Annotated in this window: 64 protein-coding genes and 1 pseudogene (1 of these 65 running past the window's edge); 39 read left to right on the forward strand and 26 right to left on the reverse strand. The window is 69.0% G+C overall.

The features are described from left to right. The 13 genes and pseudogenes from ASG30_RS22065 to ASG30_RS05470 form a co-directional block, all read left to right on the forward strand. Positions 1–96: pseudogene (locus ASG30_RS22065) on the forward strand (elongation factor Tu); the annotation flags it as partial. Positions 97–108: 12 nt separating this feature from the next. Next, on the forward strand, positions 109–423 hold the full coding sequence (rpsJ, locus tag ASG30_RS05415) for a 30S ribosomal protein S10 (RefSeq protein ID WP_027102403.1): 315 nt from the start codon (positions 109–111) through the stop codon (positions 421–423). 204 nt (positions 424–627) lie between these two features. Next, complete coding sequence (rplC, locus tag ASG30_RS05420) at positions 628–1,308, forward strand: 50S ribosomal protein L3 (RefSeq protein WP_055893785.1); 681 nt, start codon at positions 628–630, stop codon at positions 1,306–1,308. Beyond that, entirely contained in the window at positions 1,309–1,929 is a 621-nt protein-coding gene (gene rplD / locus ASG30_RS05425) for a 50S ribosomal protein L4 (protein WP_055893787.1), read from the forward strand. After that, the gene (gene rplW / locus ASG30_RS05430) at positions 1,926–2,261 is read left to right on the forward strand and encodes a 50S ribosomal protein L23 (protein ID WP_055893790.1); all 336 of its coding nucleotides are present in this window, start codon (positions 1,926–1,928) and stop codon (positions 2,259–2,261) included. The genes rplD and rplW overlap by 4 nt, the downstream gene beginning before the upstream one ends. A gap of 3 nt (positions 2,262–2,264) precedes the next feature. Continuing rightward, a complete protein-coding gene (gene rplB, locus ASG30_RS05435; RefSeq protein WP_055893793.1) occupies positions 2,265–3,089 on the forward strand; it encodes a 50S ribosomal protein L2 in 825 nt (274 codons plus the stop codon). A 12-nt stretch (positions 3,090–3,101) separates the two neighbouring features. Beyond that, entirely contained in the window at positions 3,102–3,380 is a 279-nt protein-coding gene (rpsS, locus tag ASG30_RS05440; RefSeq protein ID WP_055893797.1) for a 30S ribosomal protein S19, read from the forward strand. Between the two features lie 9 nt (positions 3,381–3,389). Beyond that, positions 3,390–3,722 carry a 50S ribosomal protein L22 gene (rplV, locus tag ASG30_RS05445; RefSeq protein WP_200947254.1) on the forward strand — a complete coding sequence of 111 codons (333 nt, stop codon included), beginning with the start codon at positions 3,390–3,392 and terminating at the stop codon, positions 3,720–3,722. 15 nt (positions 3,723–3,737) lie between these two features. Then, positions 3,738–4,676, forward strand: a complete 939-nt coding sequence (gene rpsC / locus ASG30_RS05450; RefSeq protein ID WP_055893802.1) for a 30S ribosomal protein S3 — start codon at positions 3,738–3,740, stop codon at positions 4,674–4,676. A gap of 2 nt (positions 4,677–4,678) precedes the next feature. Then, complete coding sequence (gene rplP, locus ASG30_RS05455; RefSeq protein WP_055893805.1) at positions 4,679–5,095, forward strand: 50S ribosomal protein L16; 417 nt, start codon at positions 4,679–4,681, stop codon at positions 5,093–5,095. Positions 5,096–5,105: 10 nt separating this feature from the next. Continuing rightward, complete coding sequence (rpmC, locus tag ASG30_RS05460; protein WP_055893806.1) at positions 5,106–5,333, forward strand: 50S ribosomal protein L29; 228 nt, start codon at positions 5,106–5,108, stop codon at positions 5,331–5,333. Positions 5,334–5,344: 11 nt separating this feature from the next. After that, on the forward strand, positions 5,345–5,614 hold the full coding sequence (gene rpsQ / locus ASG30_RS05465) for a 30S ribosomal protein S17 (protein ID WP_055894001.1): 270 nt from the start codon (positions 5,345–5,347) through the stop codon (positions 5,612–5,614). 84 nt (positions 5,615–5,698) lie between these two features. Then, positions 5,699–6,205 (forward strand): peroxiredoxin, encoded by a 507-nt coding sequence (locus ASG30_RS05470; RefSeq protein ID WP_055893807.1) that lies wholly within the window; start codon positions 5,699–5,701, stop codon positions 6,203–6,205. 73 nt (positions 6,206–6,278) lie between these two features. On the opposite strand, the gene ASG30_RS05475 is transcribed toward ASG30_RS05470, so the two are convergent. Then, the gene (locus tag ASG30_RS05475; RefSeq protein WP_055893808.1) at positions 6,279–6,743 is read right to left on the reverse strand and encodes a GNAT family N-acetyltransferase; all 465 of its coding nucleotides are present in this window, start codon (positions 6,741–6,743) and stop codon (positions 6,279–6,281) included. Positions 6,744–6,845: 102 nt separating this feature from the next. After that, complete coding sequence (locus ASG30_RS05480) at positions 6,846–7,499, reverse strand: cytochrome b/b6 domain-containing protein (RefSeq protein WP_055893809.1); 654 nt, start codon at positions 7,497–7,499, stop codon at positions 6,846–6,848. A 145-nt stretch (positions 7,500–7,644) separates the two neighbouring features. Between ASG30_RS05480 and ASG30_RS05485 the strand changes: the two genes are divergently transcribed. Continuing rightward, positions 7,645–8,100, forward strand: coding sequence for a c-type cytochrome (locus tag ASG30_RS05485; RefSeq protein ID WP_055893811.1), 456 nt, complete (start codon positions 7,645–7,647; stop codon positions 8,098–8,100). A gap of 66 nt (positions 8,101–8,166) precedes the next feature. Here the strand turns inward: ASG30_RS05485 and ASG30_RS05490 are convergent, their stop codons facing one another. The 3 genes from ASG30_RS05490 to ASG30_RS05500 form a co-directional block, all read right to left on the reverse strand. After that, positions 8,167–8,664: a TlpA family protein disulfide reductase gene (locus tag ASG30_RS05490; RefSeq protein ID WP_055893817.1), complete on the reverse strand. Its 498-nt coding sequence runs from the start codon at positions 8,662–8,664 to the stop codon at positions 8,167–8,169. 65 nt (positions 8,665–8,729) lie between these two features. Then, the gene (locus ASG30_RS05495; protein WP_055893819.1) at positions 8,730–9,464 is read right to left on the reverse strand and encodes an alpha/beta fold hydrolase; all 735 of its coding nucleotides are present in this window, start codon (positions 9,462–9,464) and stop codon (positions 8,730–8,732) included. Between the two features lie 2 nt (positions 9,465–9,466). Next, complete coding sequence (locus tag ASG30_RS05500) at positions 9,467–10,702, reverse strand: CaiB/BaiF CoA transferase family protein (RefSeq protein ID WP_055893821.1); 1,236 nt, start codon at positions 10,700–10,702, stop codon at positions 9,467–9,469. A gap of 40 nt (positions 10,703–10,742) precedes the next feature. Between ASG30_RS05500 and ASG30_RS05505 the strand changes: the two genes are divergently transcribed. Genes ASG30_RS05505 through ptsP form a run of 5 tightly spaced genes read left to right on the forward strand, consistent with a single transcriptional unit; the run spans position 10,743 to position 14,979 of the window. Continuing rightward, the gene (locus tag ASG30_RS05505) at positions 10,743–11,261 is read left to right on the forward strand and encodes a hypothetical protein (RefSeq protein WP_055893823.1); all 519 of its coding nucleotides are present in this window, start codon (positions 10,743–10,745) and stop codon (positions 11,259–11,261) included. Then, positions 11,258–12,538: an MFS transporter gene (locus ASG30_RS05510; protein ID WP_055893825.1), complete on the forward strand. Its 1,281-nt coding sequence runs from the start codon at positions 11,258–11,260 to the stop codon at positions 12,536–12,538. The genes ASG30_RS05505 and ASG30_RS05510 overlap by 4 nt, the downstream gene beginning before the upstream one ends. Further along, entirely contained in the window at positions 12,535–12,990 is a 456-nt protein-coding gene (locus ASG30_RS05515; protein WP_055893827.1) for a PTS sugar transporter subunit IIA, read from the forward strand. Before ASG30_RS05510 ends, ASG30_RS05515 begins: the two co-directional genes overlap by 4 nt. Then, positions 12,959–13,228 (forward strand): HPr family phosphocarrier protein, encoded by a 270-nt coding sequence (locus tag ASG30_RS05520; RefSeq protein ID WP_055893828.1) that lies wholly within the window; start codon positions 12,959–12,961, stop codon positions 13,226–13,228. The genes ASG30_RS05515 and ASG30_RS05520 overlap by 32 nt, the downstream gene beginning before the upstream one ends. Next, positions 13,225–14,979: a phosphoenolpyruvate--protein phosphotransferase gene (ptsP, locus tag ASG30_RS05525; RefSeq protein WP_055893830.1), complete on the forward strand. Its 1,755-nt coding sequence runs from the start codon at positions 13,225–13,227 to the stop codon at positions 14,977–14,979. Before ASG30_RS05520 ends, ptsP begins: the two co-directional genes overlap by 4 nt. Here ptsP and ASG30_RS05530 read toward each other — a convergent pair. The 6 genes from ASG30_RS05530 to ASG30_RS05555 all read right to left on the reverse strand — a co-directional run bounded on the left by ASG30_RS05530 (position 14,973) and on the right by ASG30_RS05555 (position 21,348). Continuing rightward, positions 14,973–17,390, reverse strand: a complete 2,418-nt coding sequence (locus ASG30_RS05530; protein ID WP_082521922.1) for a transglycosylase domain-containing protein — start codon at positions 17,388–17,390, stop codon at positions 14,973–14,975. The two genes, ptsP and ASG30_RS05530, sit on opposite strands and share 7 nt — an antisense overlap. 175 nt (positions 17,391–17,565) lie before the next feature. Next, positions 17,566–18,420: a DMT family transporter gene (locus ASG30_RS05535; protein ID WP_055893834.1), complete on the reverse strand. Its 855-nt coding sequence runs from the start codon at positions 18,418–18,420 to the stop codon at positions 17,566–17,568. Positions 18,421–18,476: 56 nt separating this feature from the next. Beyond that, the gene (gene lipA / locus ASG30_RS05540) at positions 18,477–19,466 is read right to left on the reverse strand and encodes a lipoyl synthase (protein WP_055893836.1); all 990 of its coding nucleotides are present in this window, start codon (positions 19,464–19,466) and stop codon (positions 18,477–18,479) included. 8 nt (positions 19,467–19,474) lie between these two features. Further along, positions 19,475–20,143: a lipoyl(octanoyl) transferase LipB gene (lipB, locus tag ASG30_RS05545; RefSeq protein WP_055893838.1), complete on the reverse strand. Its 669-nt coding sequence runs from the start codon at positions 20,141–20,143 to the stop codon at positions 19,475–19,477. An 8-nt stretch (positions 20,144–20,151) separates the two neighbouring features. Then, positions 20,152–20,448 carry a YbeD family protein gene (locus ASG30_RS05550; RefSeq protein WP_055893840.1) on the reverse strand — a complete coding sequence of 99 codons (297 nt, stop codon included), beginning with the start codon at positions 20,446–20,448 and terminating at the stop codon, positions 20,152–20,154. A 9-nt stretch (positions 20,449–20,457) separates the two neighbouring features. Further along, positions 20,458–21,348 carry a D-amino acid aminotransferase gene (locus ASG30_RS05555; protein WP_055893842.1) on the reverse strand — a complete coding sequence of 297 codons (891 nt, stop codon included), beginning with the start codon at positions 21,346–21,348 and terminating at the stop codon, positions 20,458–20,460. Between the two features lie 92 nt (positions 21,349–21,440). Here ASG30_RS05555 and ASG30_RS05560 point away from each other — a divergent pair, with 92 nt between their 5' ends. The 9 genes from ASG30_RS05560 (at position 21,441) to ASG30_RS05600 (ending at position 28,588) form a co-directional block, all read left to right on the forward strand. Then, positions 21,441–21,920 (forward strand): ATP synthase subunit I, encoded by a 480-nt coding sequence (locus tag ASG30_RS05560; protein WP_055893844.1) that lies wholly within the window; start codon positions 21,441–21,443, stop codon positions 21,918–21,920. A gap of 27 nt (positions 21,921–21,947) precedes the next feature. Next, positions 21,948–22,805 carry a F0F1 ATP synthase subunit A gene (gene atpB / locus ASG30_RS05565; RefSeq protein ID WP_055893846.1) on the forward strand — a complete coding sequence of 286 codons (858 nt, stop codon included), beginning with the start codon at positions 21,948–21,950 and terminating at the stop codon, positions 22,803–22,805. A 53-nt stretch (positions 22,806–22,858) separates the two neighbouring features. Continuing rightward, complete coding sequence (gene atpE / locus ASG30_RS05570; protein ID WP_055893848.1) at positions 22,859–23,122, forward strand: F0F1 ATP synthase subunit C; 264 nt, start codon at positions 22,859–22,861, stop codon at positions 23,120–23,122. A gap of 69 nt (positions 23,123–23,191) precedes the next feature. Beyond that, entirely contained in the window at positions 23,192–23,662 is a 471-nt protein-coding gene (locus tag ASG30_RS05575; RefSeq protein WP_055893849.1) for a F0F1 ATP synthase subunit B, read from the forward strand. 10 nt (positions 23,663–23,672) lie between these two features. Then, complete coding sequence (locus ASG30_RS05580) at positions 23,673–24,203, forward strand: F0F1 ATP synthase subunit delta (RefSeq protein WP_055893851.1); 531 nt, start codon at positions 23,673–23,675, stop codon at positions 24,201–24,203. Positions 24,204–24,239: 36 nt separating this feature from the next. Next, positions 24,240–25,793 carry a F0F1 ATP synthase subunit alpha gene (gene atpA, locus ASG30_RS05585; RefSeq protein WP_055893853.1) on the forward strand — a complete coding sequence of 518 codons (1,554 nt, stop codon included), beginning with the start codon at positions 24,240–24,242 and terminating at the stop codon, positions 25,791–25,793. 30 nt (positions 25,794–25,823) lie between these two features. After that, complete coding sequence (gene atpG / locus ASG30_RS05590) at positions 25,824–26,702, forward strand: F0F1 ATP synthase subunit gamma (RefSeq protein ID WP_055893855.1); 879 nt, start codon at positions 25,824–25,826, stop codon at positions 26,700–26,702. A 20-nt stretch (positions 26,703–26,722) separates the two neighbouring features. After that, positions 26,723–28,156, forward strand: coding sequence for a F0F1 ATP synthase subunit beta (gene atpD, locus ASG30_RS05595; protein WP_055893857.1), 1,434 nt, complete (start codon positions 26,723–26,725; stop codon positions 28,154–28,156). A gap of 3 nt (positions 28,157–28,159) precedes the next feature. Continuing rightward, positions 28,160–28,588, forward strand: a complete 429-nt coding sequence (locus ASG30_RS05600) for a F0F1 ATP synthase subunit epsilon (RefSeq protein ID WP_055893859.1) — start codon at positions 28,160–28,162, stop codon at positions 28,586–28,588. A 169-nt stretch (positions 28,589–28,757) separates the two neighbouring features. Here ASG30_RS05600 and ASG30_RS05605 read toward each other — a convergent pair whose 3' ends face one another. The 3 genes from ASG30_RS05605 to ASG30_RS05615 are packed head-to-tail and all read right to left on the reverse strand — an operon-like array spanning position 28,758 to position 30,868. Further along, on the reverse strand, positions 28,758–29,267 hold the full coding sequence (locus tag ASG30_RS05605) for a TPM domain-containing protein (protein WP_055893861.1): 510 nt from the start codon (positions 29,265–29,267) through the stop codon (positions 28,758–28,760). Continuing rightward, entirely contained in the window at positions 29,267–30,184 is a 918-nt protein-coding gene (locus tag ASG30_RS05610; protein ID WP_055893863.1) for a TPM domain-containing protein, read from the reverse strand. The genes ASG30_RS05605 and ASG30_RS05610 overlap by 1 nt, the downstream gene beginning before the upstream one ends. Positions 30,185–30,211: 27 nt before the next feature. Beyond that, the gene (locus ASG30_RS05615) at positions 30,212–30,868 is read right to left on the reverse strand and encodes a LemA family protein (protein WP_055893865.1); all 657 of its coding nucleotides are present in this window, start codon (positions 30,866–30,868) and stop codon (positions 30,212–30,214) included. A gap of 45 nt (positions 30,869–30,913) precedes the next feature. On the opposite strand from ASG30_RS05615, the gene ASG30_RS05620 reads away from it, so the two are divergent. From ASG30_RS05620 to ASG30_RS05630, 3 genes are read left to right on the forward strand one after another with little or no spacing between them, the layout of a single operon-like run. Next, positions 30,914–31,663 carry a hypothetical protein gene (locus ASG30_RS05620; protein ID WP_055893866.1) on the forward strand — a complete coding sequence of 250 codons (750 nt, stop codon included), beginning with the start codon at positions 30,914–30,916 and terminating at the stop codon, positions 31,661–31,663. 18 nt (positions 31,664–31,681) lie between these two features. After that, complete coding sequence (locus ASG30_RS05625; RefSeq protein WP_055893868.1) at positions 31,682–32,131, forward strand: YybH family protein; 450 nt, start codon at positions 31,682–31,684, stop codon at positions 32,129–32,131. Beyond that, entirely contained in the window at positions 32,131–33,210 is a 1,080-nt protein-coding gene (locus tag ASG30_RS05630) for a YheT family hydrolase (protein WP_055893871.1), read from the forward strand. Before ASG30_RS05625 ends, ASG30_RS05630 begins: the two co-directional genes overlap by 1 nt. Here the strand turns inward: ASG30_RS05630 and mrdA are convergent. The 4 genes from mrdA to ASG30_RS05650 all read right to left on the reverse strand — a co-directional run bounded on the left by mrdA (position 33,207) and on the right by ASG30_RS05650 (position 38,024). Next, positions 33,207–35,336, reverse strand: coding sequence for a penicillin-binding protein 2 (mrdA, locus tag ASG30_RS05635; RefSeq protein WP_055893873.1), 2,130 nt, complete (start codon positions 35,334–35,336; stop codon positions 33,207–33,209). The genes ASG30_RS05630 and mrdA overlap by 4 nt on opposite strands. Positions 35,337–35,442: 106 nt before the next feature. Then, complete coding sequence (gene mreD, locus ASG30_RS05640; protein WP_055893875.1) at positions 35,443–35,961, reverse strand: rod shape-determining protein MreD; 519 nt, start codon at positions 35,959–35,961, stop codon at positions 35,443–35,445. Between the two features lie 82 nt (positions 35,962–36,043). Then, on the reverse strand, positions 36,044–36,961 hold the full coding sequence (gene mreC, locus ASG30_RS05645; RefSeq protein WP_055893877.1) for a rod shape-determining protein MreC: 918 nt from the start codon (positions 36,959–36,961) through the stop codon (positions 36,044–36,046). 19 nt (positions 36,962–36,980) lie between these two features. Continuing rightward, a complete protein-coding gene (locus tag ASG30_RS05650) occupies positions 36,981–38,024 on the reverse strand; it encodes a rod shape-determining protein (protein WP_055893880.1) in 1,044 nt (347 codons plus the stop codon). Between the two features lie 150 nt (positions 38,025–38,174). Between ASG30_RS05650 and gatC the strand changes: the two genes are divergently transcribed. From gatC to ASG30_RS05670, 4 genes are read left to right on the forward strand one after another with little or no spacing between them, the layout of a single operon-like run. Beyond that, positions 38,175–38,474, forward strand: coding sequence for an Asp-tRNA(Asn)/Glu-tRNA(Gln) amidotransferase subunit GatC (gene gatC, locus ASG30_RS05655; RefSeq protein ID WP_055893881.1), 300 nt, complete (start codon positions 38,175–38,177; stop codon positions 38,472–38,474). After that, positions 38,474–39,937, forward strand: a complete 1,464-nt coding sequence (gene gatA / locus ASG30_RS05660; protein ID WP_055893884.1) for an Asp-tRNA(Asn)/Glu-tRNA(Gln) amidotransferase subunit GatA — start codon at positions 38,474–38,476, stop codon at positions 39,935–39,937. Before gatC ends, gatA begins: the two co-directional genes overlap by 1 nt. Before the next feature lies 1 nt (position 39,938). Beyond that, a complete protein-coding gene (gene gatB, locus ASG30_RS05665; protein WP_055893886.1) occupies positions 39,939–41,387 on the forward strand; it encodes an Asp-tRNA(Asn)/Glu-tRNA(Gln) amidotransferase subunit GatB in 1,449 nt (482 codons plus the stop codon). 1 nt (position 41,388) lies between these two features. Then, entirely contained in the window at positions 41,389–41,988 is a 600-nt protein-coding gene (locus ASG30_RS05670; RefSeq protein ID WP_055893889.1) for a DUF6151 family protein, read from the forward strand. A gap of 17 nt (positions 41,989–42,005) precedes the next feature. On the opposite strand, the gene ASG30_RS05675 is transcribed toward ASG30_RS05670, so the two are convergent. From ASG30_RS05675 to ASG30_RS22845, 3 genes are all read right to left on the reverse strand, one after another. After that, on the reverse strand, positions 42,006–42,368 hold the full coding sequence (locus tag ASG30_RS05675) for a hypothetical protein (protein WP_055893891.1): 363 nt from the start codon (positions 42,366–42,368) through the stop codon (positions 42,006–42,008). 39 nt (positions 42,369–42,407) lie between these two features. Next, complete coding sequence (locus ASG30_RS05680) at positions 42,408–43,373, reverse strand: NHL repeat-containing protein (RefSeq protein ID WP_235579740.1); 966 nt, start codon at positions 43,371–43,373, stop codon at positions 42,408–42,410. Positions 43,374–43,527: 154 nt separating this feature from the next. Next, a complete protein-coding gene (locus ASG30_RS22845; protein ID WP_200947251.1) occupies positions 43,528–43,881 on the reverse strand; it encodes a hypothetical protein in 354 nt (117 codons plus the stop codon). A gap of 59 nt (positions 43,882–43,940) precedes the next feature. Here ASG30_RS22845 and ASG30_RS05690 point away from each other — a divergent pair, with 59 nt between their 5' ends. Both ASG30_RS05690 and ASG30_RS05695 read left to right on the forward strand, forming a co-directional pair. Continuing rightward, on the forward strand, positions 43,941–45,062 hold the full coding sequence (locus ASG30_RS05690; RefSeq protein WP_200947253.1) for a hypothetical protein: 1,122 nt from the start codon (positions 43,941–43,943) through the stop codon (positions 45,060–45,062). 181 nt (positions 45,063–45,243) lie between these two features. Continuing rightward, a complete protein-coding gene (locus tag ASG30_RS05695; RefSeq protein WP_156385435.1) occupies positions 45,244–46,527 on the forward strand; it encodes an NHL repeat-containing protein in 1,284 nt (427 codons plus the stop codon). Positions 46,528–46,601: 74 nt separating this feature from the next. Here the strand turns inward: ASG30_RS05695 and pyrE are convergent, their stop codons facing one another. Then, entirely contained in the window at positions 46,602–47,282 is a 681-nt protein-coding gene (gene pyrE / locus ASG30_RS05700; protein WP_055893902.1) for an orotate phosphoribosyltransferase, read from the reverse strand. Positions 47,283–47,292: 10 nt separating this feature from the next. Here pyrE and ASG30_RS05705 point away from each other — a divergent pair, with 10 nt between their 5' ends. Next, positions 47,293–48,084: an exodeoxyribonuclease III gene (locus ASG30_RS05705; RefSeq protein WP_055894003.1), complete on the forward strand. Its 792-nt coding sequence runs from the start codon at positions 47,293–47,295 to the stop codon at positions 48,082–48,084. 22 nt (positions 48,085–48,106) lie between these two features. On the opposite strand, the gene ASG30_RS05710 is transcribed toward ASG30_RS05705, so the two are convergent. The 4 genes from ASG30_RS05710 to ASG30_RS05725 form a co-directional block, all read right to left on the reverse strand. Then, the gene (locus tag ASG30_RS05710; RefSeq protein ID WP_055893904.1) at positions 48,107–48,901 is read right to left on the reverse strand and encodes a class I SAM-dependent methyltransferase; all 795 of its coding nucleotides are present in this window, start codon (positions 48,899–48,901) and stop codon (positions 48,107–48,109) included. Between the two features lie 43 nt (positions 48,902–48,944). After that, positions 48,945–50,114 carry a phospholipase A gene (locus tag ASG30_RS05715; protein WP_082521925.1) on the reverse strand — a complete coding sequence of 390 codons (1,170 nt, stop codon included), beginning with the start codon at positions 50,112–50,114 and terminating at the stop codon, positions 48,945–48,947. 90 nt (positions 50,115–50,204) lie between these two features. Continuing rightward, positions 50,205–50,627 carry a hypothetical protein gene (locus tag ASG30_RS05720; protein ID WP_055893909.1) on the reverse strand — a complete coding sequence of 141 codons (423 nt, stop codon included), beginning with the start codon at positions 50,625–50,627 and terminating at the stop codon, positions 50,205–50,207. A 125-nt stretch (positions 50,628–50,752) separates the two neighbouring features. Then, positions 50,753–52,837 carry an ATP-dependent helicase gene (locus tag ASG30_RS05725; protein ID WP_055893911.1) on the reverse strand — a complete coding sequence of 695 codons (2,085 nt, stop codon included), beginning with the start codon at positions 52,835–52,837 and terminating at the stop codon, positions 50,753–50,755. Positions 52,838–52,973: 136 nt separating this feature from the next. Here ASG30_RS05725 and ASG30_RS05730 point away from each other — a divergent pair, with 136 nt between their 5' ends. Further along, positions 52,974–53,294 carry the beginning of an AEC family transporter gene (locus ASG30_RS05730; protein WP_055893913.1) on the forward strand. 645 nt of this gene lie beyond the right edge of the window, so 321 of the gene's 966 nt are visible here — the first part of the coding sequence; its start codon is at positions 52,974–52,976; its stop codon lies beyond the right edge, outside the window.

Genomic DNA, 53,294 nt, shown 5'->3' on the forward strand with positions numbered 1-53,294 from the left:
ATCGCCCCGATCGCCATGGAAGAAGGCCTGCGCTTCGCCATCCGCGAAGGCGGCAAGACCGTGGGTTCCGGCGTCGTCGCCAAGATCATGGAATAAGGCGGAACGAACATGGCCACCCAACAGAAGATCCGCATCCGCCTCAAGGCTTTCGATTACAAGCTGATCGACCAGTCCGCCGCCGAGATCGTCGACACCGCCAAGCGCACCGGCGCCATCGTCAAGGGCCCGGTGCCCCTGCCGACGCGCATGAAGCGCTTCGACATCCTGCGCTCGCCGCACGTGAACAAGAGCTCGCGCGACCAGTTCGAGATCCGCACGCACCAGCGCCTGATGGACATCGTCGACCCGACCGACAAGACCGTGGACGCGCTGATGAAGCTCGACCTTCCGGCCGGCGTGGACGTCGAGATCAAGCTGCAATAAGCCTGAGCTGGAGTCTGTTCAAGCCCGCCCTTGGCACGAATGCCGGGGGCGGGCTATAATTTGCGGCTTCGCCTTTTTAGGCGTGGACGTTTTGAGGCCCGCGAGCGGGCCGTTTATCAACCTTCTTTCGCCGTCTCCCGCCAGGGGGGCGTCAAACGCAGAAGCCAATTGCAGCGGCTGCGGCGAAAGCAACGGAGCAACAACATGAGTCAGAGCAACTCCCTCGGGTTGCTGGGCCGCAAGGTGGGCATGATGCGCCTGTTCACCGATGACGGGGACGCTGTTCCTGTCACGGTGGTGGACGTGTCGGGCAACCGAGTCACCCAGGTCAAGACCCAAGAGAACGACGGCTACGTGGCCCTGCAGGTCACGTTCGGCAAGCGCAAGGCATCGCGCGTGTCCAAGCCGCTGGCCGGCCACCTCGGCAAGGCGAGCGTCGAGCCGGGCGAGATCATCCAGGAATTCCGCATCACGGCCGAAGCCGCCGGCAAGTACGCCGCCGGCGCCACGCTGCCCGTGACCGAGCTGTTCCAGGTAGGCCAGAAGGTCGACGTGCAGGGCACCTCGATCGGCAAGGGCTTCGCCGGCACCATCAAGCGCCACAACTTCAGCTCGCAGCGCGCGTCGCACGGCAACAGCCGTTCGCACAACGTGCCCGGCTCGATCTCCATGGCCCAGGACCCGGGCCGCGTGTTCCCGGGCAAGAAGATGACCGGCCACATGGGCGACGAGACCGTCACCACCCAGAACCTGGACGTCATCCGCATCGATGAAGCCCGCCAGCTGCTCCTGATCAAGGGTGCGGTTCCGGGCTCCAAGGGCGGTTTCGTCACCGTGCGCCCGGCCGTCAAGGCCAAGCCCGCGGCTGAGAAGGGAGCCAAGTAAATGCAGCTCGAACTCCTGAACGAGCAGGGCCAGGCCGCGTCCAAGGTGGACGCACCCGAGACCGTGTTCGGCCGTGAATACAACGAGGACCTGGTCCACCAGATCGTCGTCGCCTACCAGGCCAATGCCCGCCAGGGCACGCGCGCCCAGAAGGACCGGCAGATGGTCAAGCACTCGACCAAGAAGCCGTTCAAGCAGAAGGGTACGGGCCGCGCCCGCGCCGGCATGACCTCCTCGCCGCTGTGGCGTGGCGGCGGCCGCATCTTCCCGAACAGCCCGGAAGAGAACTTCACCCAGAAGATCAACAAGAAGATGTACCGCGCCGGCATGGCGTCCATCTTCTCGCAGCTGGCTCGCGAAGGCCGCATCGCCGTGGTGGACTCCATCAAGGTCGATTCGCCCAAGACCAAGCAGCTGGCCGCCAAGTTCAAGGCCATGAGCCTTGAATCGGTGCTGGTGATCGCCGACGAAGTCGACGAGAACCTGTACCTCGCCTCCCGCAACCTGGCCAACGTGCTCGTCGTCGAGCCGCGTTACGCCGATCCGCTGTCCCTGGTGCACTACAAGAAGGTGCTGGTAACCAAGGGTGCCATGGACAAGCTCAAGGAGATGTTCGCATGAGCCGTGTGAACCCCACTCCCGCCGAACGCAAGTTCGACGAGGGCCGCCTGATGTCGGTCCTGGTCGCTCCCGTCGTCTCCGAAAAGGCGACGCACGTGGCCGACAAGACCAACGCGGTGACCTTCAAGGTGCTGCAGAACGCCACCAAGCCCGAGATCAAGGCGGCCGTCGAACTGATGTTCAAGGTCGAGGTCCAGGGCGTTTCCGTCGTCAACACCAAGGGCAAGACCAAGCGCTTCGGCCGCTCGGTGGGCCGCCGCGACAACGTTCGCAAGGCCTACGTGACGCTCAAGCCGGGCCAGGAGCTCAACCTCTCCGGGGAGGCCGCGTAAGCCATGGCAGTCGTCAAGATGAAACCGACCTCGCCCGGCCAGCGTGCCGTGGTCAAGGTCACGCGCGATCACCTGTACAAGGGTGAGGCCTACGCGCCCCTGCTCGAAAAGCAGTTCCAGAAGGCCGGCCGCAACAACAACGGCCACATCACCACCCGCCACAAGGGCGGTGGCCACAAGCACCACTACCGCGTCGTCGACTTCCGTCGCAACAAGGACGGCATCCCGGCCAAGGTGGAGCGCATCGAGTACGACCCGAACCGCACGGCCCACATCGCCCTGGTGGTGTATGCCGACGGCGAGCGCCGCTACATCATCGCCCCGCGTGGTCTGGAGGTCGGCGCGCAGCTGGTCTCCGGTTCCGAGGCGCCGATCCGCGCCGGCAACACGCTGCCGATCCGCAACATCCCGGTGGGCTCGACCATCCACTGCATCGAGCTGCAGCCCGGCAAGGGCGCGCAGATCGCGCGTTCGGCCGGCACGTCGGCCACGCTGCTGGCCCGCGAAGGCACCTACGCCCAGGTCCGCATGCGCTCAGGTGAGGTCCGCCGGATCCACGTCGAGTGCCGCGCCACCATCGGCGAAGTGGCCAACGAAGAGCACAGCCTGCGCCAGCTCGGCAAGGCCGGCGTCAAGCGCCACATGGGCATCCGCCCGACGGTGCGAGGCGTCGCGATGAACCCGGTCGACCACCCGCACGGCGGCGGCGAAGGCCGCACCGGCACGGGCAAGCCGCCGGTGGATCCGTGGGGCAACCTGACCAAGGGCTACCGCACGCGTAACAACAAGCGGACGCAGACGTTCATCGTCTCGCGCCGCAAGAAGTAAGGGGTCGCACAAATGACGCGTTCTCTCAAGAAGGGTCCGTTTGTGGACCACCACCTGGTGGCCAAGGTCGACAAGGCCGTCACCAACAAGGACAAGAAGCCGATCAAGACCTGGTCGCGCCGCTCCATGATCCTGCCCGAGTTCATCGGGCTGACGATCGCCGTTCACAACGGCAAGCAGCACGTGCCGGTCTACATCACCGACCAGATGGTGGGCCACAAGCTGGGCGAATTCGCCCTGACGCGCACCTTCAAGGGTCACCCCGCGGACAAAAAAGTCCAGAAGAAGTAAGGAGCAGACATCATGGAAACCCGTGCAGTCCTCCGTGGCGTGCGCCTGTCGGTCGACAAAGGCCGTCTGGTGGCCGACCTGATCCGCGGCAAGAAGGTGGACCAGGCCCTCAACATCCTGGATTTCACCCAGAAGAAGGCCGCCGGCATCGTCAAGAAAGTGCTGGAGTCCGCGATCGCGAACGCCGAGCACAACGACGGCGCCGACATCGACGAGCTGAAGGTCAAGACGATCTACGTGGAGCAGGGCGCCACGCTCAAGCGCTTCACCGCTCGAGCCAAGGGTCGCGGCAACCGCATCAGCAAGCCCACGTGCCACGTGTACGTGACGGTCGGCAACTAAGGCTCAGGTAAAGATATGGGACAGAAAATCCATCCGACCGGCTTCCGTCTTTCGGTCAGCCGCAACTGGGCCAGCCGCTGGTATGCCAACAACCGCGACTTCGCGGGCATGCTGGCCGAGGACATCAAGGTCCGCGAGTACCTGAAGTCCAAGCTGAAGAACGCCGCCGTCTCCCGCGTGCTGATCGAGCGTCCGGCCAAGAACGCCCGCATCACGATCTACTCCGCCCGCCCGGGCGTGGTGATCGGCAAGAAGGGCGAGGACATCGAGAACCTCAAGAAGGAACTCGCCACCCGCCTGGGCGTGCCGGTCGCGGTCAACATCGAGGAAGTGCGCAAGCCTGAAGTCGATGCCCAGCTGATCGCCGACTCGATCACCCAGCAGCTCGAGAAGCGCATCATGTTCCGCCGCGCCATGAAGCGCGCGATGCAGAACGCCATGCGCCTGGGCGCGCAGGGCATCAAGATCATGTCGTCGGGCCGCCTGAACGGCATCGAGATCGCGCGCACCGAGTGGTACCGCGAAGGCCGCGTGCCGCTCCACACGCTGCGCGCCGACATCGACTACGGCTTCTCCGAAGCCAAGACCACCTACGGCGTCATCGGCGTCAAGGTGTGGGTCTACAAGGGCGACACCCTGGGCCGCAGCGATGCCCCGTCGCTGGACAGCACGCCGCGCCCCGAAGGCGAAGAGCGTCGCGGTCCGCGCGGTCCGCGTCGTGACGGCGACCGCCGTGGCGGTCCTGGCGGCGATCGCCGGCCGCCGTCGCGCGGTCCCCGCGCCGGCGGCGCCGGTGGTGGCGCCCCCGCCACCACCAATGCCGCTCCCTCGGACGGCAGCGACAAGCCGCAAGAGGCTACTGGAGGCGCGGAAGCGCCGAAGACCACCGTTAAGCGCGTGCCCCGCAAGGTCAGCGCCGCGCCGGCCACCCCGGCCGACGGTAAAGGAGAGTAAACATGCTGCAACCTGCTCGTCGCAAATACCGCAAAGAGCAAAAAGGCCGCAACACCGGCATCGCCACGCGGGGCAACTCCGTGGCGTTCGGTGACTTCGGCCTGAAGTCCACCGACCGCGGCCGCCTCACGGCGCGCCAGATCGAGGCCGCGCGTCGCGCGATCTCCCGCCACGTCAAGCGCGGCGGCCGCATCTGGATCCGCGTGTTCCCCGACAAGCCGATCAGCCAGAAGCCGGCCGAGGTCCGCATGGGCAACGGCAAGGGCAACCCCGAGTACTACGTCGCCGAGATCCAGCCGGGCAAGGTGCTGTACGAGATCGTGGGCGTGCCCGAGGAACTGGCGCGCGAGGCGTTCAGGCTGGCCGCGGCCAAGCTGCCCCTGCGCACCACGTTCGTGTCCCGCATGATCGGCGCCTAAGGAGAGACCTATGACCAAAGCTGCCGACCTTCGCCAGAAAGACGTTGCCGGCCTCGAGGAAGAGGTCAAGTCCCTGCAGCGCGCCCACTTCGGGCTGCGCATGCAGAAGGCCACGCAACAGCTGAGCAACACCGGTTCGATCCGTGTGACGCGCCGCGACATCGCTCGCGCCAAGACCATCCTGGCGCAGAAGCAAGCCGCCGCCACCGATGGTGGCTCCAAGAAACCCGCCAAGTGACCGGAGTGAACATGACGGAAGCAAAGACCTCCCTCAAGCGCACCCTCGTCGGCAAGGTGGTGAGCGACAAGCGTGCCAAGACCGTGACCGTTCTGGTCGAGCGCCGTGTGAAGCACGAGCTCTACGGCAAGATCGTCGCCAAGTCGAGCAAGTACCACGCCCATGACGAAAAGGGCGAGTTCCACGTGGGCGACCTGATCGAGATCACCGAGAGCCGGCCGATCTCCAAGACCAAGAACTGGGTTGCGACCCGCCTGGTCGAGAAGGCCGCCGCGGTTTAAACCCACCGCAGCGCGCGATCCCGGAAACGGCCCACAATGTGGGCCGTTTTCATTTTCCACCCACCCCACTAGAGGAGATCGCACATGATCAAGGTCGGAGACACGCTCCCGGACGTCACCCTGCAGGAGTACTCGGAAGTCGAAGGCGAAGGCTGCAGCATCGGCCCCAACCCGGTGAAGGTGAAGGAAGCCGCCGCGGGCAAGACCATCGCACTGTTCGCCCTGCCGGGGGCCTTCACGCCCACCTGCTCGGCCAAGCACGTGCCCGGCTACCTCCAGAAGTTCGACGACCTGAAGAAGGCCGGCGTGGACGAGATCTGGTGCGTGAGCGTGAACGACGCCTTCGTCATGGGCGCCTGGGCGCGCGACCAGAAGAGCGCCGGCAAGGTCCGCATGCTGGCCGACGGCAGCGCCGATTTCGCCAAGGCGGCGGGCCTGACGCTGGACCTCAACGCGCGCGGCATGGGCACGCGCAGCACGCGTTATTCGATGCTGGTCAAGGACGGCAAGGTCGCCAGCCTGAACGTCGAGGCGCCCGGCAAGTTCGAGGTGAGCGACGCGGAGACGCTTCTGGCGCAGGCCAAGGGCTGAGCGGTAGCGGGGCAGGGCGCACGACTGCGCGTGCCCTCGCCCCAACCCTCTCCCAGGGGAGAGGGAGCAAGACTCACAGCTCCACTTTGAGGTAGTGCGCCCCGGGAATGGGGTTGTGGTAATAGGGCTCGATGGGCTCGAACCGCAGGTCCTCGTACAGGGCGCGGGCGGCTTCCATGTCGTCCAGCGTGTCCAACAGCACGCAGTCGTAGCCCGACTGCCGGGCGGCGTCCAGCATCGCTTCGGCAAGCTGGCGGCCCAGGCCGAAGCCCCGGAACGCCTTGCGCACGTACAGCCGCTTCATCTCGGCGGCGCCGGCGTAGTCGCTCGAGTCCAGGGGGCGCAGGGCGCAGCAGCCGGCGACGGCGCCGTCCACCCGGGCCAGCAGCAGGGCGCCGCGCGGCTCGGCATAGTCGCCGGGCAGCCCGGCCAGCTCCTCTTCGAAACCCTGGAAGCAGAGGTCCACGCCAAGACCCTGCGCGTACTCCCGGAAGATTTCCCGGGTGGCGTCCAGCTCCTCGTCGGTGCTGGGGGTCATCAGCTCGATGACCGGTAACTCGGCCGGTTGCAAGTCAGTGATCGGAAGTCTCGGGCCGGCCAGTTTAGCGGCTGGCCCGTGGGGGGCAACCTCAGCAGGCGCTCACTTGACCAGCCACCAGACGAAGCCGGCGCAGACCGCGAAGACCATCAGCGCGACCGTGCGCGAGGCCGCGTCGTCCCGTGAGTGCGGGGCCTGGCTGGCCACCAGCTTGTCCCCGGCGACCATGGGGCGCACCAGGTTCTCGCGCTTGCGGACGAGGTAGTACATCACCGCGGCAATGTGCAGCACCACGAGCGCCAGCAGGATCCACTGGCCCACACGCTTGTGGTACCAGGTCGCGGCCAGCGCCTTGCTGCTGCTCACGTAGGGGTTGAGCGGGCCGTGGAACATGCTTTCGTCATCGCTGACGAGGCCGGTGCCCACCTGGGCCAGCAGGAAAACCAGCATCGCGAAGACGGATCCCGCGCCCAGCGGGTTGTGGCCCACGAGGTGGTCGGGGTGCGAGCGGCCGCGCAGGTACGCCACCACGGCGGTGGGTGCGTAGAGGAAGGAGGCGAAGCGCGACCAGCGCCCGCCGATGAAGCCCCACACGATGCGAAAGAGCAGGAGCGCGAACACCGCGTAGCCGATGCGGGCGTGCCATTCCAGCCAGTCGTCCGAGTAGGCGGTGATGGCCATGCCGATCACGCAAACGGCCAGGGCCCAATGGAATAGCCGGGTGGGGAGGTCCCAGACGCGTACCGTCGCTGCCATGTGCTTCTCCTTTGCGGCGCCGATTGTGCTTGGATTTGCTGAACCGGCCACTGGTCCGTAGATACCCTAGGCCCAGTGTCGAGCAGAAGCTTGGTACAAACGCGGTCCGGCACCCGCCGAGTCTCACCTTGATCGGAGAAGACCAATGAAACTGATCGCTTCCCTGGCCCTCGTGGCCCTCACCGCGGCGGTTGCCGCTCCCGCAGCCGCCCAGAGCTTCCAGAAGCCCGAGGACGCCATCAAGTACCGCCAGGGCGCGCTCCGGGTGCTCGGCGCGCACTTCGGCGCGCTCGGCGCGATGGCCAACGGCCGCGCTCCGTACGACGCGACGGCCGCGGCTCGCCATGCCGACGTGATCCAGCTCGTCTCCACGCTGCCCTGGACGGGTTTCACACCCGGCACCGACAAGGGCGAGACCCGCGCCAAGCCGGAGATCTGGGCCGAGCAGGCCAAGTTCAAGGAGCACCAGGACCGCATGATCTCCGAGGTGGGCAAGATCGCCGCCGCGGCCAAGACCGGCAGCGTGGACAACCTCAAGGCCGCCTGGGGCCCGAACTCGGGCGGCTGCAAGGCCTGCCACGACAACTTCCGCAAGGACTGAAGCGGCTCACCGCCGCCAAACGAAAGCCCCGCGATGCGGGGCTTTTTTTTCGTGGGCGCCGGCCGCTCAGGCTTCGGCCAGCAGCTTCTCGATCAGCTGGTGCAGCTCGGCGAAATCCGGCTCGCCCACGTAGCGCTTCACGATCTCGCCGCGCTTGTTGACGATGTAGGTGGTGGGGGTCAGCTGCACGTCGCCCCAGGCCTTGGCCACCGCGCCGGTGTTGTCGATGGCCACCTGGAAGGGCAGCTTGCGCGTCTGGGCGAAGTTCACCACGTAGCTGGGCGGGTCGTAGCTCATCGCCACGGCCAGCGTGTCATAGCCACGCGACTTGTACTTGTCGTGCGTGGCGATGATCTTGGGCATCTCGCCCACGCAGGTGACGCAGCTGGTGGCCCAGAAGTTCACCAGGGTCACGCGGCCCTTCAGGTCATCCGTGCTGCGCTTGGAGCCGTCCAGCAGGACGAAGGTGGAGGCGGGGGCGGCCTGGCTTCCGGTGTTCAGGTAGACGGCGGCGCCCACCGCGAGCACGGCGGCGGCGATGGCGCCGATCAGGGCTTTCTTCATGGCATGTCGAGTTTAAGTGCCGGTGGGACTCCCATGCCCGGCAAAGGTTTCCCGCCCGGCGGCGTTCAGGCGCAGCGCAGCAGGATCTGCGTCAGCTCCGCGGGCATCGTCACCATCGGGTCGTGCCCGGTGGGCAGCTCCAGCACCTGCGCGCCGCCGCCGCGCCGCCACTCGCCGTTCCAGAAATGGGGGTCGGCCATGCGCGGGCGGATCGAGTCGATCGTGGGCAACGCCGGCCGCACGCAGCTGACGAAGGTGCGCGGCACCGCGGCCGCGCGGACGGGGTCGAATTCCAGCGGCGCGTCGTAGCAATGGCCGGGATGCGCGGTCAGGCGGCGCTTGACCCATTCGTAGTCGGCGCCCTGCAGGCCGTAGTTGTCCGGGTCGGGCGCGGGCAGGGCGTAGTCGTCCGAGGCCTGCGCACCGGCCAGCCGGGCCTCGCGCACCGCGCGGGAGTGGGTGCTGCTCCAGCTCTCGCCGGGCCGCGGCACCACGGCGTCCACATAGACCAGGTGCCGCAGGCGCGCACCCAGCCGGTCGGCCAGGGCCGTGCCGATCATCCCCGCATAGGAATGCACCGCCAGCACGACGTCGTCCATCTCTTCCGCCTCGATCGCGCAGCGCACGTCCTCGATGTGCGTCTCCAGCGTGATGGCCGGCGAGAGCAGGTGGGCGCGCTCGCCCACCCCGGTCAGCGTCACGGCATGCGCGCGGTGGCCCGCCTGCACGAGCGCCTGCACGACATGGCGCCAGCACCACCCGCCATGCCAGGCCCCATGGACCAGCACGAAGTTCGCCATTTTCAGATCACTCCTTCCTGCCGCAGCGCCGCGATGCGCGCGGCGTCCCAGCCGAGCACGCCGCCCAGCACCTCTTCCGTGTGCTGCCCCAGCAGCGGCGGTGGCAGCTCGTGGCGCACGGGCGTTCCGCTCAGCTTCATGGGGCTGGCCACCAGCCGCAGGCCGGGCGCGAGCGGATGCTCCCATTCGTCGACCATGCCGCGCTCGCGAACGTGCGGATCGGCGAACACCTCGGCCAGGTTGTTGATCGCCCCGCAGGGCACCTTGGCGGCCTCCAGCGCGGGCAGCCACTGCGCCTTGGTGCGCGCCTGCATCAGGGCCTCGAGCATCGGGACCAGCACGGCACGGTTGCGCACCCGGTCCTGGTTGCGCGCGAAGCGCTCGTCCCGCGCCAACTCGGGCCGGCCCGCCACCTCGCAGAATTTCGCGAACTGGCCGTCGTTGCCCACGGCCAGGATCAGGTAGTCCTTGTGGCCGTCTTCGGCCGGCGCCACCTCGAACACCTGGTAGGGCACGATGTTCTGGTGCGCATTGCCGGCTCGCCCCGGCACCTTGCCGCTCACCAGGTAGTTGGCGCCCAGGTTGGCCAGCATCGCCACCTGCGTGTCCAGCAGCGCCATGTCGACGTGCTGGCCCTCGCCGGTGCGCTCGGCGTGCCGAAGGGCCGCCAGGATGGCGACCCCGGCGTACATGCCGGTGAAGAGGTCGGCCACCGCCACGCCCACCTTCTGCGGCCCGCCGCCCAGGTCGTCGCGCTCGCCGGTGATGCTCATCAGCCCGCCCATGCCCTGCACGGCGTAGTCGTAGCCGGCGCGCTCGCGGTAGGGCCCGGTCTGGCCGAAGCCGGTGACGCTGCAATAGACGAGCTTCGGATTCACGCTCCGCAGCGAGGCGTAGTCCAGCCCGTAGCGGGCCATGTCGCCCACCTTGAAGTTCTCCACGAAGACGTGGCAGTGCTTGGCCAGCTCCTTCACCAGCGCCTGCCCGGCCGGCTGCGCGATGTCGCAGGTGACCGACCGCTTGTTGCGGTTGGTGCCCAGGTAGTAGGCCGCCTCGCGCGTGTCCTGGCCCTGCGCGTCCTGCAGGAAGGGCGGGCCCCAGCTGCGCGTGTCGTCGCCGCTGCCGGGCCGCTCGATCTTGATGACGTCGGCGCCCAGGTCGGCCAGTGTCTGGGTGCACCACGGGCCCGCCAGCACGCGGGAGAGGTCCAGGATCCGGATGCCGTCGAGCGATGTCATGGAGCGCCATTCTCCTCCGATGGAACCGTATGATCGGACGATGCACCGTTCCCGTGCAGCACTCCTGCTGCTGGCGGCGGCGGCCACCGGCTGCAGCCCCACCTTCAACTGGCGCGAGGTCCGCGCCGACCCTTCAGGCCTGAAAGCGATGCTGCCGTGCAAGCCGGACAAGGCGTCGCGGCGCGTGCCCATGGGTGCGGGCGAAGTCGAGCTGTCGGTGCTCGGCTGCGACACCGGCGGCGCCACCTTCGCCATCCTGCAGGCCGAGCTGGGCGAGCCGCCCCGGCCCGACGAGGTCCTGGCCCAGTGGAACCGTGCCACGCTGGCCAACATGAAGGCCGAAGGCTCCCAGGCCCGTGCCTTCGTGCCGCCCGGCGCCGATCCGCTGTCCTCGTCCCAGCGCGTGAGCGCGCAGGGCCGCCGCGCCGACGGCACGCCGGTGCGCGGCGAGGCCGCCTACTTCGCGCGCGGCCGCCACGTCTACCAGGCGGTGGTCTATGCCAGCGATCCCAGGCCCGACACGCTGCAGCCTTTCTTCGAAGGCCTGAAGTTCCCATGAGCCGTCCGGACGCCCCGCGCGTGCAGGCTTCCGCCTCCGCCCCGGACCTGCTGTCCCGCCGCGACGCCGTCCTGGTCTTCCTGGCGTTCGCGTTCGCGTACTTCTTCTCGGCGCTGGTGCGTGCCGTCACGGCCACGCTGGCCCCGACGCTCACGCCGGAATTCGCGCTAAGCGCGCGCGACCTGGGCCTCCTGGCCGGCGGCTACTTCTTCGGCTTCGCGGCCACCCAGCTGCCGCTGGGCAACTGGCTCGACCGGCACGGGCCCAAAAAGGTCATCCTGGCCTTCCTGCTGGTCGCCGTGGCGGGCTGCGTGGCCTTCTCGCTGGCCACCAGTTTCCCGGCCCTGCTGGCGGCGCGCGTGCTGTGCGGCGTGGGCGTCAGCGCCTGCCTGATGGCGCCGCTCACCGGCTTTCGCCGCTGGCTGGAGCCGGGCACGCAGCTGCGCGCCAACTCCTGGATGCTGATGACCGGCTCGTTCGGCATGCTGGCCTCCACGCTGCCGGTGCAGTGGCTGGTGCCGCTGTTCGGCTGGCGGCCGCTGTTCTGGGGGCTGGCCGCGCTGATCGCGCTGTCCATGGTCCTGATCGCCTGGCGCGTGCCGCACTGGGAGACGGCGCCCGAGGCCGCGGCCGCGCCGGGCGGGTCGTACGAGCAGGTCTGGCGCGATCCCTACTTCCGCCGCATGACGCCGATCGGCTTCTTCACCTACGGCGGAATGATCGCCGTGCAGACCCTCTGGGCCGGGCCGTGGATGGTGCGCGTGGCCGGCTACCAGCCCATGGAATCGGCCGCGGGCCTGTTCACGATCAACCTGTGCATGCTGGTGACGTTCTGGACCTGGGGCATGGTCAACCCGATGCTGGCGCGGCGGGGCATCACGACCGACCGGCTGATCGCCTGGGGCACGCCCCTGAGCGTGGTGGCGCTGGCCGGCATCGTCGTGGCCGGCCCGGCGGCCGGTCCCCTGGCGCTGGCGCTCTTCTGCGTGTCGTCCACCTTCGTCTCGCTGGCCCAGCCGGCGGTCGGCATGGCCTTCCCCACGGCGCTGGCCGGGCGCGCCCTGTCGGCCTACAACCTGGTCATCTTCCTGGGCGTGTTCGTGATGCAGTGGGGCATCGGGCTGCTGGTGGACGGCTTCCGGGCGCTGGGCTGGGCGGAAGTGGCCGCCTTCCGTGGCGCATTCACCGTCTTCCTGGCCCTGAGTGCGGCGTCGTATGCCTGGTTCCTGCTGGGGAGCCGCGATAATCGAACTCAGCCCCGCCCCGCCTCGCCATGAACGCGATCCTGATCATCGGCCATGCCCCGCTCGCGCACGCGCTGCGCCAGTGCGCGCTGCATGTGTTCCCGGATTGCGCGTCCGCTGTCGCGGCCATCGACGTGCAGCCCAACCTCTCGCCGGAAGAGACCCTGGCCACGGCCCGCATCGCGATGGCGCAGCTCACGCAGCCGCCCGGCGTCAAGGGCGTGCTGGTCCTCACCGACATCTTCGGGGCCACGCCGAGCAACGTGGCGCAGAAGCTGGTGGACGGCGTCACCTCGCGCCTGATCACCGGCGTCAACCTGCCGATGCTGCTGCGCACGGTGAGCTACCGCCATGAGCCGCTGGACGCGCTGGTGTCGCGCGCCGTCGTCGGCGGCACCCAGGGCGTGATGCAGGTGGCCGTCACCGCGCCGCAGAACCAGCCCCGCCGCAGCCATGATCAAGACGAGCACGACCATCAGCAATAAGCTGGGCCTGCATGCCCGCGCCTCGGCCAAGCTGACCAAGCTGGCCGGCAGCTATCCCTGCGAGGTCTGGATGTCCAAGGGCGAGCGCCGCGTCAACGCCAAGAGCATCATGGGCGTGATGATGCTGGCCGCCGGCGTCGGCAGCGAAGTGGTGATCGAGACGGAAGGCGACCGGGAGCAGGAAGCCATGAACGCTCTTCTGGCGTTGATCCACGACAAGTTCGGGGAAGGCGAGTGACCTTCTCCATCCACGGCCTCCCCGTCGCCCGCGGCATCGCCATCGGCCGCGCGGTGCTGATGGGCGGGCGCGTGGACGTGGCGCACTACTTCATCGACCCGGCGCAGGTCGACGCCGAGATCGCCCGGGTGCGCGAGGGCCGCAACGCGGTGATCGAGGAGATCCACCGGCTGCAGCACACCATCTCGGCCATGGGCAAGGAGGCGCCGCACGAGCTGTCCGCGCTGCTGGACGTGCACCTGATGCTGCTGCAGGACGAGGACCTGATCACCGGCGTCAAGCACTGGATCCGCGAGCGCCTCTACAACGCGGAATGGGCGCTGACCACGCAGCTGGAGCAGCTCTCGCGCCAGTTCGACGAGATGGAGGACGAGTACCTTCGCGAGCGCAAGGCCGACCTCGAGCAGGTGGCCGAACGCATCCTGCGCTACATGAAGGGCGTGGCCTCGCCGGTGGCGCCCACGCCGCGCCGCAAGACCCAGCAGGACCTGCTGCTGGACGACAGCGTCGACGTGCCGCTGGTGCTGGTGGCCCACGACCTGTCGCCGGCCGACATGCTGCAGTTCAAGCAGAGCGTCTTCGCCGGTTTCGTCACCGACGTGGGCGGGCGCAACTCGCACACCGCGATCGTGGCCCGCAGCATGGACATCCCGGCGGTGGTGGGCGCGCGCAGCGCCAGCCAGCTGGTGCGCCAGGACGACTGGGTGATCATCGACGGCGACGACGGCGTGCTGATCGTCGACCCCTCGCCCATCATCCTGGCCGAGTACGGCTTCAAGCAGCGCCAGGCCGAGCTCGAACGCGGCCGCCTCGCGCGGCTGCGCCACACGCCCGCCGTCACGATCGACGGCCTCAAGGTCGAGCTGCTGGCCAACATCGAGATGCCCGAGGACGCGCCGGCGGCGCTGGAAGCCGGCGCCGTGGGCGTGGGCCTGTTCCGCAGCGAGTTCCTGTTCATGAACCGCAAGGGCCGGTTGCCCGACGAGGACGAGCAGTACGAGGCGTACCGGCGCGCGGTCGAGGGCATGCAAGGCCTGCCGGTGACCATCCGCACCATCGACGTCGGCGCTGACAAGCCGCTGGACGACGGGCACCGCGAGGAGGCCCACCTCAACCCGGCGCTGGGGCTGCGCGCCATCCGCTGGAGCCTGGCCGACCCGGCGATGTTCCTCACCCAGCTGCGCGCCGTGCTGCGCGCGGCCGCCCACGGCAAGGTCAACCTGCTGATCCCGATGCTGGCCCATGCCTCCGAGATCCGGCAGACGCTCTCGCTGCTGGACTTCGCGCGCGCCGAGCTGGACAACCGCGGCGTGGCCTACGGCTCGATGCAGGTGGGCGCCATGATCGAGATCCCGGCGGCGGCGCTGACGCTGCGCACCTTCCTGCGCTACTTCGACTTCCTGTCCATCGGCACCAACGACCTGATTCAGTACACGCTGGCGATCGACCGCGCCGACGAATCGGTGGCCCACCTGTACGACCCGCTGCATCCCGCCGTGCTGCAACTGGTGGCGCAGACCATCGCCGAGTGCAACGCGCAGGGCAAGGGCGTCAGCGTGTGCGGCGAGATGGCGGGCGACATCGGCTTCACCCGGCTGCTGCTCGGCCTGGGCCTGCGCAGCTTCTCCATGCATCCGGCCCAGATCCTGGCGGTCAAGCAGGAAGTGCTTCGCGCCGACACGCGGCGGCTGGAAGGCTGGGCGCAGGAAGTGCTGGCGGCCGAAGACCCGGGCAAGCTGCTCGGTCAGTAGCCGGGCCCGGCGCTGCCCGGGGTCGGCAGGAGCTGTGCGGGCCCGGCGCCGCTCAACTCGCCGCGCGGCGGCGCCACCACGATGGCTCGTTGCGGCGGCAGCGCCAGCACCTCGGGCGGTGGCCCGCCCGCACGCGGAGGCGCCACCACGATGGCCGGTTGCGAAGGAAATCCCAGCGTCCCCCCGCCCACGTTGACGCCGTACTCGGCCGGCAACGGCATCGACGGCACGGTCGCGGCCGGCGCCGGCGGCTCCAGCAGTTCGGGCGGCGGCGGGAACAGCGTGCCCCAGCCGGCGCCGGCGTCCTGCTGCAGCGGTGGCTCGGGTGCCTTGGGGAACTTCGCCTTCGGGTCGACCAGCTTCGCCTTGACCAGGCCCTGCATGAATTCACCGACCATCGGCAGCGCGCTGCGGGCGCCCTGGCCCCAGGGGTCCTGCATGGTGATGCGGCTGTCGTTGAAGCCGACCCAGGCGCCCGTCACCAGCCGCGGATGGGCCAGGATGAACCAGCCGTCGGTGTTCTCCTGCGTGGTGCCGGTCTTGCCGGCCAGCTCGCCCTGCAGGCGGTAGCGGCTGCGGATCGGCGCCCCGGTGCCGCGGTCGATGGCGGCGCGCAGGGCGTCCAGCAGCACGGCATTGGCGGCCGGGTCCAGCGCCGGCTCCGGCGCGGCGGGGCGGAAGGCTTCCAGCACCTTGCCGCTGCGGTCTTCCACCTGCAGCACCAGGGCCGGCGCCACGTACTGGCCGGCGTTGGCGATGGTCGCGTAGGCGGCCGCCATCTCGCGCAGCGTCACCAGGCTGGTGCCCAGGCCGATCGAGGGCACTTCTTCCAGCCGGCTGTCGCGCACGCCCATGGCCTGCGCGAGCTGCGCCACCTTGGGCGCGCCCACGTACTGCATCAGCTGCGCGGTGATGGTGTTCCTGGACAGCGCGAGCGCGTCGCGCAGCGCCATCGGCTCGCCCGTGGGCTGGCCGGCGTCGGTCGGCCGCCAGATGCGGCCCTGGCCGTCCGGGATGTCGATGGGCTGGTCGATCAGCTGGTCGCTGGGGCGCGCCCCCAGCGCGAAGGCCGCGCCATAGACAAAGGGCTTGAAGGTCGAACCGGGCTGGCGCCGGGCCTGCTGCACGTGGTCGAACTGGTCTTGCGAGAAGTCGCGGCTGCCGACCCACGCCCGGACGTAGCCGGTGCCGGGTTCCATTGCCACCAGGCCAGCCTGCAGGCGGGTCTTGTCCGCGCGCAGCGCCTGCATGAAGGTGGCGTCGGAACGCAACTTGGCCAGAGCTTCGACATCGGACATCCCGGCGGTGCGCGCGGCCTGGAACTGCTGTGTCTCGCGAAGGAATGCATCGACCAGATCGCGGCGCGCGTTCCAGCCCTGGCGACCGTTCCACGTGGTGTCGGCGAGCTTTTGCAGGCGCTCGGTCTGCGCGCTGAGCGCCGCCTGCGCCATCGCCTGCGCGCGCGAATCGATGGTGGTGCGCACCACCAGTCCGTCGGCGTAGACGTTGCGGCCGTTGCGGTCGGCCCAGTCGATCAGCCAGCGGCGCATCAGCACCGCCAGGTGCGGCGCCGGGCCGGGCTGCTCGTCCTGGCGCTCGAAGTTCAGCTGCAGCGGCTGGCCGCGCAACTGGTCGAGCTGCGCCTGCTCCAGCTTGCCGTGGCGCGCCAGCTGGGCCAGCACGATGTTGCGGCGCTGCTGGGCCCGCTGCGGGTTGAGCACCGGGTTGTAGTAGGTCGTGCCCTTGAGCATGCCCACCAGCGTCGCGCTCTCCAGCACGTCGAGGTCGCGCGCGTTCTTGTCGAAGTAGGTGCGCGCGGCCATCTCGATGCCGTACGTGTTGTAGAGAAAGGGCACGGTGTTGAGGTAGATCTCCAGGATCTCGTCCTTGCCGTAGGCCCGCTCGATCTTCAGCGCGGTGATCGCTTCCTTGACCTTGCGCTCGAGTGTCGGGGCGCGGCCGATCTCTTCGGGATAGAGGTTGCGCGCGAGCTGCTGCGTGATGGTGGAGCCGCCCTGAAGCCGCCCCTGGAAAGTGTTCCACGCGGCCGCGACCGTGCGGCGCAGGTCCAGGCCCCGATGCTCGTAGAAGCGCTGGTCCTCGACCGCGAGCAGCGCGGCCAGCACGTGGGGCGAGATGCCTTCCAGCGGCACCCACTGCCGGTTGGTCTTGCGGTACACCGCGAGCTCCTGCCCGTCGGAGGTCAGCAGCACGCTGGGATGCTCGGCCTGCTGGCGCTTGAGGTTGCCGATGACGGGTGTGGCCGGCACCTGCGTCATCAAGTACCAGGCGGCGAGGAAGACAGGGAGCAGGGCCAGCAGCAAGAGGACCATCGCCGAGGTCCACCAGGGATGCCGCCGCACCCAGCCGCGTCGGGCATGGGGTGTCGGAGTCTCGGCGCTGTCGGCCATGGTTGGTCGTTCTGGGGATTCGTGGGGCTGCCGAGCGCCGACTCTGGCGGAAGGTTCGCGCCGCCCCTGTAGGACTGTCCCCCAAGCGGCCGCGCGCAGGCGCGCAACCGGCGTGCGCGCACGTCCGGCACGCGCAGCGCCGCGGCATTGCCGCGACAGCGCTCAATGACTGAGATCAGGCGGCGGTGCGCGCCTGTGCGGGCGCTTCGCGCGTGCGGGTGCCCAGCACCGCGCCGCCCACGATCAGCGCGGCCGCGAGCGCGATGTTCCAGCTGAGGCCGCGGCCGGTCACCAGCAGCAGCAGGGCGGTCGAGACCAGCGGCGTGATGTAGCTCAGCACGCCGATCTGCCGCGCATCGCCGAGCTTGAGCGCGCGGTCCCACAGGAAGAAGGCCGCGCCCAGGGGACCCAGGCCCATCACCACGAGCAGTACCCAGTCGGTGGCGCTGATCGTGGCGGGCGCTTCCAGCAACACGTGGCACGCGAGCGACAGCAGGCCGGAGACGAGGCCGAACAGGCCGATGGCCGCGGTGGGGAACGCCGCCACCCGGCGCGTGAGCAGCGAGTAGCTGGCCCAGATGAAGGCGGCGCCGAGTGCCGGCAGGTACCCCCACGACCAGGCACCGGAAGCGCTCCCCGCCCCCAGGATGGCGATGGCGGCGCCTGCGAATCCCAGCAGCGCCCCGAGCACGTGTCCCGTCCGCAGCGACATCCCCGGCAGGAACACCGGGGCCAGCACCACGATGAACAGCGGCCACAGGTAGTTGACCAGGTTGGCCTCGACCGGCGGCGCGACGCGCAGCGCGATGAACAGCAGGAAGTGGTAGCCGAACAGGCCGCAGATGCCCAGGGCCAGCGTGGCGGGCGGCACCTTCCACTGCCGCAGCAGCGGCCAGGCCGGCACGCTGCCGATCACGAGGGCGATGCCGGTGAGCAGGAAGGGCGGCAGGTGCGCGAGCGCGGTTCCCAGCGAGGCGAGGCCGGCCCACAGGGCGATCGCGCCCAGGGCGTAGAGGTTGGCGGCAGGCATGGGTGGAGCTTGAGCGGACGCCTCGGCGGCTGCCCTTCGGCGGCCCCGACCGTGGATCAGGCCGAGGCGACGCCGGCCGCGTGCGCCTGCTGGTCGGCGTGGTAGCTGGAGCGCACCATCGCGCCCACCGCGGCGTGGCTGAATCCCATTTCGCCGGCCTTGGCCTCGAACATCTTGAAGGTGTCCGGATGGACGTAGCGGCGCACCGGCAGGTGCGACATCGTGGGCGCGAGGTACTGGCCGATGGTGAGCATGTCGATGCCGTGCTCGCGCATGTCGCGCATCACGTCGAGGATCTCCTCGTCGGTCTCACCCAGGCCGACCATCAGGCCGCTCTTGGTGGGCACGTGCGGGAACAGGGCCTTGAACTTCTTCAGCAGGTTGAGGCTGAACCGGTAGTCGGAGCCCGGCCGCGCTTCCTTGTACAGGCGCGGGATGGTCTCCAGGTTGTGGTTCATCACGTCCGGCGGCGCCGCCTTGAGAATCTCCAGCGCGCGGTCGTCGCGGCCACGGAAGTCGGGCACCAGCACCTCGATGGTGGTGCCGGGCGAGAGTTCGCGCGTCTTGCGGATGCACTCGACGAAGTGGCCGGCGCCGCCGTCGCGCAGGTCGTCGCGGTCCACGCTGGTGATCACCACGTACTTGAGCTTGAGGCGGGCGATGGTGCGCGCCAGGTTCTCCGGCTCGTTCACGTCCAGCGGGTCGGGGCGGCCGTGGCCGACGTCGCAGAACGGGCAGCGGCGCGTGCACTTGTCGCCCATGATCATGAAGGTGGCCGTGCCCTTGCCGAAGCATTCGCCGATGTTGGGGCAGGAGGCTTCCTCGCAGACCGTGTGCAGGTTGCTCTCGCGCAGGATCTGCTTGATCTCGTAGAAGCGCGTGGTGGGCGAGCCGGCCCGCACGCGGATCCAGTCGGGCTTCTTGAGCACCTCGCCCGCCTCCACCTTGACGGGGATGCGCGAGAGCTTGGCCGCGGCCTTCTGCTTGGCGCCGGCCTGGTAGTTCTCGACGGATTGCGCTTCGCGCACGACGGGGGTGGAGCTCATGGATGTCCTCAGGCGGCCAGGAGGGCGCCGAGCTTCTGGCCCAGCACCCGCGCCGCTTCGTTCCAGGGAGTGGAGACGCCGATTGTAGAAAGGTCGGTCGTTTCCAGCCCGGCGTAGCCGCAAGGGTGGATGCGCGAGAAGGGCTCCAGGTCCATCGCCACGTTCAGCGCCAGGCCGTGGTAGGTGCAGTGCCGGCTCACCTTCACGCCCAGCGCCGCGATCTTGCCCAGGCCGTCGAACTCGTGGCCCGGCTCGCGCGGCCCCTGCAGGGCCTGGTGCGAGAAAGGATCAGCCAGCCGCACGTAGATGCCCGGCGCGCCGGCCACGCGGTGCCCGGTCACGCCGAACTCGGCCAGCGTGCGGACGACCGCTTCCTCCAGCCGGTAGACGTATTCCTTGACGAAGTACCCGCGCCGCCGCAGGTCGATGAGCGGGTAGGCGACCACCTGGCCGGGCCCGTGGTAGGTGACCTGTCCGCCGCGGTTGGTGGCCACGACCGGGATGTCGCCCGGCGACAGCACATGCTCGGCCTTGCCCGCCAGGCCCTGGGTGAAGACCGGCGGGTGCTCGCAGAGCCAGAGCTCATCGGGGGTGTCCTCGCCGCGCGTGGCGGTGAACTCCTGCATGGCGCGGTAGGTGGGCTCGTAGTCGAGCCGGCCGAGCAGGCGCAGCTGCATGCCGCGGCCTACAAGACGACCTTCACCATCGGATGGGTCGACAGCGTGCGGTACAGCTCGTCGAGCTGCTCGCGGCTGGTGGCGGTGATGGTGATGGTGATGCCCAGGTAGTTGCCCGCCTTGCTGTCGCGAAGCTCGACGGTGGAGGCGTCGAAGTTCGGGTCGAACTGCTTGGCGATCGACGTCACGGCGTGGACGAAGCCCTCGGCCTTGGTCCCCATCACCTTGATCGGGAACTGCGACGGGTACTCGATGAGCGAATCCTTGCGCGGGTCGGTGGCGGGATCGGGCGTGGGAGCGGTCATGGTTCTGGTTCAGGAAGCCTGTTTGGCCTGCTGGTAGGCGGCGTAGAGCTTCTGGTAGATGGGGCCCGGCCGGCCATTTCCAACCGGCTTGCCGTCCAGCGTGGTGCAGGGCAGCACTTCCTTGGTGGCCGAGGAGACCAGGATCTCGTCGGCAGCCAGCACCTCATCGCGCGACACGCGGCGCAGGGCGAACGGGATGCCCTGCTGCTGGCACAGCTCTTCGAGCAGGCCATAGCGGATGCCTTCCAGCACCAGGTTGTCGCGGGGCGCGCCCAGCACCTGGCCGTCCTTGACCACCCAGATGTTGGAGCCCGAGCCTTCGGTGAGGAAGCCGTCGCGGAACATCACGGTCTCGGCCGCATCCTCGTCGGCGCTCAGCTGGCGGGCCAGCACCGCGCCGGCCAGGCTGATGCTCTTGACGTGGCCCTTCTTCCAGCGGAAGTCGTCGGCCGTCACGCACGCCACGCCACGGGCGCGCACCTCGTCCGGGTAGAGGTAGAGCTGGTTGGTCATGGCGAACACCGTGGGCGTGATGCCCTCGGGCATGACGTGGTCGCGGATGGCGACGCCACGGGTGACCTGCAGGTAGACGATCTGGTCCGTCTGCGCCGCGGGCTTGCCCTTGGCCCGCGCGTAGCGGTCCACCAGCTCCTGCACCAGCTCGCGCCACTTCCCGTGTGGCATCGGGTTGGCGATGCGCAGCTCGCCCAGGCTGCGGTCCAGCCGCGCCATGTGCTCGGCGAAGCGGAACGGCCGGCCACGGTAGACCGGGACCACCTCGTACACGCCGTCGCCGAAGATGAAGCCGCGGTCCAGCACGCTCACGCGCGCGTCGCGCAGCGGGGTGAATTCGCCGTTCAGGTAGCAGGGCAGGTCGGGCAGGTGGGCGGTGTCGTTCATGGCGTCGATTGTCGCCCTCGTTTCAGGCTCGTGGTTTCTACTTATAATCAGTGGCTTTGTGAAATTTCAGGGCCGAAAGCGGGGCCGTCCGGATGAGAAAAACAGTCGCCCCGCTTCCTGAAGCGTCGGAGGACGAGCAACCCCCCGTCAAGCCGCTGAGCGCCGAAGAGGCGCGAAAGCTGCGCGAACAGCACCCGCCGGTTTCCCCCTGGCGGGTGGTCGGGGGGCAGGTGGTGGTGGGACTGGCCGCGGCACTCGTGGCCTGGGCCATCACCGGCAAGGCAAGCGTTGGGTGGTCCGCCGGTTATGGCGCGCTGGCCGTGGTGATCCCCGCGGCCGTCATGGCGCGAGGCATGACCAGCCGGTTCTCCTCGCTCAACGCCGGCACGGCGGCCTTCGGGTTCCTGCTGTGGGAGATGGTCAAGATCGCCTTGACGGTGGCCATGATGATGGCCGCGCCGAGGCTGGTGAGTGGTCTCAGCTGGCCGGCATTGCTGGTGGGGCTGGTGCTCGCGATGAAGGTGTATTGGATTGCGCTGGCGTTCGCGCCGCGAAAGCGCGCGTCGAAGTGAACTAGGAAGAAACGGGCTCAAGACAACATGGCTGCCGAACACGGACCGACCGCTGGCGAGTACATCGTCCACCACCTGACCTTCCTGCAGAACCATCCGCCCAAGAACGTCGTCGACTTCACGGTCTTCAACTGGGACTCGCTGTTCTGGGCGATCTCTCTGGGCGTGATCGTGTGCCTGCTGCTGTGGAAGGCCGCGCGCAAGGCGACGTCGGGCGTCCCCGGCCGCTTCCAGGCGGCGGTGGAGATCCTGGTGGAGATGGTCGACTCGCAAGCCAAGGGCATCGTGCACAACGCCACCAGCCGCAAGTTCGTGGCCCCGCTGGCGCTGACGGTGTTCGTCTGGATCTTCGTGATGAACGCGATGGACCTGCTGCCCGTGGACCTGATCCCCGAGGTGTGGGCCCGCCTCTATGGCGCCGCCGGCCACGACCCGCACCACGCCTACATGCGCGTCGTGCCCACCGCCGACCTCTCCGTCACGATGGGCCTGTCGCTCGCCGTGCTGCTGGTCTGCCTGTACTACAACGTGAAGATCAAGGGCCTGGGCGGCTGGATCCACGAGCTGTTCACCGCGCCGTTCGGCAGCCATCCGCTGCTGTGGCCCTTCAACTTCCTGATGCAGATCATCGAGTTCGTCGCCAAGACCGTCTCGCACGGCATGCGACTGTTCGGCAACATGTACGCCGGCGAACTGATCTTCCTGCTGATCGCCCTGATGGGCGGCGCCTGGTCGCTGACTGCCACCGGCATCGGCCTGGCGATCGGCCACATCATCGCGGGTTCCGCGTGGGCCATCTTCCACATCCTGATCATCACGCTGCAGGCCTTCGTCTTCATGATGCTGACGCTGGTCTACGTGGGCCAGGCCCACGACGCGCACTGATCCGGTTTTCCCCTTTTCCCTTTCCGCTAACCCCCAAGTCCTTAGGAGCAATCATGGAAGTTATCAGCTTTGTCGCCCTGGCCGCCGGCCTGATCATCGGCCTCGGTGCCATCGGCGCCTGCATCGGCATCGGCATCATGGGCAGCAAGTACCTCGAAGCCGCTGCCCGCCAGCCCGAGCTGATGAACGAGCTGCAGACCAAGATGTTCCTGCTGGCCGGCCTGATCGACGCGGCCTTCATCATCGGCACGGGTATCGCGCTGTGGTTCGCCACCGCCAACCCGTTCCTGGGCCAGCTGGCCAACCTGCCGAAGTAATCGGCACGCATCCTTCTTTCTCCCAGATTTCCCCGGTGCCCTCAGCGCGCCGGGGTCAAGGATGAAACAGTGAGCATCACCGGTACCCTCATCATTCAAGTCATCGTGTTCCTGATCCTGGTCGGGTTCACGATGAAGTACGTGTGGCCGCCGATCGCCGCCGCGCTCGACGAGCGTGCCGCCAAGATCTCCGAGGGTCTGGCTGCCGCGGATCGCGCCAAGTCGGAACTGGCCGCCGCCAACGCCAAGGTCGACGAGGAACTGGCACGGTCGCGCAACCAGATCGCCGCCCTGCTGTCCGATGCCGAGCGCCGCGCCCAGGGCATCATCGAAGAGGCCAAGGCCCGCGCCAGCGAGGAAGGCAACAAGATCGTCGTGGCCGCCCGCGCCGAAGCCGAGCAGCAGACCGTGCAGGCCCGCGAGGCGCTGCGCGAGCAGGTCGCCGCGCTGGCCGTCAAGGGCGCCGAGCAGATCCTGCGCAAGGAAGTGAACGCCGGCGTCCACGCCGAGCTGCTCAACCGCCTGAAGACCGAGCTGTAAGGACCGACGCATGGCCGAACTCGCCACCATCGCCCGTCCGTACGCCGAGGCCCTGTTCAAGTCGGCGCACGCCGACCTGAACGGCACGTCGCAGTGGCTGGACGCGCTGGCCGCCGTGGCTGGCAACGCGCAGCTGCTGCAGTTCGCGGGCAACCCCAAGGTCACCGACCGCGAGGTGTTCGACCTGATCTCCGGCGTCGTGCGAGAGCCGCTGCCGCAGTCCGGGCAGAACTTCCTGCGCACCGTGATCCAGAACGGCCGCCTCTCCGCGCTGCCCGAGGTCGCCGCGCAGTTCCGCGCGATGAAGAACGCCCAGGGCGGCGCTTCCGATGCGGTGGTCTACAGCGCCTTCCCGATCCCGGCCGACCGCCTGGGCGAGGTGGCGCAGACGCTGGAGCGGCGCTTCGGCCGCAAGCTCAATCTCACGGTGCAGGAGGACTCCTCCCTCATCGGCGGCATCCGCGTGGTGGTCGGCGACGAGGTGCTGGACACCTCGGTCAAGGCCCGCCTCGAGCAAATGAAAGTCGCGCTGACGGCCTGAGGGCCGTCCCCGCTCCAAAGGACAAAGGAACGAGTCATGCAGCTCAATCCCGCAGAAATCTCTGAACTGATCAAGAGCCGGATCGAAGGCCTGGCCGCCAGCGCCGACATCCGCAACCAGGGCACGGTCATCTCCGTGACCGACGGCATCGTCCGCATCCACGGCCTGTCCGATGCGATGGCCGGCGAGATGCTGGAGTTCCCGCCCACCGCCGACGGCACCCCCACGTTCGGCCTCGCGCTGAACCTGGAGCGCGACTCGGTCGGCTCGGTGATCCTGGGCGAGTACGAGCACATCTCCGAAGGCGACACCGTCAAGTGCACGGGCCGCATCCTGGAAGTGCCCGTCGGCCCCGAACTGGTCGGCCGCGTGGTCAACGCCCTCGGCCAACCGATCGACGGCAAGGGCCCGATCAACGCCAAGCTGTCGGACGTGATCGAGAAGGTCGCCCCGGGCGTGATCGCGCGCAAGTCGGTCGACCAGCCGGTGCAGACCGGCCTGAAGGCCATCGACTCCATGGTGCCCATCGGCCGTGGCCAGCGCGAGCTGATCATCGGCGACCGCCAGACCGGCAAGTCGGCGGTGGCGGTCGACACGATCATCAACCAGAAGGGTCAGAACATGATCTGCGTGTACGTCGCCATCGGGCAGAAGGCGTCCACGATCAAGAACATCGTCCGCGCGCTGGAAGCCAACGGCGCGATGGAATACACCATCGTCGTCGCCGCGTCGGCCTCCGAGTCGGCCGCCATGCAGTACGTGTCCGCGTACTCCGGCTGCACGATGGGCGAGTACTTCCGCGACCGCGGCCAGGACGCGCTGATCATCTATGACGACCTGTCCAAGCAGGCCGTCGCCTACCGCCAGGTCTCGCTGCTGCTGCGCCGCCCGCCGGGCCGCGAAGCCTACCCCGGCGACGTGTTCTATCTCCACAGCCGCCTGCTGGAGCGCGCCGCGCGCGTGAACGCCGACTACGTGGAAGCCTTCACCAAGGGCGAAGTCAAGGGCAAGACCGGTTCGCTGACCGCGCTGCCGATCATCGAGACGCAGGCCGGCGACGTGTCCGCGTTCGTGCCGACCAACGTGATCTCGATCACCGACGGCCAGATCTTCCTGGAGACCTCGCTGTTCAACGCCGGTATCCGTCCCGCCATCAACGCGGGCATCTCGGTGTCGCGAGTGGGCGGCGCCGCGCAGACCAAGCTGATCAAGGGCCTGTCCGGCGGTATCCGTACCGACCTGGCGCAGTACCGTGAGCTGGCCGCCTTCGCGCAGTTCGCCTCCGACCTGGACGCCGCCACCCGCAAGCAGCTGGACCGCGGTGCCCGCGTGACCGAGCTGCTCAAGCAGCCGCAGTACAGCCCGCTGCCCATCTCGCTGATGGCCGCTTCGCTGTTCGCGGTGAACAAGGGCTACTTCGACGACATCGACGTCAAGAAGGTGCTCTCGTTCGAATCCGGCCTGCACGCCTGGCTGAAGGACAAGAACTCCGCCCTCATCCAGAAGCTGGAAGCCAACAAGGCGCTGGACAAGGATTCCGAAGGCGAACTCGCGTCCGCCATCGAAGCCTTCAAGAAGACCTTCGCCTAAAGGCCCGGGCCCACCACACAAGGAACGGCAATGGCTGCAGGCAAGGAAATTCGCGGCAAGATCAAATCGGTGGAGAACACCAAGAAGATCACCAAGGCCATGGAGATGGTCGCCGCCTCCAAGATGCGCAAGGCGCAGGAACGCATGCGCTCGGCCCGGCCTTACAGCGAGAAGGTGCGCAACATCGCCGCCAACCTCGGCAAGGCCAATCCCGAGTACACGCACGCGTTCATGAAGACGAACGACGTGAAGGCCACCGGCCTGATCGTCGTCTCCACCGACAAGGGCCTGTGCGGCGGTCTCAACACCAACGTGCTGCGCGCGGTCACCCAGAAGATCCGCGACCTGCAGGGCGAAGGCCGTGCGGTGCAGACGGTGGCGATCGGCAACAAGGGCTTCGGCTTCCTGAACCGCATCGGCGCGCAGGTGGTGTCGCATGTCACCCAGCTGGGCGACACGCCGCACCTCGAGCGCCTGATCGGCCCCGTCAAGGTGCTGCTGGACCAGTACGCGCAGGGCAAGCTAAACGCCGTGTACATCGCGTACACCAAGTTCGTGAACACCATGCGGCAGGAGCCGGTGGTCGAACAGCTGCTGCCCCTGTCGGCCGCCAAGATGCAGGCCGAGTCAAAGGCCGCCGGCAACGAGCCGGGCTGGGACTACATCTACGAGCCGGACGCGCAGACCGTCATCGACGACCTGCTGCTGCGCTACGTCGAGGCGCTGGTGTACCAGGCGGTCGCCGAGAACATGGCGTCCGAGCAGTCCGCCCGCATGGTGGCCATGAAGGCCGCCACGGACAACGCCGGCAACCTCATCTCCGAGCTCAAGCTGGTCTACAACAAGACGCGCCAGGCCGCGATCACGAAGGAGCTTTCGGAGATCGTGTCCGGGGCCGCCGCTGTTTAACAAATTTTCGGAGCAAACGAATGGCTCAAGAGAACACTCAAATGAACGCACGCGTTCAGGGAAAAATCGTTCAGTGCATCGGCGCCGTGGTCGACGTCGAGTTCCCGCGCGAAGCGATGCCGCGCGTGTACGACGCGCTGAAGATGGAAGGCACGGCGCTGACGCTGGAAGTGCAGCAGCAGCTGGGTGACGGCGTGGTGCGCACCATCGCGCTGGGCTCGTCCGACGGCCTGCGCCGCGGCTCCCTGGTCTACAACACCGGCGCGCCCATCACGGTGCCGGTGGGCAAGGCCACCCTCGGCCGCATCATGGACGTGCTGGGCAACCCGATCGACGAGCGCGGTCCCGTGGACCAGGCCCTGACGGCCGCCATCCACCGCAAGGCCCCCGCGTACGACGAGCTGTCGCCCTCGCAGGAGCTGCTGGAGACCGGCATCAAGGTGATCGACCTGATCTGCCCTTTCGCCAAGGGCGGCAAGGTGGGCCTGTTCGGCGGCGCCGGCGTCGGCAAGACCGTGAACATGATGGAGCTGATCAACAACATCGCCAAGGCGCACTCGGGCCTGTCGGTGTTCGCCGGCGTGGGTGAGCGCACCCGCGAGGGCAACGACTTCTATCACGAGATGGCCGATTCGGGCGTCGTGAAACTGGACAACCTGGCCGAGTCGAAAGTGGCCATGGTGTACGGCCAGATGAACGAGCCCCCGGGCAACCGCCTGCGCGTGGCGCTGACCGGCCTGACCATCGCCGAGTCTTTCCGCGACGAAGGCCGCGACGTGCTGTTCTTCGTGGACAACATCTACCGCTACACGCTGGCCGGCACGGAAGTGTCCGCGCTGCTGGGCCGGATGCCTTCCGCTGTGGGCTACCAGCCGACGCTGGCCGAGGAAATGGGCCGCCTGCAGGAGCGCATCACCTCCACCAAGGTCGGCTCGATCACCTCGATCCAGGCCGTGTACGTGCCCGCCGACGACCTGACCGACCCGTCGCCCGCCACCACCTTCGCCCACCTGGACGCCACCGTGGTGCTGTCCCGCGACATCGCTTCGCTGGGCATCTACCCCGCCGTGGACCCGCTGGACTCCACGTCCCGCCAGGTCGACCCGAACGTGGTCGGCCAGGACCATTACGAGACCACGCGCGCCGTGCAGTCGACCCTGCAGCGCTACAAGGAACTGCGCGACATCATCGCCATCCTGGGCATGGACGAACTCGCGCCGGAAGACAAGCTGGCCGTGGCCCGCGCCCGCAAGATCCAGCGCTTCCTGTCGCAGCCCTTCCACGTGGCCGAGGTGTTCACCGGCTCGCCCGGCAAGTACGTGCCGCTGTCCGAGACCATCCGTGGCTTCAAGATGATCGTGGCCGGCGAGTGCGACCACCTGCCCGAGCAGGCCTTCTACATGGTCGGCACCATCGACGAGGCCTTCGAGAAGGCCAAGAAGATCGCGGCCTAAGCCATGGTTGATACCACGCACACCATCCACGTTGACGTGGTGAGCGCCGAGGAGTCGATCTTCTCCGGTGAGGCGCGCTTCGTCGCGCTGCCCGGAGAGGCCGGCGAGCTCGGCATCTACCCGCGCCACACGCCGCTGATCACGCGCGTGCGGCCCGGCTCGGTGCGCATCGAGAAGGCCGACGGCGGCGAGGAGTTCGTGTTCGTGGCCGGCGGCATCCTGGAGGTGCAGCCCAACCGCGTGACCGTGCTCTCCGACACCGCCATCCGCGGCAAGGACCTGGACGAGGAAAAGGCCAACGAGTCGCGCCGCGCGGCCGAAGAAGCCCTCAGGAATGCGAAGAGCGAGATCGACGTCGCCAAGGCCCAGTCCGAACTCGCCGTGATGGCCGCCCAGATTGCCGCTCTGCGCAAGTACCGGCAGAAGAAATAAGAACGCGCTAAAAACCCGCGCTCTCAAGCCCCGCCCAGTGCGGGGCTTTTTTCTTGCCCGCCCCCGTCATCCCCGCGGAGGCGGGGATCCAGTGCTTCCGCTTCCTCTCCGACCAGGGTCGGCGCGCTGTGCTGGGTCCCCGCCTTCGCGGGGACGACGGACTGGCGGCTTAGCCCAGCACCGGTTCGTCCGGCAGCTCGTTCGCATCGGGCTGGTCCGGCCTCAGCGGGAAATGCGCGACCAGCAGGGCCGACACCTCCTCCAGCGCCTGCGTGAGCCCGTCCTCGAAGCGGCCGGCCCGGAAGGCGGCGCCCATGTGCTGCACGATGCGCTGCCACTCGCCCGGGTCCACCTTGGCCGCCAGCCCGCGGTCGGCGACGACTTCGATGGCGTGCTCGGCCAGCAGCAGGTAGATCAGCACGCCGTTGTTCTGCGCGGTGTCCCACACGCCCAGCTTGCTGAACATGGCGATCGCGCGCTCTCGCGGCGTGGCGTCGCGCCAGAGGTAGCTCAGCGGAAGCCCGGCCTCGACGCAGATGCGCACCTCGCCGCTGTGGCGGCGCTCGCTGGCCGCGACCCGGCCCGCGAGGCGCTCCACCAGGTCGGGCGGGATGGCGCGCCGCGTGTCGGCTTCATCGACCCACCGGTGCTTGAGGATCCGCATCAACCTGCGCAGCATCACCAGTCCCCCGACGCGCCACCGCCGCCGAAATCGCCACCGCCGCCGGAGCTGAAGCCGCCGCCACCGCCACCGCCACCCCAACCGCCGGACCCGCCACCGCCCCAGCCGCCGCCGCCGATGACGGGGCCGCCCCAATGGCCGCCATTCGAACGCCGCCGCGGGCCGCCCATGCCCCCGAGCCCGCCCGACAGCATCGACAGCAGCAGGGCCACGAAGCCGGCGATCGCCGCGATCACCACGCTGGACGTCAGCAGCAACGCCAGCACGCCGGTGCCGCCCCCGGTGAGCAGCGAGCCCAGCTTGCCGCCGAAGATGCCACGCAGGATGCCGCCCGCGATCGGCACGGCGAAGAACAGGAAGATGGCCAGGTCGAACCAGTCGAAGCCCTCGAACGCGGCCGGGCTGCGCGGCGCCTTCGGCTGCGGCAATGCCTCGCCTTCGATGCGCGCGATGAGCTGGTCGGTCGCGCCTTGCAGGCCGCCCGCGTAATCGTCCTGGCGGAAGCGCGGCGTGACCGCGTTCTCGATGATCTGCCGCGCCGCCAGGTCGGGGATCGCGCCTTCCAGCGTCTTGGCCACCTCGATGCGCACGCGCCGGTCGTTCTTGGCGACGACCACCAGCACGCCGTCGCCGACGTCGCGCCGGCCGATCTTCCAGGCATTGGCCACGCGGTTGGCGTAGCTGACGATGTCCTCGGGCTGGGTGGTGGGCACCAGCAGGACCGCGATCTGCGTGCCCTTGCGCTGCTCGACGGCTGCGAGTTTCTGCTCCAGTCCCTGGCGCTGGATGTCGTCCAGCGTGCCGGTCTGGTCGACCACGCGGGCCGTGAGCTCGGGCACCGGCAGCACGCCTTGCGCCCAGGCGCCGCCGAGCCACAGCAGCGCGAAGGCCAGGAAGGTGGCGAGCCGCTTCACGCCCGGGTCAGCCGTGCCGCAGTGGCATCAGCGGCTGGGGGTGCCGCTGGCCGGTGTGCTCGGGGCCACGGCGGGCGCCGCCCGGGGCGTGGACGCGGCCGGCGTGCCGAAGTCCACCCGCGGCGGTGCCGAGATCTCCGCTTCGTTCTGGACCGTGAACGTGGCCTTGGGGTCGTAGTTGAAGACCATGGCCGTCAGGTTGGTCGGGAAGCTGCGCGCCAGCACGTTGTACTCCTGCACCGACTGGATGTAGCGGTTGCGCGCGACGGTGATGCGGTTCTCCGTGCCTTCGAGCTGCACGCGCAGGTCGCGAAAGCCCTGGTTGGCCTTGAGGTCCGGGTAGCGTTCGCTCACCACCAGCAGCCGGCTGAGCGCACTGGACAGCTCCCCCTGCGCCTGCTGGAAGCGCTGGAAGGCCTGCGGGTCGTTGAGCGTCTCGGGCGTCACCTGCACAGAGGTGGCCTTGGCGCGGGCCTCGACCACGCGCGTGAGCGTCTCCTGCTCGAAGTTGGCCTCGCCCTTGACCGTGGCCACCAGGTTGGGCACGAGGTCGGCGCGGCGCTGGTACTGGTTGAGCACCTCGCTCCAGGCGGACTTGGTCTGTTCGTCCAGCCGCTGGAAGTCGTTGTAGCCGCAGCCGGTGAGCGCCAGGACGGCAACGATAACGGCAAGCCAACGTTTCATCTGCAAGCTCCACTGGGAAGGTCGGGCGACGGTAGCATAGATGCGATGCGCGATGCGCCACTTCAAGCCCTCCAGGCCGCCGCGCGCGGGGCACCGGCGGACTCTTCCGTGCGCCCGCGCCTGGTGATCGCCGGCGCGACGGGCGTGCTGGGCAACGAGGTGCTGCGGCGGCTGGTCGGCCTGCGCCTCTTCGGCACCACGCAAGTGCTGGCGCGCGAGCCGATCACGGCGGGCCTGCGCGGGGTCGGCACCACCGTCGTCCCCGGCGACGACCCGGCGCAGTGGCCACCCGGCGCGGCCGACACCGGCGTCGTCCTGTTCGATCCGCCGCGCCTCTTCTACGACCGCGAGCGCGCACTGTGGACGCCCGTACCGCAGCAGCTGCCCGCACTCGCAGGCTGGATGCGCCGCAGCGGCGTCACCACGCTGGCCGTGGTGCTCCCGCATGCGCAGGGCCGCCTGCCCGAGGCGCTCAAGCGAGGGCTGGCCAACCTCGACGAGCATGCGGTGGCGGCCCAGGGCTTCGAGCGCCTGCTCATCGTGCGCTCGGCGCAGAAGCCGGCCGCGGTGGCCTCGGGCAACTGGCTGGTCGCCCTGGCGCACTGGATGCTGTCGATCTTCAAGTACATGGTGCCCAGCAGCGAGCAGCCGGTGCGCTCGGCCAAGGTGGCCGAGTTCGTGGCCGCGGCGCTGCAGGTGGCGCCGCCCGGCATCCACGTGGCCGCGCCCGAGACCGTGTGGCGCGCCGCCCAGGGCGACCTGCGAATGGCCGTGCGCCAGTGGCTGGGCGCCTGATTCCGCGAAAATCCCCCGATGCGAAAGTCCAAGCTCCAGGCCGCCAACCTCGAAGGCAACGCCGACGAAGTGGAGGCGGCGTTCTACGACGCCCTGCAGAACGCCGACATCGAGAAGCTCATGGCCTGCTGGGCCGACGAGGACGAGATCGTCTGCATCCACCCGGGCGGCCCGCGGGTGGTGGGCCCGGTGGCCATCCGCGCCACCTTCGAGGCCATGTTCGCCAACGGCAGCATCCGCGCCTGGCCCGAGCGCGTGCGCAAGGTGGAGTCGGTGGCCAGCAGCGTGCACAACCTGCTCGAGAAGGTCGAGGTGATCACGCCGCAGGGGCCGCGCCAGGCCTGGGTGATCGCCACCAACATCTACCACAAGACCGCGCAGGGCTGGCGCATGGTGGCCCACCACGCCAGCCCCGGCACGCCCAGCGAGATCCAGGAAGTCTCGGACACGCCGTCGGTGCTGCACTGATGTCGGCGGCGCTGCCGTCCCCGCCGGCCGCCACGCAGGCCGCAGGCTTCGACTACTCCGCGCCCTGGTGGCTGCCGGGCGGCAACCTTCAGAGCATCTGGCCCGCGCTTTTCGCGCGACGCACTTCGGGCGCGCCGCCTTCCTACCGGCGCGAGCGCTGGACCACGCCCGATGGCGACTTCGTCGACCTGGACTGGTCCACCGCGCCCGCGGCCGAAGGCGCGCCGCTGCTCGTGCTGTTCCACGGCCTGGAAGGCTCGTCCCGCAGCCACTACGCCGAGGCCTTCGCCGGCTACGCGCGCGAGCGCGGGGTGCATTACGTGGTGCCGCACTTCCGGGGCTGCAGCGGCGAGATCAACCTGGGTCCGCGCGCCTACCACTCGGGCGACCACCAGGAGGTGCAGTGGATCCTCACGCGCCTGCGCGAGGCGCACCGCGGCCCCCTGGTCGCGGTCGGCATCTCGCTGGGCGGCAACGCGCTGCTGCGCTGGGCGGGCGAGGCGGGGCACGCGGCGGTCGGGCTGGCCGACGCGGTCGCGGCCGTGTGCTCGCCGATCGACCTGGCCGCGGGCGGCGCCGCCATCGGGCGCGGTTTCAACCGCCTGGTCTACACCACGATGTTCCTGCGCAGCATGCGGCCCAAGGCGCTGCTCAAGCTCTCGCAGCATCCCGGACTGTTCGACCGCGAGGCCCTGCTCGCCGCGCGCGACCTGTACGAGTTCGACAACGTGTTCACCGCGCCCCTGCACGGCTTTCGCGGCAGCGACGACTACTACGCGCGCGCCTCGGCCAAGCCGCACCTGCCGCGCATCCGCCTGCCGGCGCTGGTGCTCAACGCCCGCAACGATCCCTTCGTGCCCGCGGGCAGCCTGCCGGGGCCGGGCGAGGTCGGCGACTGGGTGACGCTGTGGCAGCCGGCGCAGGGCGGCCACGTCGGCTTTCCGTGCGGCCGCTGGCCGTCGCATGTGCTGTGCATGCCGCAGGCGGTGGGCGACTGGTTGCTGGCGGCGGCGGGATCCGCCGTTTCGCCGGACGGGCCTTCCAGCGGACCCGCGGCTTCGAGGCGCGAGCGGGCCTAGTTGGCCCGCGCGTTGACGGGCAGGGCGCTGGCCGCGGGGATCGACGCGATGGCGCGTGCCGGTGCCGATGCGGGCTTGGGCTGCGCGACCGGCGCCGACGCCGGGGTGGCCGCCGGAGTCGCCGCCACCGAGGCGGCCGACGCGGCCGGCATCGGCGATGCCGCCCCGCCCGATCCCGCGGGCGGCCAGCCCACTTCGGCCGCGGGGCGCGGCTTGCCCACCGGGGCGGCGGCCTGGCCCTTGCGCACGGCGGCCATGTCCTCGTCGGTCGGGTACAGGCCCATCAGCCAGTAGTCGAACACCCGGCGCGCGATCGGCGCCGCGGCCGCCGCGCCGAAGCCCGAGTTCTCCACCACCGCCGCCAGCGCGATCTTGGGATCGTCGGCCGGTGCGAACGCGATGTAGAGCGAGTGGTCGCGCTGGTGCTCTTCCAGCTTGGACGCGTTGTACTTTTCCTTCTGGCCGATCGTCACCGCCTGCGCCGTGCCGGTCTTGCCGCCGGAGAGGTACCCCGCGCCCGCGAACACGCGGGTGGACGTGCCGCCCTGCGTGACGCCGACCATGGCCTTGCGGATCACGGCCACGTGCTCGGGCTTGTAGCCCAGGTCCTCGGGCGGCTGGGCGGGCACCAGCGTCTGCTCGCGCGTCATCGGGTCCTGGGTGGCGATCACCAGGCGGGGCTTGTGCTTGACGCCGTTGTTGACCACGGTGGCCGTGGCCTGGGCCAGCTGCAGCATGGTGAAGCTGTTGTAGCCCTGGCCGATGCCCAGCGAGATGGTCTCGCCCGCGTACCACTTCTTCTGCTCGGGGCGGCGGTAGTAGTTGCGCTTCCACTCCTGGCTGGGCAGCACGCCGCGCACCTCGCCGAAGATGTCGATGCCCGTGAGCTGGCCGAAGCCCAGCGGCTTCATGAAGTCGTGCATCAGGTCCACGCCCATCTCGTTGGCCAGCGAGTAGTAGTAGACGTTGCTCGACTTGACGATGCTGGTGTGCATGTCGACTGCGCCCAGGCCGTGGTCGCCGTGGCTGCGGAACACGTGGCCGCCGAAGGACCAGGAGCCGCCGTCCATGACCACCTGCGTGGCGCTGCGCTTGCCGGTGGTCAGCGCGGCCAGGGCCATGAAGGGCTTGTAGGTGGAGCCGGGCGGGTAGGTGCCGCGCAGGGCCCGGTTGAGCAGGGGCTTCTCGATCGATTCGTTCAGCGCCTGCCAGTTCTCCGAGTCGATGCCGTCGACGAACAGGCCCGGGTCGAAGGTGGGCTTGGACACGAAGGCCAGCACCTCGCCGGTCTTGGGGTCCAGCGCCACCAGCGCGCCGCGCCGGTCGCCGTACATGTCCTCGACCATCTTCTGCATGCGGATGTCGATGGACAGCATCACGGTGTTGCCCGGCGTGGCCGGCTTGCTGGCCAGCTTGCGCACCGCCCGGCCGCCGGCGGACGTCTCCACCTGCTCGACGCCCGTCAGGCCGTGCAGCTGCTTTTCCAGGCTCTGCTCCACGCCCAGCTTGCCGATGTACTCGGTGCCGCGGTAGTTGGCCTGGTCCTCCTCGTCCCACTCCTCCATCTGCTTCTTCTCGGCCTGGTTGATGCGGCCGATGTAGCCGATCACGTGGCTGGCGAGTTCGCCGTAGGGGTAGTTGCGGAACAGGCGGGCCTTGATCTCCACGCCGGGGAAGCGGAAACGCTGCGCCGCGAAGCGCGCGACTTCCTCGTCGGTGAGCTTGGTGCGGATCGGCAGCGACTCGAAGCTCTTGGACTCCTCCAGCAGCTTCTTGAAGCGGCGGCGGTCGCGCGCCTGGATCTCGACCACCTGGGCCAGGTCGTCGATGGTGCGCTCCAGGGTGTGGGCCAGGCGCGAGGGCGTGATCTCCAGCGTGTAGGCCGAGTAGTTGGTGGCCAGCACCACGCCATTGCGGTCGAGGATCAGGCCGCGGTTGGGAACGATGGGCACGATGGCCGTGCGGTTGGACTCGGCCTGCTCGTCCAGCTCGTCGTGCCGCACCACCTGCAGGTAGGCCAGCCGCAGGGCCAGCAGGAGGAAGCACGCCAGCACCGCCAGGCTGGCCGCCAGCACCCGCGTGCGAAAGCGCGAGAGATCGGCTTCGACGTTCCTGAGTTCGGTCATGGGGCTCGCTGGCGCTCGCAGGGGCTAGGGGCTGGGGACTAGGGGCTAGGGTTCGGGAGGCAAGGACCGGCTGTTCCCTAGTCCCTAGCCCCTAGTCCCTAGCCCCTCAGAGTGGCCGATTTTCATCCGGATCCGGCGCCCTGCGCTGGGGCGCCAGCAGGAGGATGCTGACCACCGGCCAAAGCAGGGATTCGATCACGGGGGCGAGCACGATGGAGAAGCCGGGGAACACCCCGCCGGCGATCATGCGGATCACCAGCTCGATCGCATGGGCGGCCAGGAACAGGGGCAGCACCTGGACGGCCTGCGAAGGCACGGTGAACCAGAGCAGCCGCCGGTGCATGGTGATCGCGAAATAGGACAACGCGGTGTACGCCAGGGCGTGCTGCCCGAGCAGCGACGCCTGGTGGACGTCCATCGCGATGCCGAACACGAACGCTGCGCCGATGCCCACCCGCAGCGGCTGGTGCACGTTCCAGAACACCAGCACCAGGGCCAGCAGGTCCGGCATCCAGGGCGTGCGCCCCAGCGGCAGCATGTTCACCACCATGGCCAGCAGCAGGCTGGCCCAGATGAAGAGCGGGTTCGCCGGCAGCAACAGCTGCTGGCCCGGCCGCATGATCATTTCAGTGCCCCCCCGCTTGTCACTCCGTGTACTGCGCTGCCCCCCGAGGGGGCCTTCGCGTCTAGGGGCGGCCCGTCGACGCTCATTTCTTCGCTCCCTTGGGCACCACGGCCGGCGCCTCGGCGGGCCGGGCCGGGATCTGGGCGCCGATCGGCTTGATCACCATCACGTGGCGGGCGCCGTCCACCGCCGCCTGGGGCGTGCAGTAGATGCGGGCGAAGGCGGAATCGGCGCGGCGCTCGACCTTGTCGACCTTGGCCACAGGCAGGCCGGCCGGGTAGATGCCGTCCACGCCGCTGGTGGTGAGCAGGTCGCCGGCCTGCACGTCGGCGTTGCCGGCCATGAAGCGCAGCTCCAGCGCGCCGGCGTGCGAGCCGCCCGGGTCGCCGTAGGCCACGCTGCGGGCGCCCGTGCGGGCGTTCAGCACCGGGATGGCGTGGTCGCGGTCGGTGATGAGGGTCACCTCGCTGATCAGCGGGTGGACGCGGGTGACCTGGCCCAGCACGCCGGATTCGTCGATCACCGGCGAGCCTTCCACGATGCCCTGGGCCAGGCCCTTGTCGATGATCACCTTGCGGGTGTAGGGGTCGGCCGCGTCGTACAGCACCTCGGCCGCCTGGCCTGGGGTGGTGATGCGATCGCGCAGGGCGAGCAGCTTGCGCAGCCGGTCGTTCTCCAGTTCGAGCTGCTCGACCTGGTTGGCGCGCAGCGACTGCTGCGCCAGCTTCTTGCGGGCGGCGGCCTCCAGCACCTGCGCGTCGCGCAGCGCCTCGAAGTATTCGCCGCCCTGGCGCAGCGCCAGCACCGGCCGCATGATGGCCCACTGCAGGGGGAACAGGACGGTGCCCACGGCCGCGCGCAGCGGTTGCGTGATGCGAAAGCGCGTGTCCGCCACCATCAGGAAAAGCGCCAGGGCGCTGAACACCATCAGCTTGGACAGCGCCGACGGCCCCTGCTTGAAGAAGGGCGGTGGGGACCTGTCCAGCGTACCGAGCGGCATCGCTGTCTTCCGGGGGAAACTACTCGGAGGTGAAGATGCTGCCCAGGCGCTCCATGCGCTCGAGTGCGATGCCGCAGCCGCGCACCACGCAGGTCAGCGGGTCCTCGGCCACCAGCACGGGCAGGCCGGTTTCCTCGGCCAGCAGGCGGTCGAGGTCGCGCAGCAGCGCGCCGCCGCCGGTGAGCATCATCCCGCGCTCGGCGATGTCCGCGCCCAGCTCGGGCGGGGTGCTCTCCAGCGCGTTCTTCACCGCCGAGACGATGTTGTTCAGCGGATCGGTGAGGGCTTCCAGGATCTCGTTGGAGGAGATGGTGAACGAGCGCGGCACCCCTTCGGAGAGGTTGCGGCCCTTGACCTCGATCTCCTTGACCTCGCTGCCCGGGAAGGCCGAACCGATGGTCTTCTTGATCGCCTCGGCGGTGGGCTCGCCGATCAGCATGCCGTAGTTGCGGCGGATGTAGCTGATGATGGCCTCGTCGAACTTGTCGCCGCCGACGCGCACGCTGCCCTTGTAGACCATGCCGCCCAGCGAGATGACGCCCACCTCGGTGGTGCCGCCGCCGATGTCGACCACCATGGAGCCGCTGGCCTCGGACACCGGCAGGCCGGCGCCGATGGCGGCGGCCATGGGTTCCTCGATCAGGTAGACCTCGCTGGCGCCGGCGCCCAGCGCCGACTCGCGGATGGCGCGGCGCTCGACCTGGGTGGAGCCGCAGGGAACGCAGATGATGATGCGGGGGCTGGGCTTCAGGACGGACCGCGGGTGGACCATCTTGATGAACTGCTTGAGCATCTGCTCGGTGACGGTGAAGTCGGCGATGACGCCGTCCTTCATCGGGCGGATCGCCTCGATGTTGCCCGGCACCTTGCCCAGCATGGCCTTGGCCTCGTGGCCCACGGCCTGGATGGTCTTCTTGCCCTGCGGGCCGCCTTCGTGCCGGATGGCGACCACGGACGGTTCGTCCAGAACGATGCCCTTGTCCCGCACGAAGATGAGTGTGTTGGCGGTGCCCAGGTCAATGGCCAGGTCGGTCGACAGGTACCGACGAAACGCTCCGAACATGGGGGGGTGTCCTCTTGGTTCTTCTGTGAAAGCGGCCCCAAGAGGGGCCGTGCACTGCAGCGCGGATAATACCTGATCCCCTGTGAATAACTCGACCGTGCCGGCAGCCCGTCCGTCGCGCTTACATTCCGTTTCCCGCCGATTCCCACCATGGCCCTGACCCCCGAAGACATCCGCCGCCTGCAGCACCTGGCGCGGCTGGAACTGCAGCCGCAGGAGAGCGAGCGCATGCTGACGCAGATCAACGGTTTCTTCTCCATCGTGGAGGCGATGCGGTCTGTGGACACCACGGGGATCGAGCCGCTGCCGCACCCGCTGGCAACGGTGCAGGAGGTGCAGCTGCGGCTGCGCGAGGACGCGGCGAGCGAGCCCAACGCGCGGGACGACAACCAGCGCAGCGCCCCCGCGGTCGAACGCGGCCTGTTCCTCGTGCCCAAGGTGATCGAGTGATGGCGGCGCTGCACGACCTCTCCGTCGCCGACCTCGCGCGGCAACTGAAGACCCGGGACGTTTCCGCCGTCGAAGTGGCGAAGCATTTCCTGGCCCGCGCCGACGCGCACCAGGACCTGGGCGCGTATCTCGCACGCGACGAGGGCGTGACGCTGGCCCAGGCCCGCGCCGCCGACGAGCGCATCGCCCGCGGCGACACGGCGCCCCTGCTGGGCGTGCCGATCGCCCACAAGGACATCTTCGTCACGCGCGATTTCGCCAGCACCGCCGGCTCGAAGATGCTTCAGGGCTACCGCTCGCCCTTCGACGCCACCGTGGTGCGCAAGCTGGCGGAAGCCGGCGCCGTGACCCTGGGCAAGCTCAATTGCGATGAGTTCGCCATGGGCTCGTCCAACGAGAACTCGGCCTTCCACCCCGTGAAGAACCCGTGGGACCCCACCCGCATCCCCGGCGGCTCCTCCGGCGGCAGCGCGGTGGCCGTGGCGGCGCGGCTGGCGCCGGCCGTGACCGGCACCGACACCGGCGGCTCGATCCGCCAGCCCGCCTCGTTCTGCGGCATCACCGGCATCAAGCCGACCTACGGCCGGGCCTCCCGCTACGGGATGATCGCCTTCGCCTCCAGCCTGGACCAGGCCGGCCCGATGGCGCGCAGCGCGGAAGACTGCGCGCTGCTGCTGTCGGCCCTGTGCGGCCCGGACCCGGACCGCGACTCCACGTCGCTGGACGTGCCGGCCGAGGACTACTCGAAGGCGCTGGGCGCCTCGCTGGAGGGGCTGCGCATCGGCGTGCCCAGGGAGTTCTTCGGCGAAGGCCTGGCGCCCGACGTGCGCGCGGCCATCGAAGCGGCGCTGCAGCAGTACGAGAAGCTGGGTGCGCGCCGGGTGGAGATCTCGCTGCCGCGCACCGAGCTGTCGATCCCGGTCTACTACATCATCGCGCCGGCCGAGGCCTCGTCCAACCTCTCGCGCTTCGACGGCGTGAAGTTCGGGCACCGCGCGAAGCAGTACACCGACCTGGTCGACATGTACAAGAAGACGCGCGCCGAGGGCTTCGGCGACGAGGTCAAGCGCCGCATCATGATCGGCACCTACGTGCTGTCGCACGGCTACTACGATGCCTACTACCTTCAGGCGCAGAAGATCCGCCGCATGATCGCCGACGACTTCCAGCAGGCGTTCAAGCAGTGCGACGTGATCGCCGGCCCGGCCGCACCCACCGTGGCCTGGAAGCTGGGCGAGCACGGCAACGACCCGCTGGCCGACTACCTGGCCGACATCTTCACGCTGCCCGGCTCGCTCGCTGGCCTGCCGGGCATGAGCCTGCCCGTCGGCTTCGGCGAAGGCGGCATGCCGGTGGGGCTGCAGTTGATCGGCAACTACTTCCAGGAGGGGCGCCTGCTCAACGCGGCCCACCGCTTCCAGCAGGCGACCGATTTCCACCTGCGCAAGCCGGAGGGCGTCTGACATGAGCGCCAACTTGGTCCAGGGCTGGGAAGTCGTGATCGGCTTCGAGACGCACGCCCAGCTCTCCACGCATTCCAAGATCTTCAGCCGCGCGCCCACCGGATTCGGCGCCGAGCCCAACACGCAGGCCAGCGCCGTCGACCTGGCCCTGCCCGGCACGCTGCCGGTGATGAACAAGGGCGCGGTGGAGCGCGCCATCGCCTTCGGCCTGGCCGTGGGCGCGAAGATCGCGCCGCGCAGCATCTTCGCGCGCAAGAACTACTTCTATCCCGACCTGCCCAAGGGCTACCAGATCAGCCAGTACGAGATCCCGGTGGTGCAGGGTGGCGACGTGGCGTTCTACCTGGGCGACGAGAAGAGGTCCGTGCGTCTGGTGCGCGCCCACCTCGAGGAGGACGCGGGCAAGTCGCTGCACGAGGACTTCGTCGGCCAGTCGGGCATCGACCTGAACCGCGCGGGCACGCCGCTGCTGGAGATCGTCACCGAGCCGGACATGCGCTCCACCGACGAAGCGGTCGCGTATGCCAAGGAACTGCACAAGATCGTCACCTGGATCGGCATCTGCGACGGCAACATGCAGGAAGGCAGCTTCCGCTGCGACGCCAACGTGTCGATCCGCCGCCCCGGCCAGCCGCTGGGCACGCGCCGCGAGATCAAGAACCTGAACAGCTTCCGCTTCATGCAGCAGGCGATCGACTACGAGATCCGCTGGCAGATCGGCGAGCTGGAGGACGGCCGCGCCATCGAGCAGGCCACCGTGCTGTTCGATCCCGACACCGGCGAGACGCGCGCCATGCGCACCAAGGAAGACGCGGCGGATTACCGCTACTTCCCCGATCCCGACCTGCCGCCGCTGGTGGTGGCGCAGGAGTGGGTGGAGCGCGTGCGGCAGACCATGCCCGAGCTGCCTCGGGCGATGGCCGAGCGCTTCGTGCAGCAGTACGGCCTGCCCGAGTACGACGCGACCACGCTGACTCAGAGCCCCGCGATGGCCGCCTATTTTGAAACGGCGGCCAAGGCCTGCGGCCAGCCCAAGCTGGCCAGCAACTGGGTGATGGGCGAGGCGTCGCGCCGACTGAACGCGCAGGAAATCGGCATCGAGCAGGCGCCGGTGGCCGCCGCCACGCTGGCCGCGCTGGTCGGCCGCATCGCCGACGGCACCATCTCCAACAACGCCGGCCGGCAGGTGTTCGAGGCGCTGTGGAGCGGCGAGGGCAACGACGTCGACGCCGTCATCGAGGCCAGGGGCCTCAGGCAGATGAGCGACACCGGCGAGCTGGAGAAGATCCTCGACGAGATCCTCGCCGCCAACCCCGACAACGTCGCGCAGTTCAAGGCCGGCAAGGACAAGGCCTTCAATGCCCTGGTGGGCCAGGCGATGAAGGCCACCAAGGGCAAGGCCAACCCGCAGCAGGTCAACGAGCTGCTGCGGCGCAAGCTCGCCGGCTGACATGGCCGTCCACCCGTTCCAGTGCCGCTGCGGCACGCTGCGGGGCGAGGTGGACGAGCCGCGCCGCGCGATGCGCGCGGTGTGCTACTGCCGGGATTGCCGCGCCTACGCGCACTGGCTCGGCCAACCCGACTACGTGCTCGACCCGCTGGGCGGCACCGACATCGTGGCCACGCACGCGCGCCACGTGCGCCTGACGGCCGGGGCGTCGTCGCTGGCGTGCATGTCGCTGTCGCCCCGCGGCCTGCTGCGCTGGTACGCGAGCTGCTGCCGCACGCCGATCGCCAACACGCCGCGGCAATGGAAGCTGCCGTACGTCGGCCTCGTGCACACCTGCCTGGCGCAGTCGCGGCCGCTCGAGCCCGACTTCGTGCCGGTGCAGATGGACATCAACACCAAGTCGGCGCTCGGGTCGGCGCCGCATCGCGGCGGGCCCGGCATGATGGCGCGGTTCGGGGCGATGGTGCTGCGCCTGTCGGCGGCGCGCCTGACGGGCAGCTATCGCAAGACGCCGTTCTTCGTCGCGGACGGCGAGCCGGTGGCAGCCGTTCACGTGCCGCCCAAGGCGGAGGTGGACGCGGCCCGGCAAGTGGCGCAATAGCGCGGCACTCGGGCGAACTAGCGCCTGAACACCAGCACCCGGTTGTGGAAGGAATCGGACACGAGCAAGGCGTCCGGCGTCAGCAGCACCTTGAGCGGCCGGTCGAAAGTCTTGGCTGTGGGCCCATCGGAGGTGCCGTCACCAGCCTGGTCGTTGGGCACGCGCTGCTCGAACCCCGGATGCCCGAGCACGATGTCGGCCGGCTGGAAATCTCGATCCGGAAAAGTCTTCCAGACCAGCACCCGGTTGTTGGCCGTGTCCGCCACCACCAGGCTGGTGCCGTCGGAGTCGATGTCCTGCGGGCCGAACAGCGTCTGCGCCTTCGGCAGCACGTTGTTGTCGTTGGGCGTGGTCGCCGTGATGTCGGAATGGCCCAGCACAATGTCGGCCGGTGCGAAGTCGCTTGTCGGAAACGTGTTTCAGACCAGGACGCGGTGGTTCGCGGTGTCGGCCACCACCAGCCGGATACCGTCGCTCCACACGCCGGACGGAAATCGCAGGGTCCTCGCACTGGCGACGCTCAGGCCCGTCCGAGGGTCGAAGTCCTCCTGGCCACTCTCGTCGTCGTCGTTGCGGATGCAGCTGTTCAACAACCGCTGGCCCACGACCTGGGTCGGCGGACCAACGGCTTCCTGGGTGGCCGGGACGGCGTCCCACACCAGCACGCGATGGTTCCAGGCATCGGCCACGATCAGCTGGCCGGTGCGGGTGATGAACACCGAGGAGGGGAAGGCGAGTCCCGCGCGCGTGCAGGCCGGATCGCCTGATTCGAAACCCGGCTGGCCGATGACCGCGACCGGCTCCGGCATCTCGGCGCCGGGCCCGGGGATGCGGTCGTAGACCAGCACCCGGTGGGCGAGCGGGTCCGCCACGACCATCCTGCCGTCGCGAACGGCCACGCCGGACGGCTGGTTGAGGCCGCTCCGGGACAGCGAGCGGCCGGCGGTCTCGAAGCCCGGCTGGCCGAGCACTTCGACGGCGCTCGCGCCGGTCGTCGTGGGGACCGAATCGAACAACAGGACCCGGTGGTTGCCGGCGTCGGTGACGAGCAGGCCGCCGGTGGGCGTGAGCGCCAGGCCCACCGGGAAGAACATGGTGTGCGAACCCGGTTGGGGCTGCCCCTGGTTGGCTTCGTCGATATCGGGGTTCGGTTGTCCCAGCACGGTCTCGGCGGCCTGGAAGGTGACCGGGAGGCCAGGGCTCGGCGCGGGTGAGGGGACCACAGGCGCCACGACCGGAACGACCGGAACGGCCGGAACGGGCGGCGCTGTTAGCGGAAGGACGTGGTCCAGGCCCGAGCTGCTCCCGCCGCCGCAGGCGGCCGCCAGGAGAAGCGCGGTGGCCGAAGCGCCCGCGCGCGCTGCGGCGTCGAGGAGTTTCTGCAAGGGCATGTTGGAGCGCCGGGACCAACCGGGGGAGCGGAGGGAGGCGTCGATGCTTCTCATCCTCGGACCCGCAGCGAAGGACCTTGGTCGTTCCCGGTGGTCAGCGAGGTGGGGAGCATTCCCGGGCTACTTCGGCTCAACCTTCAACCGGTACTCACCATGCCCATCCGACATCCCGGCACCGCACGCGTGTGGATTCCCTTGGCCGTTTCATTCCTGATGGCCGCTTGCGGCGGCGGTGGGTCGGGCGACGACATGCCCGCGCCGGTGCCGGGTGCGCCGGCACCGGCACCGGCTCCTGGCCCGGCTCCATCGCCCAGCCCCGCTCCCTCTCCAAGCCCGGCCCCAGCACCAACCCCGGCACCCGCTCCAGCTCCAGCTCCAGCTCCAGCTCCAGCTCCAGCTCCAGCTCCAGCTCCAGCTCCAGCTCCGGCTCCAGCTCCAGCTCCAGCTCCAGCTCCAGCTCCAGCTCCAGCTCCGGCTCCGGCTCCGGCTCCGGCTCCGACACCAGCCCCGTCCCCCGCCCCAACCCCCATCGGCCCTGTAGATTTCCAGAGCGCCAGCGTCGTGCTGGGCCAATCAAACCTGGAAAGTGGCCTCGCCAACCAGGGGCAGTCCACCAGTGCGACCGGCCTGAGCTTGCCCTCGGCGCTCGCCATGACGCCCGCCGGCGGGTTGCTGGTCGCAGACCAGGCGAACAACCGGGTCGCATTCTTCGAAGCCATCCCGGGCACGTCCGGTGCGGCGGCGAGTGCTGTGCTCGGCCAGCTCACTGCGCAGGGTTCCTCGTCTTCGCTCACTCGTAGAGGCCTCTCGGGTCCGTTCGGAGTGGCCGTCGGTGGGCCCGTGGGTGCACGCAGGATGGCCGTCGCGGACTCGGCCGCGAACCGCGTGCTGGTCTACGCCGAGGTGCCCGTGGCGGGCATGCCCCTGCCGGAACCTGCCGCTGTCATCGGTCAACCGGATTTCGAGTCGGCGCTGACGGACTGCGCGGCCAATCGCCTGAGTTTCCCGACAGCGGTGGCGATCACGCCACTGGGCAGACTGATCGTGGCGGACGCCGTGAACCATCGCGTGCTGGTGTGGAACACGGTGCCCGTGGCAGCCCCCATCCCGGCCCCTGACCTGGTGCTGGGGCAAAGCCGGCCGGACCGCTGCGTGCGCAACAACAACGACGTGAACGGAGACGTGGCGGGCCGGGGAACCCTCGCATTCCCCGTCGACGTCTGGAGCGACGACACCCGGCTGGTGGTGGCCGACAGCGGCAACCACCGCGTCCTGATCTGGCGGAATTTCCCGGGCGCCAACCTCCAGGACGCCGACCTCGTGCTGGGCCATCCCAGCTTCACCAGCTCGGCGCCCAACGACGGCGGCGCCCAGCCGACGGCCAGCACGCTGCGCGACCCCGAAGGCGTCCACTCCGACGGCAACGCGCTGGTAGTTGCCGACTCACTCAACAACCGGGTCCTGGTCTGGCGAACCTTCCCCGACAACAACGGCCAGGCGGCGGAAGTCGTGCTCGGTCACCAGACATTCAATCAGTCGGTCTCCAACGATGGGAACAACGACGGCGGCGCCGATGCGCCCACCGCGCAGGTCTTCAACTACCCGATGCGCGTGCTGCTGACGCCTGAGTCGTTGTTCGTGGGGGACCTCTTGCACAACCGGGTGCTGAGGTTCGGGAGGTGATCGGATCGCTTCGTGCGTGAAGTGCGTGCCGATCCAGGAGCCGCCCTGAGCGGCTCTTTCATTCAGGGCTGCTGCGGAGCGCTGCAGGAATCACCTGCGCGATGACCTACGGACTTCCGCGGCGCGCTGCGGGTGGGAAGCATCGCGGGGCCATTCGGCTCAACCTGATCTCACAACCACCATGTCCTTGCATCCATCGAATCGACGCATAGCGCGCACTGTCCTCGCACTCGCGATGCCCTTCTGTCTTGCCGCATGCGGCGGCGGCGACGCCAGCGCTCCGCGGCTGTTCACCACGTTCCAGGCTGCCAGCGTGGTGCTTGGCCAGCCCACCATGGGCAGCGGTCTGGCTGATCAGGGGCAGGAGCCCAATGCTGCGAGCCTGGATGTTCCCGTCGGGATGGCGCTCACGCCGGAAGGGGCTCTGCTGGTGGCGGATTTCAAGAACAACCGGGTGCTTCTGTACGGATTGACGGTGTCAGGCGGAGCCGCGGTGGCTGTTCTGGGTCAACCGAATTTCCAAAGCTCGGCACCCTCGACTTCGCGTGGCGGCTTCAACAAGCCGTTGGACGTGGCCACCGGCGCCGGAAGAATGGCCGTGGCCGACTCCGGGTCGAATCGCGTCCTCATCTACGACCGGATTCCGATGGAAGGTGAGGCGCCGCCCGAGCCCACGTCCGTGATCGGTCAGCCTGATTTCGATTCGTTTGAACCTGGCTGTGGACCAAAGGGCCTCAACCGGCCGGACAGCGTCGCCATCTCACCGGCAGGCAAGTTGATCGTCGCCGACACGCTGAACAACCGTGTTCTCGTGTGGAACTCCATCCCCGCGCCTGGGTCCTTCGCGCCGCAGCCGGATCTGGTGCTGGGCCAGGGCGATCTGCTTCACTGTGCGTTCCGGGATGAAGAGCAGGACGGGCGCTCCAATTCCGTGGACCACACCTCGGCTCGCTTCGTGCAGGCGGTCGACGTCTGGACGGATGACGACCGGCTCGTGGTCGTCGACAAACTCGCGAGCAGGGTCTTGATCTGGAAGACGTTCCCGACCGTCAACTTCCAGCCCGCAGACATCGTGCTCGGCCATTCGACTTTCACCGGCGCGCACTTCAATGACGTCCCGCCCGTCGGGGACGTCCGCGCCGACAAGCCTACCGCCCATACGCTGGGCGAGCCAAGCGGCGTTCACTCGGATGGCGTGAGCCTCGCGGTCGCGGACACGCAAAACAGCCGTGTCCTGATCTGGAATTCCTTTCCGCAGGAGAACTACCAGCCGGCAGATGTCGTGCTGGGCCAACCGGACTTTCTGGGGGCAGCGACGACGGACCAGAACGGTGACGGGATCATCGACCCGCCCCTGGTGATCGATGCGCACGTCCTTTACCGCCCGTCGCATGTCCTGCTGACGCCGGGCGCCCTGATCACCAGCGACACGGGGAACAACCGGGTGCTGATCTTTCGAAGATAGCTTTCAACGGCCTGGGGAGCCACTTGATGAGCCGCCTCGCGCGGCTCTTTTTTTGGGCCCGCGCGCCGCCCCGCTCACTCCACCCCGTACCGCTCCCGATACGCCAGCACCCTGGCGTAATGCTCGCCCAGCTCCCCCGTCCCCTTGCCCTGCAGGTAGGCCAGCAGATCCGCCAGCTTCGCGATCGCGCACACCTGCAGCCCGAGCTGGTTGCGCACGTACTGCACCGCGCTGTGCTCTACATCCTGCCCGTTCTCCGTCGCCTTTTCCTGCCGGTCCAGCGCGATCGCCACCGCGTGGGGCGTGGCGCCGGCGGCCTGGATCAGGGCGATCGATTCGCGTGCGGCCGTGCCGGCCGACATCACGTCGTCGACGATCAGCACCCGGCCCTGCACCGGCGCGCCGACCAGGGTGCCGCCCTCGCCGTGGTCCTTGGCTTCCTTGCGGTTGTACGCATAGGGCACGTTGCGCCCGGCGCGCGCGAGTTCGACCGCCACCGCCGCGGCCAGCGGGATGCCCTTGTAGGCCGGCCCGAACAGCATGTCGAACTCGATGGCCGAGGCGAGGATGCGGCGTGCATAGAATTGCGCCAGCCGGCCGAGCTTGGCGCCGTCGTCGAACAGGCCGGCGTTGAAGAAGTAGGGCGACAGGCGTCCCGCCTTGGTCCTGAACTCGCCGAACCGCAGCACACCCGATTCCACCGAGAACTCAACGAAGTCCTGCGCCAGGGCGTCCTGGCCGAGCGCTGCCGACATGGGGGATTCCTTGTTCAAACTGACCAGCCTCAACCTGAATGGCATCCGTTCGGCCGCCAGCAAGGGCGTCGAGGCATGGCTCGCGAAAGCGAAGCCGGATTGTATTTGCGTGCAGGAAGTCAAGGCCCAGGCCGAGGACGTCCAGGGCCGCTTCGACCACATCGCCGGCCTGAAGGGCCACTTCCACTTCGCCCAGAAGAAAGGCTACTCGGGCGTCGCCGCGTACAGCCGGCACGAGCCGAGCGACGTGGTCGTGGGCTTCGGCTCCGCCGAGTTCGACGCTGAGGGCCGCTACATCGAGCTGCGCTTCGACACGCCCGCGCGCAGGTTCTCCATCATCAGCGCCTACTTCCCCAGCGGCTCGTCGGGCGAGGAACGCCAGCAGGCCAAGTTCCGCTTCCTGGACGAGTTCGAGCCGTACCTGGCGCGGCTGAAGGCCGAGCGCGAGTTCGTGCTGTGCGGCGACGTCAACATCGCCCACAAGGAGCAGGACCTGAAGAACTGGCGCAGCAACCGCAAGAACAGCGGCTTCCTGCCGCAAGAGCGCGCGTGGATGACGCGCCTGCTGGACGAGCACCGCATCGTCGACGTCTACCGGCACCTCAGGCCCGACACCACCGACGAGTCCTACACCTGGTGGAGCAACCGCGGCCAGGCCTACGCCAACAACGTCGGGTGGCGGCTGGACTACCACCTGGCCACGCCGGGCATCGGCCAGCTCGCGCGCACCGAGTCGATCTACAAGCAGGAGAAATTCTCGGACCACGCACCGATCACGGTGCAGTACGAGTTGACGCTCTGAGCGGGCCGGCGGGCCCGGCCCTTCAAGCCGCCTCGGCGTCCACCACCACGGCCTGGGCGTGGCCGCGATAGGGATCGCCCCCTTGAGCGACCAGCGCCGCCGCCACGTCGTCGATCACCTTCTCCAGCGCCATGCCACGCTCGGTGATCAGGGCCGAGCGCGGCGTGCCACGGATCTGCCCTTGCGCGATGCGGCGCGGGTCGCCCTCGATGGGCAGGCGCCGCGTCTCGATCGCCCGCTCCCGCAAGCCGCTCGCGGCCAGCAGCGCCCGCAGCCCGTCCACGTCGGCCAGCGAATAGGGCGTGCGGAACTTCATCTGCGGATCGCCCGGGAACAGCGACTCGACCACCTGCGCATTGACCAGCGCATGCGGGTTCTGCTCGATCGCACTCCACACGTTGAACAGCAGGCGCCCGCCCGGGCGCAGCACGCGGCGGGCTTCGCGCAGGCCGCCCGCCGGATCGGGGAAGAACATCACGCCGAAGCCGCAGACCACCAGGTCGAAGGCGGCGGCCCCGAAAGGCAGCTGCATGGCATCGGCCACCTGCCAGTCGACCGCCAGGCCGGCGTGCCGCTTGCGCGCGTGGTCCAGCATCGCTGGCGCGAGGTCCGTCGCCACCAGCCGCGCACCCGGGGCGAGCCGTTCTCGCAGGCGCCGCGTGACGATGCCGGTGCCGCAGGCGATCTCCAGCACCTCGCCCGCGAAGCCGGCCGGCAACCGCTGCACCAGGTCGGCCGCGAACGGGTCGAACTGCACCGGGCCGATGTCCTCGTCGTAGAAGCGCGGGCCGGTGAAGGCCGCGGTGGGCTGGACCATGTCGATCTCCCTCGCGGGCAACGGCCCGCCCGCCGACTTTAGATCACCAGTCCACCAGGCTCAGCCCCACGCTGAACATCAGCCGGCTCCGGTTGAAGTCCAGCAGGCTGTCGCCGTAGCCGCTGAACAGCTGGGTGTGCAACTGCAGCCCGCCCGGTGCGCCGGTCTCCTTGTCCGTGAGGCTGCGGAACCACTCGAGCCGCACCGAGCCGCGCCCCGCGCTGCGCAGCGAATGCCGCGCCGTGACGGCCCACAGGTTGCCGCCGCCGGCCTGCCACTCGGCGCGCAGTTCCGCGCGCCCGATGTAGTCGGTGATGTTCGGGTTGTCATCGGTGCCGCCCTCGGGCAGGCGGCGCCAAAGGCGCGCGTGCAACTGCACCGGCCCGTGTTCCGCACCGACCATGAGGGTGGCGCGGTTCCAGCTGCGCGACAGCGGCAGCGACTGGCCGTTCGAATGGTGCGTGATGGCCAGGCCCGTGTAGCGCACGCGCCATTGGCCAGGCATGGCCGACTGCAGCGGCGCCACGTACACCACCTCGGGCTCGTGGTCGGTGCTGCGGAACGGTCGCGACAGTGCCGGCGTGAACAGCTGCCAGTAAGACTGCTGCGAGTAGCCGAACCACAGCGAGTCCCGCTTCTCCGGCGTGTCGACCAGCAGGCCCTGGGCGACCTTGGTCCGCACCGACAGCTGCAGCCGCAACTCGGTGGTGCGGAAGTCCTGGGACGTCAGCGCATTGTTGGTTTCGTTGCCTGACGTCGGCAGGCGGTTCACCCTGTTGGCGCCGACGAGCCCGAGGCTGATCGGCCGGTAGCCGCGGATGCCGAAGGTGCCGCAATCGGCGCCCGGCTCCAGCTCCCAGAAGCGCGACAGGTCCGAGTAGCGCGGATCACGGCAGCCTTCGCGGCGCGTGAGCCGCAGGCCCAGGCGGGTGCCGGGGGCGGAGACGACGGGCGGTTCCGCGGGCGCGGGTGCGGCGGCCACGGGCGGCGTGACAAGTGCGGGCGCCGTGGAGGTCGCGGGCGAGGGCGATGTGGCCGGTGCGTCGACCGTCGCGGCGGGCGCGCGCTGGCCCTCGGCCCAGCGGTCGAAGCAGGCGAGCCGCAGGGTCGCGTCGTTGTGGAGGGTGCAGGCCTGCCAGGCTTCTTGCGCATGCGCGCCGCCGGCGGCCACCAGGAGCCAGGCGAACGCCCGGCCGGAGAGGGGAATCGGCATCGGCCCGATGCTAGCGCGGGGCGGCGAGCGTCCGCCCGGGCTCAGCGGTGGTCTTGCATCAAGTTGTTCGCAGGGCCAGCGCGCGCCGGTTCAAGGCAGCTTGCGCAGCACGAACGGCAATGTTCCGTCCCAGCCCCCTTCGCGCCGCCCCCGGATCTCCTTGCCGCAGGAGCCGTCGACCACGTCGCCCAGCCACGTCGCGGTGATCCGCTGGCCGTCGGCCGATTCCTCCAGCGTGAACTCGCCTTCCTCCAGGTCGGCCGCGACCCGTGCGCGATGGCCATCGCGGTTGATCTCGCCGGAGAGGCTCTGCGCGTACTCGCGGTGCGGCTCCAGCAGCAGCGTGCCGCCGTGCGGCTGGCCCATGAACTCGGCGCGCCAGAGGCCGACGAGCTGCTGCGGGGTGACGTTGGTGGGGGTGGGGCACGGGTCGGTCGGTTCCGCGGCCGCGGCATTGAGGCAGAGGCCGAGCAGCAGCGCGGCCAAAACGCGTTGGAGGAAGGAGCCGGTCATGAGCCGCGCGTTATAGCAAGCCGCGCCGCCGCGCTGCGGTGGGTCCCCGCCTGCGCGGGGACGACGGCACGACTTCGACAAACGGCCGTCATTCCCGCGCAGGCGGGAATCCAGAGCTTGCGCGTTCAGGGCGTCCCCGCCGCCGCCGCTGCCGCAGACGCCGCCGCGGCATCCGCGCTCTTCTTGGCGAACTCGGCCCGCAACGCCTTGAGCTTCTCGCGCGGGTCTTCCTTCACCGTGGCCTTGTCCAGCGCCATCTCGGCGATGAAGCGGCTCGGCTGGGCCGCCACCATCTCGCGGCCCTTCTTGCGCCGTTTGGTCCAGCTCACCGCCAGCGACCGCTGCGCGCGGGTGATGCCCACGTACATCAGCCGCCGCTCCTCCTGCAGCCGCTGCAGGATGCTCTCGTTGGCCTGGCCCTTCTTGCCGTCGTCGTCATCGAGCTTGAAGGGCAGCATCCCTTCCACGCAGCCCACCAGCATCACGTGCGGCCACTCCAGGCCCTTGGACGCGTGCAGCGTGGACAGCGTCACCACGTTCTGGTCCTTCTCGCGCTCGCTGATGGTGGACAGCAGCGCGATGGTCTGCGCCACCTCCAGCAGGTTCTTCTTGTCGCTGGTGATGGAGACCCCGGCCGTGTCGTCGATCTGGCCGCCGCAGCGCTGCGCCATCCAGTCGCAGAACTCCATGACGTTGGTCCAGCGCGAAGCGGCGAGCTTTTCGCTCTCCTCGCTGTCGTACAGGTGCTTCTCGTAGCCGATGTCCTTGAGCCATTCGGTGAGGAACGCGCGCGCGTCCTCGGCGCCCTCGGTGCGCCGCGCGCGGAACTCCAGGTCGTTCACGTAGCGGCCGAACTCGTGCAGGCTGCCCACCGCCTTGGCCGGCAGCACCGAGCCGAGCGAGGACGAGAACAGGGCCGCGAACAGCGACAGCTTGTACTTGCCCGCGAACGTGCCCAGGTTCTGCAGCGTGGTGTGGCCGATGCCGCGCTTCGGGGTGGTGATCGAACGCAGGAAGGCGGGATCGTCGTCGTTGTTGACCCACAGGCGCAGCCACGCGCAAAGGTCGCGGATCTCGGCGCGGTCGAAGAAGCTCTGGCCGCCCGAGACCTTGTAGGGCACCTGCGCCTTTCGCAGCGCCTGCTCGAAGATGCGGGCCTGGTGGTTGGCGCGGTACAGCACGGCGAAGTCCTTCCACTCCTTGCCCATGCCGTTGGCGCGGATCGACTGGATGCGCGCCACCACGCGGTCGGCCTCGTGCTCCTCGTTGTCGCAGTCGACCACGCGCACCGGCTCGCCCTCGCCCAGCTCGGAGAACAGGGTCTTGGGGAACAGCTTGGGGTTGGGCTGGATGACGTTGTTGGCCGCCCGCAGGATGGCGCTGGTGGAGCGGTAGTTCTGCTCCAGCTTCACCACCTTCAGGTTGGGCCAGTCCTGCGGCAGGCGCCGCAGGTTGTCCAGCGTGGCGCCGCGCCAGCCGTAGATCGACTGGTCGTCGTCGCCCACCGCGGTGAAGCGGCCTTTGTCGCCCACCAGCAGCTTGAGCAGCTCGTACTGGGTGGCGTTGGTGTCCTGGTACTCGTCCACCAGCACGTGGCCCAGCAGCTCCTGCCACTTGCGGCGCACCGCCTCGTGGTCGCGCAGCAGCTTGAGCGGCAGGCTGATCAGGTCGTCGAAGTCCACGCTCTGGTAGGCGGTCAGGCGCTCTTCGTAGCGCGCCATGATGCGCGCCGTCACCCGCTCGTGGTCGTCCTTGGCCTGCGCCTCGGCCTGCGCGGCGTTCAGGCCCATGTTCTTCCACAGGCTGATGGCCCACTGCCACTGGCGCGCGGTGGCGGCGTCGGTGGTGCCGCCCGCGTCCTTCAGGATCGAGGTGACGTCGTCGCTGTCCAGGATGGAGAACTGCGCCTTCAGGCCCAGCGCCTCGCCGTCCTGCCTCAGCAGCCGCACGCCCAGCGCGTGGAAGGTGCAGATCACCACTTCCTTGGCCTCGCGCCCGATCAGCGACTTGGCCCGCTCGCGCATTTCGGCGGCGGCCTTGTTGGTGAAGGTGATGGCCAGGATGCGCTTGGCGGCCACGCCGGTCTGGATCAGCCGGCCGATCTTGTGCGTGATGACGCGCGTCTTGCCCGATCCGGCGCCCGCCAGCACCAGGCACGGCCCCTGCATGTAATTGACTGCTTCCTGCTGCGCGAGGTTGAGGCCGGACATCAAAGGTGGGTCTGCAAAGGGCGGCCGATGATACCGGCCGGGGCCGCGGGCCCCCCGGTCATATTGCCGGCCCGGGCGGCGGGAACGCGTCGCCGGCCGGCCCGAAGTCGCGTCCGCTGGCGCGACAATTCAGGCCGTGCTCGAGATCCTGAAGATCACCTTTCCCTTCTTCGCACTGGTGCTGTGCGGCTACCTGGCCGCCCGCAACCGCATGCTGCCCCTGGAGGCGATCGGCGGACTGAACACCTTCGTGCTCTATTTCGCGCTGCCGTGCATGCTCTACCGGTTCGGCGCCAGCACGCCCATCGGGCAGCTGCTGGACGCGGCGGCCTTCGCCGTCTACCTGCCCTGCGCGCTGCTGATGGTGGCCGGCACGGTCTACTTCAGCCTGAACGAGCGCATCCGCTGGAACGACGCGGCCTTCGGCGCGCTGGTCGCCGCCTTTCCCAACACCGGC

The sequence above is a fragment of the Ramlibacter sp. Leaf400 genome (assembly GCF_001424545.1).
GTDB lineage: Bacteria > Pseudomonadota > Gammaproteobacteria > Burkholderiales > Burkholderiaceae_C > Ramlibacter.

Coding starts and splice junctions, on each gene's coding strand:
- rpsJ (WP_027102403.1), top strand. CDS start 109: ATGGCCACCCAACAGAAGATCCGCATCCGCCTCAAGGCTTTCGATTAC.
- rplC (WP_055893785.1), top strand. CDS start 628: ATGAGTCAGAGCAACTCCCTCGGGTTGCTGGGCCGCAAGGTGGGCATG.
- rplD (WP_055893787.1), top strand. CDS start 1,309: ATGCAGCTCGAACTCCTGAACGAGCAGGGCCAGGCCGCGTCCAAGGTG.
- rplW (WP_055893790.1), top strand. CDS start 1,926: ATGAGCCGTGTGAACCCCACTCCCGCCGAACGCAAGTTCGACGAGGGC.
- rplB (WP_055893793.1), top strand. CDS start 2,265: ATGGCAGTCGTCAAGATGAAACCGACCTCGCCCGGCCAGCGTGCCGTG.
- rpsS (WP_055893797.1), top strand. CDS start 3,102: ATGACGCGTTCTCTCAAGAAGGGTCCGTTTGTGGACCACCACCTGGTG.
- rpsC (WP_055893802.1), top strand. CDS start 3,738: ATGGGACAGAAAATCCATCCGACCGGCTTCCGTCTTTCGGTCAGCCGC.
- rplP (WP_055893805.1), top strand. CDS start 4,679: ATGCTGCAACCTGCTCGTCGCAAATACCGCAAAGAGCAAAAAGGCCGC.
- rpmC (WP_055893806.1), top strand. CDS start 5,106: ATGACCAAAGCTGCCGACCTTCGCCAGAAAGACGTTGCCGGCCTCGAG.
- rpsQ (WP_055894001.1), top strand. CDS start 5,345: ATGACGGAAGCAAAGACCTCCCTCAAGCGCACCCTCGTCGGCAAGGTG.
- ASG30_RS05470 (WP_055893807.1), top strand. CDS start 5,699: ATGATCAAGGTCGGAGACACGCTCCCGGACGTCACCCTGCAGGAGTAC.
- ASG30_RS05475 (WP_055893808.1), bottom strand. CDS start 6,743: ATGACCCCCAGCACCGACGAGGAGCTGGACGCCACCCGGGAAATCTTC.
- ASG30_RS05480 (WP_055893809.1), bottom strand. CDS start 7,499: ATGGCAGCGACGGTACGCGTCTGGGACCTCCCCACCCGGCTATTCCAT.
- ASG30_RS05485 (WP_055893811.1), top strand. CDS start 7,645: ATGAAACTGATCGCTTCCCTGGCCCTCGTGGCCCTCACCGCGGCGGTT.
- ASG30_RS05490 (WP_055893817.1), bottom strand. CDS start 8,664: ATGAAGAAAGCCCTGATCGGCGCCATCGCCGCCGCCGTGCTCGCGGTG.
- ASG30_RS05495 (WP_055893819.1), bottom strand. CDS start 9,464: ATGGCGAACTTCGTGCTGGTCCATGGGGCCTGGCATGGCGGGTGGTGC.
- ASG30_RS05500 (WP_055893821.1), bottom strand. CDS start 10,702: ATGACATCGCTCGACGGCATCCGGATCCTGGACCTCTCCCGCGTGCTG.
- ASG30_RS05505 (WP_055893823.1), top strand. CDS start 10,743: ATGCACCGTTCCCGTGCAGCACTCCTGCTGCTGGCGGCGGCGGCCACC.
- ASG30_RS05510 (WP_055893825.1), top strand. CDS start 11,258: ATGAGCCGTCCGGACGCCCCGCGCGTGCAGGCTTCCGCCTCCGCCCCG.
- ASG30_RS05515 (WP_055893827.1), top strand. CDS start 12,535: ATGAACGCGATCCTGATCATCGGCCATGCCCCGCTCGCGCACGCGCTG.
- ASG30_RS05520 (WP_055893828.1), top strand. CDS start 12,959: ATGATCAAGACGAGCACGACCATCAGCAATAAGCTGGGCCTGCATGCC.
- ASG30_RS05530 (WP_082521922.1), bottom strand. CDS start 17,390: ATGGCCGACAGCGCCGAGACTCCGACACCCCATGCCCGACGCGGCTGG.
- ASG30_RS05535 (WP_055893834.1), bottom strand. CDS start 18,420: ATGCCTGCCGCCAACCTCTACGCCCTGGGCGCGATCGCCCTGTGGGCC.
- lipA (WP_055893836.1), bottom strand. CDS start 19,466: ATGAGCTCCACCCCCGTCGTGCGCGAAGCGCAATCCGTCGAGAACTAC.
- lipB (WP_055893838.1), bottom strand. CDS start 20,143: ATGCAGCTGCGCCTGCTCGGCCGGCTCGACTACGAGCCCACCTACCGC.
- ASG30_RS05550 (WP_055893840.1), bottom strand. CDS start 20,448: ATGACCGCTCCCACGCCCGATCCCGCCACCGACCCGCGCAAGGATTCG.
- ASG30_RS05555 (WP_055893842.1), bottom strand. CDS start 21,348: ATGAACGACACCGCCCACCTGCCCGACCTGCCCTGCTACCTGAACGGC.
- ASG30_RS05560 (WP_055893844.1), top strand. CDS start 21,441: ATGAGAAAAACAGTCGCCCCGCTTCCTGAAGCGTCGGAGGACGAGCAA.
- atpB (WP_055893846.1), top strand. CDS start 21,948: ATGGCTGCCGAACACGGACCGACCGCTGGCGAGTACATCGTCCACCAC.
- atpE (WP_055893848.1), top strand. CDS start 22,859: ATGGAAGTTATCAGCTTTGTCGCCCTGGCCGCCGGCCTGATCATCGGC.
- ASG30_RS05580 (WP_055893851.1), top strand. CDS start 23,673: ATGGCCGAACTCGCCACCATCGCCCGTCCGTACGCCGAGGCCCTGTTC.
- atpA (WP_055893853.1), top strand. CDS start 24,240: ATGCAGCTCAATCCCGCAGAAATCTCTGAACTGATCAAGAGCCGGATC.
- atpG (WP_055893855.1), top strand. CDS start 25,824: ATGGCTGCAGGCAAGGAAATTCGCGGCAAGATCAAATCGGTGGAGAAC.
- atpD (WP_055893857.1), top strand. CDS start 26,723: ATGGCTCAAGAGAACACTCAAATGAACGCACGCGTTCAGGGAAAAATC.
- ASG30_RS05600 (WP_055893859.1), top strand. CDS start 28,160: ATGGTTGATACCACGCACACCATCCACGTTGACGTGGTGAGCGCCGAG.
- ASG30_RS05605 (WP_055893861.1), bottom strand. CDS start 29,267: ATGCTGCGCAGGTTGATGCGGATCCTCAAGCACCGGTGGGTCGATGAA.
- ASG30_RS05615 (WP_055893865.1), bottom strand. CDS start 30,868: ATGAAACGTTGGCTTGCCGTTATCGTTGCCGTCCTGGCGCTCACCGGC.
- ASG30_RS05620 (WP_055893866.1), top strand. CDS start 30,914: ATGCGCGATGCGCCACTTCAAGCCCTCCAGGCCGCCGCGCGCGGGGCA.
- ASG30_RS05625 (WP_055893868.1), top strand. CDS start 31,682: ATGCGAAAGTCCAAGCTCCAGGCCGCCAACCTCGAAGGCAACGCCGAC.
- ASG30_RS05630 (WP_055893871.1), top strand. CDS start 32,131: ATGTCGGCGGCGCTGCCGTCCCCGCCGGCCGCCACGCAGGCCGCAGGC.
- mrdA (WP_055893873.1), bottom strand. CDS start 35,336: ATGACCGAACTCAGGAACGTCGAAGCCGATCTCTCGCGCTTTCGCACG.
- mreD (WP_055893875.1), bottom strand. CDS start 35,961: ATGATCATGCGGCCGGGCCAGCAGCTGTTGCTGCCGGCGAACCCGCTC.
- mreC (WP_055893877.1), bottom strand. CDS start 36,961: ATGCCGCTCGGTACGCTGGACAGGTCCCCACCGCCCTTCTTCAAGCAG.
- ASG30_RS05650 (WP_055893880.1), bottom strand. CDS start 38,024: ATGTTCGGAGCGTTTCGTCGGTACCTGTCGACCGACCTGGCCATTGAC.
- gatC (WP_055893881.1), top strand. CDS start 38,175: ATGGCCCTGACCCCCGAAGACATCCGCCGCCTGCAGCACCTGGCGCGG.
- gatA (WP_055893884.1), top strand. CDS start 38,474: ATGGCGGCGCTGCACGACCTCTCCGTCGCCGACCTCGCGCGGCAACTG.
- gatB (WP_055893886.1), top strand. CDS start 39,939: ATGAGCGCCAACTTGGTCCAGGGCTGGGAAGTCGTGATCGGCTTCGAG.
- ASG30_RS05670 (WP_055893889.1), top strand. CDS start 41,389: ATGGCCGTCCACCCGTTCCAGTGCCGCTGCGGCACGCTGCGGGGCGAG.
- ASG30_RS05695 (WP_156385435.1), top strand. CDS start 45,244: ATGTCCTTGCATCCATCGAATCGACGCATAGCGCGCACTGTCCTCGCA.
- pyrE (WP_055893902.1), bottom strand. CDS start 47,282: ATGTCGGCAGCGCTCGGCCAGGACGCCCTGGCGCAGGACTTCGTTGAG.
- ASG30_RS05710 (WP_055893904.1), bottom strand. CDS start 48,901: ATGGTCCAGCCCACCGCGGCCTTCACCGGCCCGCGCTTCTACGACGAG.
- ASG30_RS05715 (WP_082521925.1), bottom strand. CDS start 50,114: ATGCCGATTCCCCTCTCCGGCCGGGCGTTCGCCTGGCTCCTGGTGGCC.
- ASG30_RS05720 (WP_055893909.1), bottom strand. CDS start 50,627: ATGACCGGCTCCTTCCTCCAACGCGTTTTGGCCGCGCTGCTGCTCGGC.
- ASG30_RS05725 (WP_055893911.1), bottom strand. CDS start 52,837: ATGTCCGGCCTCAACCTCGCGCAGCAGGAAGCAGTCAATTACATGCAG.